Annotated in this window: 55 protein-coding genes (1 of these 55 running past the window's edge); 22 read left to right on the top strand and 33 right to left on the bottom strand. The window is 63.0% G+C overall.

Features of this window, described 5'->3' with window-relative positions:
• Window positions 1–108 precede the first annotated feature (108 nt).
• The 7 genes from AC1RRJ_RS18290 to AC1RRJ_RS18260 form a co-directional block, all read right to left on the bottom strand.
• Window positions 109–591 carry an Lrp/AsnC family transcriptional regulator gene (locus tag AC1RRJ_RS18290; RefSeq protein ID WP_493125316.1) on the bottom strand — a complete coding sequence of 161 codons (483 nt, stop codon included), beginning with the start codon at window positions 589–591 and terminating at the stop codon, window positions 109–111.
• A gap of 47 nt (window positions 592–638) precedes the next feature.
• Complete coding sequence (locus tag AC1RRJ_RS18285; RefSeq protein WP_493125314.1) at window positions 639–2390, bottom strand: serine hydrolase domain-containing protein; 1752 nt, start codon at window positions 2388–2390, stop codon at window positions 639–641.
• Entirely contained in the window at window positions 2371–4290 is a 1920-nt protein-coding gene (locus AC1RRJ_RS18280) for a serine hydrolase domain-containing protein (RefSeq protein WP_493125312.1), read from the bottom strand. Before AC1RRJ_RS18280 ends, AC1RRJ_RS18285 begins: the two co-directional genes overlap by 20 nt.
• Before the next feature lie 235 nt (window positions 4291–4525).
• On the bottom strand, window positions 4526–7318 hold the full coding sequence (locus AC1RRJ_RS18275; RefSeq protein WP_493125310.1) for a TonB-dependent receptor plug domain-containing protein: 2793 nt from the start codon (window positions 7316–7318) through the stop codon (window positions 4526–4528).
• 713 nt (window positions 7319–8031) lie between these two features.
• Window positions 8032–9291, bottom strand: a complete 1260-nt coding sequence (locus tag AC1RRJ_RS18270; RefSeq protein WP_493125308.1) for an ATP-binding protein — start codon at window positions 9289–9291, stop codon at window positions 8032–8034.
• A gap of 165 nt (window positions 9292–9456) precedes the next feature.
• Complete coding sequence (locus AC1RRJ_RS18265; protein WP_493125306.1) at window positions 9457–10143, bottom strand: response regulator; 687 nt, start codon at window positions 10141–10143, stop codon at window positions 9457–9459.
• 256 nt (window positions 10144–10399) lie between these two features.
• Window positions 10400–11005 (bottom strand): outer membrane protein, encoded by a 606-nt coding sequence (locus tag AC1RRJ_RS18260; RefSeq protein ID WP_493125304.1) that lies wholly within the window; start codon window positions 11003–11005, stop codon window positions 10400–10402.
• A gap of 391 nt (window positions 11006–11396) precedes the next feature.
• On the opposite strand from AC1RRJ_RS18260, the gene AC1RRJ_RS18255 reads away from it, so the two are divergent.
• Window positions 11397–12632 carry a glycosyltransferase family 4 protein gene (locus tag AC1RRJ_RS18255; protein WP_493125302.1) on the top strand — a complete coding sequence of 412 codons (1236 nt, stop codon included), beginning with the start codon at window positions 11397–11399 and terminating at the stop codon, window positions 12630–12632.
• A 140-nt stretch (window positions 12633–12772) separates the two neighbouring features.
• Here the strand turns inward: AC1RRJ_RS18255 and AC1RRJ_RS18250 are convergent, their stop codons facing one another.
• On the bottom strand, window positions 12773–13282 hold the full coding sequence (locus AC1RRJ_RS18250) for a DUF3617 domain-containing protein (protein ID WP_493125300.1): 510 nt from the start codon (window positions 13280–13282) through the stop codon (window positions 12773–12775).
• A gap of 442 nt (window positions 13283–13724) precedes the next feature.
• Here AC1RRJ_RS18250 and AC1RRJ_RS18245 point away from each other — a divergent pair, with 442 nt between their 5' ends.
• On the top strand, window positions 13725–16097 hold the full coding sequence (locus tag AC1RRJ_RS18245) for a TonB-dependent receptor plug domain-containing protein (protein WP_493125298.1): 2373 nt from the start codon (window positions 13725–13727) through the stop codon (window positions 16095–16097).
• 91 nt (window positions 16098–16188) lie between these two features.
• On the opposite strand, the gene AC1RRJ_RS18240 is transcribed toward AC1RRJ_RS18245, so the two are convergent.
• The 4 genes from AC1RRJ_RS18240 to AC1RRJ_RS18225 all read right to left on the bottom strand — a co-directional run bounded on the left by AC1RRJ_RS18240 (window position 16189) and on the right by AC1RRJ_RS18225 (window position 17915).
• Window positions 16189–16512 carry an MFS transporter gene (locus tag AC1RRJ_RS18240; RefSeq protein WP_493125730.1) on the bottom strand — a complete coding sequence of 108 codons (324 nt, stop codon included), beginning with the start codon at window positions 16510–16512 and terminating at the stop codon, window positions 16189–16191.
• Between the two features lie 198 nt (window positions 16513–16710).
• Window positions 16711–16932: a hypothetical protein gene (locus AC1RRJ_RS18235; protein ID WP_493125296.1), complete on the bottom strand. Its 222-nt coding sequence runs from the start codon at window positions 16930–16932 to the stop codon at window positions 16711–16713.
• Between the two features lie 49 nt (window positions 16933–16981).
• The gene (locus AC1RRJ_RS18230; protein ID WP_493125294.1) at window positions 16982–17485 is read right to left on the bottom strand and encodes an RNA polymerase sigma factor; all 504 of its coding nucleotides are present in this window, start codon (window positions 17483–17485) and stop codon (window positions 16982–16984) included.
• Window positions 17486–17498: 13 nt separating this feature from the next.
• The gene (locus AC1RRJ_RS18225; RefSeq protein WP_493125292.1) at window positions 17499–17915 is read right to left on the bottom strand and encodes a M23 family metallopeptidase; all 417 of its coding nucleotides are present in this window, start codon (window positions 17913–17915) and stop codon (window positions 17499–17501) included.
• 402 nt (window positions 17916–18317) lie between these two features.
• Here AC1RRJ_RS18225 and AC1RRJ_RS18220 point away from each other — a divergent pair, with 402 nt between their 5' ends.
• Genes AC1RRJ_RS18220 through AC1RRJ_RS18180 form a run of 9 tightly spaced genes read left to right on the top strand, consistent with a single transcriptional unit; the run spans window position 18318 to window position 28500 of the window.
• Window positions 18318–19130, top strand: a complete 813-nt coding sequence (locus tag AC1RRJ_RS18220) for an aldolase/citrate lyase family protein (RefSeq protein WP_493125290.1) — start codon at window positions 18318–18320, stop codon at window positions 19128–19130.
• Between the two features lie 35 nt (window positions 19131–19165).
• Window positions 19166–19963, top strand: a complete 798-nt coding sequence (locus AC1RRJ_RS18215; RefSeq protein ID WP_493125288.1) for an inositol monophosphatase family protein — start codon at window positions 19166–19168, stop codon at window positions 19961–19963.
• A complete protein-coding gene (locus AC1RRJ_RS18210) occupies window positions 19963–21849 on the top strand; it encodes a polysaccharide biosynthesis/export family protein (RefSeq protein ID WP_493125286.1) in 1887 nt (628 codons plus the stop codon). The genes AC1RRJ_RS18215 and AC1RRJ_RS18210 overlap by 1 nt, the downstream gene beginning before the upstream one ends.
• 5 nt (window positions 21850–21854) lie before the next feature.
• Window positions 21855–22973: a capsule biosynthesis protein gene (locus AC1RRJ_RS18205; RefSeq protein ID WP_493125284.1), complete on the top strand. Its 1119-nt coding sequence runs from the start codon at window positions 21855–21857 to the stop codon at window positions 22971–22973.
• Window positions 22970–23953: a glycosyltransferase family 2 protein gene (locus AC1RRJ_RS18200; protein ID WP_493125282.1), complete on the top strand. Its 984-nt coding sequence runs from the start codon at window positions 22970–22972 to the stop codon at window positions 23951–23953. Before AC1RRJ_RS18205 ends, AC1RRJ_RS18200 begins: the two co-directional genes overlap by 4 nt.
• Entirely contained in the window at window positions 23950–25254 is a 1305-nt protein-coding gene (locus AC1RRJ_RS18195) for a hypothetical protein (RefSeq protein ID WP_493125280.1), read from the top strand. Before AC1RRJ_RS18200 ends, AC1RRJ_RS18195 begins: the two co-directional genes overlap by 4 nt.
• On the top strand, window positions 25251–26264 hold the full coding sequence (locus AC1RRJ_RS18190) for an NAD-dependent epimerase/dehydratase family protein (RefSeq protein ID WP_493125278.1): 1014 nt from the start codon (window positions 25251–25253) through the stop codon (window positions 26262–26264). Before AC1RRJ_RS18195 ends, AC1RRJ_RS18190 begins: the two co-directional genes overlap by 4 nt.
• Window positions 26261–28084 (top strand): thiamine pyrophosphate-binding protein, encoded by a 1824-nt coding sequence (locus AC1RRJ_RS18185; RefSeq protein ID WP_493125276.1) that lies wholly within the window; start codon window positions 26261–26263, stop codon window positions 28082–28084. Before AC1RRJ_RS18190 ends, AC1RRJ_RS18185 begins: the two co-directional genes overlap by 4 nt.
• A 5-nt stretch (window positions 28085–28089) precedes the next feature.
• On the top strand, window positions 28090–28500 hold the full coding sequence (locus AC1RRJ_RS18180) for a GtrA family protein (RefSeq protein WP_493125274.1): 411 nt from the start codon (window positions 28090–28092) through the stop codon (window positions 28498–28500).
• 1 nt (window position 28501) lies between these two features.
• Here AC1RRJ_RS18180 and rfbG read toward each other — a convergent pair whose 3' ends face one another.
• Both rfbG and rfbF read right to left on the bottom strand, forming a co-directional pair.
• Window positions 28502–29599, bottom strand: coding sequence for a CDP-glucose 4,6-dehydratase (gene rfbG / locus AC1RRJ_RS18175; RefSeq protein WP_493125272.1), 1098 nt, complete (start codon window positions 29597–29599; stop codon window positions 28502–28504).
• On the bottom strand, window positions 29596–30372 hold the full coding sequence (gene rfbF / locus AC1RRJ_RS18170) for a glucose-1-phosphate cytidylyltransferase (protein ID WP_493125270.1): 777 nt from the start codon (window positions 30370–30372) through the stop codon (window positions 29596–29598). Before rfbF ends, rfbG begins: the two co-directional genes overlap by 4 nt.
• A gap of 25 nt (window positions 30373–30397) precedes the next feature.
• Here rfbF and AC1RRJ_RS18165 point away from each other — a divergent pair, with 25 nt between their 5' ends.
• Entirely contained in the window at window positions 30398–32035 is a 1638-nt protein-coding gene (locus AC1RRJ_RS18165; protein ID WP_493125268.1) for an ArnT family glycosyltransferase, read from the top strand.
• Here AC1RRJ_RS18165 and AC1RRJ_RS18160 read toward each other — a convergent pair.
• The gene (locus AC1RRJ_RS18160) at window positions 32032–32244 is read right to left on the bottom strand and encodes a hypothetical protein (protein ID WP_493125266.1); all 213 of its coding nucleotides are present in this window, start codon (window positions 32242–32244) and stop codon (window positions 32032–32034) included. The two genes, AC1RRJ_RS18165 and AC1RRJ_RS18160, sit on opposite strands and share 4 nt — an antisense overlap.
• Before the next feature lie 329 nt (window positions 32245–32573).
• On the opposite strand from AC1RRJ_RS18160, the gene AC1RRJ_RS18155 reads away from it, so the two are divergent.
• Window positions 32574–33206, top strand: a complete 633-nt coding sequence (locus AC1RRJ_RS18155; protein ID WP_493125264.1) for a GNAT family N-acetyltransferase — start codon at window positions 32574–32576, stop codon at window positions 33204–33206.
• Between the two features lie 225 nt (window positions 33207–33431).
• Here AC1RRJ_RS18155 and AC1RRJ_RS18150 read toward each other — a convergent pair whose 3' ends face one another.
• The 3 genes from AC1RRJ_RS18150 to AC1RRJ_RS18140 form a co-directional block, all read right to left on the bottom strand.
• The gene (locus tag AC1RRJ_RS18150) at window positions 33432–33722 is read right to left on the bottom strand and encodes a hypothetical protein (protein WP_493125262.1); all 291 of its coding nucleotides are present in this window, start codon (window positions 33720–33722) and stop codon (window positions 33432–33434) included.
• 182 nt (window positions 33723–33904) lie between these two features.
• The gene (sciP, locus tag AC1RRJ_RS18145) at window positions 33905–34204 is read right to left on the bottom strand and encodes a CtrA inhibitor SciP (protein WP_294034483.1); all 300 of its coding nucleotides are present in this window, start codon (window positions 34202–34204) and stop codon (window positions 33905–33907) included.
• A gap of 2 nt (window positions 34205–34206) precedes the next feature.
• Window positions 34207–34590: a hypothetical protein gene (locus AC1RRJ_RS18140; RefSeq protein ID WP_493125260.1), complete on the bottom strand. Its 384-nt coding sequence runs from the start codon at window positions 34588–34590 to the stop codon at window positions 34207–34209.
• A gap of 144 nt (window positions 34591–34734) precedes the next feature.
• Between AC1RRJ_RS18140 and mnmA the strand changes: the two genes are divergently transcribed.
• The 6 genes from mnmA to AC1RRJ_RS18110 all read left to right on the top strand — a co-directional run bounded on the left by mnmA (window position 34735) and on the right by AC1RRJ_RS18110 (window position 38466).
• On the top strand, window positions 34735–35874 hold the full coding sequence (mnmA, locus tag AC1RRJ_RS18135; RefSeq protein WP_493125258.1) for a tRNA 2-thiouridine(34) synthase MnmA: 1140 nt from the start codon (window positions 34735–34737) through the stop codon (window positions 35872–35874).
• A 73-nt stretch (window positions 35875–35947) separates the two neighbouring features.
• Window positions 35948–36373, top strand: a complete 426-nt coding sequence (locus tag AC1RRJ_RS18130) for a hypothetical protein (protein WP_493125256.1) — start codon at window positions 35948–35950, stop codon at window positions 36371–36373.
• Window positions 36374–36493: 120 nt separating this feature from the next.
• On the top strand, window positions 36494–36634 hold the full coding sequence (locus AC1RRJ_RS18125; protein ID WP_493125254.1) for a hypothetical protein: 141 nt from the start codon (window positions 36494–36496) through the stop codon (window positions 36632–36634).
• A 41-nt stretch (window positions 36635–36675) separates the two neighbouring features.
• Window positions 36676–37368: a DsbA family oxidoreductase gene (locus AC1RRJ_RS18120; protein ID WP_493125252.1), complete on the top strand. Its 693-nt coding sequence runs from the start codon at window positions 36676–36678 to the stop codon at window positions 37366–37368.
• An 88-nt stretch (window positions 37369–37456) separates the two neighbouring features.
• A complete protein-coding gene (locus tag AC1RRJ_RS18115; protein WP_493125250.1) occupies window positions 37457–37768 on the top strand; it encodes a hypothetical protein in 312 nt (103 codons plus the stop codon).
• Window positions 37769–38085: 317 nt separating this feature from the next.
• Window positions 38086–38466, top strand: coding sequence for a thermonuclease family protein (locus AC1RRJ_RS18110; protein ID WP_493125248.1), 381 nt, complete (start codon window positions 38086–38088; stop codon window positions 38464–38466).
• Here AC1RRJ_RS18110 and AC1RRJ_RS18105 read toward each other — a convergent pair.
• The gene (locus AC1RRJ_RS18105) at window positions 38463–39083 is read right to left on the bottom strand and encodes a hypothetical protein (RefSeq protein ID WP_493125246.1); all 621 of its coding nucleotides are present in this window, start codon (window positions 39081–39083) and stop codon (window positions 38463–38465) included. The two genes, AC1RRJ_RS18110 and AC1RRJ_RS18105, sit on opposite strands and share 4 nt — an antisense overlap.
• 7 nt (window positions 39084–39090) lie before the next feature.
• Complete coding sequence (locus AC1RRJ_RS18100; protein WP_493125244.1) at window positions 39091–39807, bottom strand: hypothetical protein; 717 nt, start codon at window positions 39805–39807, stop codon at window positions 39091–39093.
• Between the two features lie 150 nt (window positions 39808–39957).
• On the opposite strand from AC1RRJ_RS18100, the gene AC1RRJ_RS18095 reads away from it, so the two are divergent.
• Window positions 39958–40215 carry a DUF2171 domain-containing protein gene (locus AC1RRJ_RS18095; protein ID WP_493125242.1) on the top strand — a complete coding sequence of 86 codons (258 nt, stop codon included), beginning with the start codon at window positions 39958–39960 and terminating at the stop codon, window positions 40213–40215.
• A 149-nt stretch (window positions 40216–40364) separates the two neighbouring features.
• Here AC1RRJ_RS18095 and AC1RRJ_RS18090 read toward each other — a convergent pair whose 3' ends face one another.
• Both AC1RRJ_RS18090 and AC1RRJ_RS18085 read right to left on the bottom strand, forming a co-directional pair.
• Window positions 40365–40514 (bottom strand): hypothetical protein, encoded by a 150-nt coding sequence (locus AC1RRJ_RS18090; protein ID WP_493125240.1) that lies wholly within the window; start codon window positions 40512–40514, stop codon window positions 40365–40367.
• A 103-nt stretch (window positions 40515–40617) separates the two neighbouring features.
• A complete protein-coding gene (locus tag AC1RRJ_RS18085) occupies window positions 40618–41136 on the bottom strand; it encodes a DUF4440 domain-containing protein (RefSeq protein ID WP_493125238.1) in 519 nt (172 codons plus the stop codon).
• A 153-nt stretch (window positions 41137–41289) separates the two neighbouring features.
• Here AC1RRJ_RS18085 and AC1RRJ_RS18080 point away from each other — a divergent pair, with 153 nt between their 5' ends.
• Window positions 41290–41784: a hypothetical protein gene (locus AC1RRJ_RS18080; RefSeq protein ID WP_493125236.1), complete on the top strand. Its 495-nt coding sequence runs from the start codon at window positions 41290–41292 to the stop codon at window positions 41782–41784.
• A 31-nt stretch (window positions 41785–41815) separates the two neighbouring features.
• On the opposite strand, the gene AC1RRJ_RS18075 is transcribed toward AC1RRJ_RS18080, so the two are convergent.
• From AC1RRJ_RS18075 to AC1RRJ_RS18035, 9 genes are all read right to left on the bottom strand, one after another.
• Window positions 41816–42541, bottom strand: coding sequence for a hypothetical protein (locus tag AC1RRJ_RS18075; protein WP_493125234.1), 726 nt, complete (start codon window positions 42539–42541; stop codon window positions 41816–41818).
• Between the two features lie 250 nt (window positions 42542–42791).
• Window positions 42792–43106, bottom strand: coding sequence for a GIY-YIG nuclease family protein (locus AC1RRJ_RS18070; protein WP_493125232.1), 315 nt, complete (start codon window positions 43104–43106; stop codon window positions 42792–42794).
• A 211-nt stretch (window positions 43107–43317) separates the two neighbouring features.
• Window positions 43318–44700, bottom strand: coding sequence for a RelA/SpoT domain-containing protein (locus tag AC1RRJ_RS18065; protein WP_493125230.1), 1383 nt, complete (start codon window positions 44698–44700; stop codon window positions 43318–43320).
• A complete protein-coding gene (locus AC1RRJ_RS18060) occupies window positions 44678–44908 on the bottom strand; it encodes a hypothetical protein (RefSeq protein WP_493125228.1) in 231 nt (76 codons plus the stop codon). The genes AC1RRJ_RS18065 and AC1RRJ_RS18060 overlap by 23 nt, the downstream gene beginning before the upstream one ends.
• Window positions 44909–45037: 129 nt before the next feature.
• The gene (locus tag AC1RRJ_RS18055; protein WP_493125226.1) at window positions 45038–46102 is read right to left on the bottom strand and encodes a ribonucleotide-diphosphate reductase subunit beta; all 1065 of its coding nucleotides are present in this window, start codon (window positions 46100–46102) and stop codon (window positions 45038–45040) included.
• Window positions 46103–46107: 5 nt separating this feature from the next.
• Window positions 46108–46314 carry a hypothetical protein gene (locus AC1RRJ_RS18050; RefSeq protein ID WP_493125224.1) on the bottom strand — a complete coding sequence of 69 codons (207 nt, stop codon included), beginning with the start codon at window positions 46312–46314 and terminating at the stop codon, window positions 46108–46110.
• Entirely contained in the window at window positions 46314–48254 is a 1941-nt protein-coding gene (locus tag AC1RRJ_RS18045) for a ribonucleoside-diphosphate reductase subunit alpha (RefSeq protein ID WP_493125222.1), read from the bottom strand. Before AC1RRJ_RS18045 ends, AC1RRJ_RS18050 begins: the two co-directional genes overlap by 1 nt.
• Window positions 48255–48968: 714 nt before the next feature.
• Complete coding sequence (locus AC1RRJ_RS18040) at window positions 48969–51257, bottom strand: EAL domain-containing protein (protein WP_493125220.1); 2289 nt, start codon at window positions 51255–51257, stop codon at window positions 48969–48971.
• A gap of 112 nt (window positions 51258–51369) precedes the next feature.
• Window positions 51370–53112: an acyl-CoA dehydrogenase family protein gene (locus AC1RRJ_RS18035; protein WP_493125217.1), complete on the bottom strand. Its 1743-nt coding sequence runs from the start codon at window positions 53110–53112 to the stop codon at window positions 51370–51372.
• Window positions 53113–53165: 53 nt separating this feature from the next.
• Between AC1RRJ_RS18035 and AC1RRJ_RS18030 the strand changes: the two genes are divergently transcribed.
• Window positions 53166–54125, top strand: a complete 960-nt coding sequence (locus AC1RRJ_RS18030) for an L-threonylcarbamoyladenylate synthase (protein ID WP_493125215.1) — start codon at window positions 53166–53168, stop codon at window positions 54123–54125.
• Window positions 54126–54156: 31 nt separating this feature from the next.
• Here AC1RRJ_RS18030 and AC1RRJ_RS18025 read toward each other — a convergent pair whose 3' ends face one another.
• A complete protein-coding gene (locus AC1RRJ_RS18025; RefSeq protein WP_493125213.1) occupies window positions 54157–55059 on the bottom strand; it encodes a DMT family transporter in 903 nt (300 codons plus the stop codon).
• Window positions 55060–55068: 9 nt separating this feature from the next.
• Window positions 55069–55662: the 3' portion of an SDR family NAD(P)-dependent oxidoreductase gene (locus AC1RRJ_RS18020; protein ID WP_493125211.1), read on the bottom strand. It continues 246 nt past the right edge of the window; 594 of the gene's 840 nt are visible here — the last part of the coding sequence; the start codon falls outside the window, past its right edge — the gene reads right to left on this strand; its stop codon occupies window positions 55069–55071.

Genomic DNA, 55662 nt, shown 5'->3' with positions numbered 1-55662 from the left:
GCATGACGCTTGACCGCAACACCAATTGTGACGCGCGGAGATGGAGCAATCACGGGTGTCGACTACGAGCTGCGAGGCAAGTCAGTGCCCGGGCAATTTGGCCGCAGGTCAGGAGCGGTTTTCGATCGACAAGGGTATCGTTAGTCCGCGCTTCACCAGGGCCAGCGCCACATGGGTCGTGAAATGCCTGACATTGTGGTTCTCACCGACCAAGTTGGCCATGAGTGCGTCATAGGTCTCAATATCCGGCGCAGTGACAACCAGGATGAAGTCCGTCTCGCCCGCGACATAGAACGCCTGCTGCACATATTCCTGCGCCGCGAGCCATCGCCGCAACGGCGCCAGGAGCTCGGGCCGGTCCCGCTCGACTTGAAGAGAGACAAGGAAGAAGTTGGGTCGGCCAACCTTCGTCGGATCGACCACCGCAGTGTCCTTGAGGATAACGCCTTCGGCCCTCATCCGCCGGATCCTGCGCTGGATCGCCGAAGGCGACAGCGCGACTTGCTCGGACATCTGCTCGGCCGTCCGCCCGGAATCGTTTTGAACGAGATTGAGAAGCTGTCGATCGAATCTGTCGAGGTCCATATCCATCCCATTTTATGCAGTTATCGCGCGGTGAAAAGGCAATTGTGCCGCCTTTAGCGGAGATGCGGGCCACGTCTGAATCGAAGATCCCATACCCTTTCGTTCCCCATGCTGAGCTCGGAGACCGCGCCATTTTGTTCACGACGAAAGCGGACGAGGCTTCCCGAGGCCATGAAAGCGTCACGATAGGCAGGTGAAAGCTCAAGGCCCGTCTCCGGCTGCTCGCGCAACGCTATTGTCAAATGGTCCCCTTGAAGAGTGACGACATAGACTGCTTCGGCCTCGTCGCTGGCATATTCCCCGACGTATTGTTCAAGATCGCCGGGCTTTGGCGCAAATCCAGGCACGCTCTTGTAGCGCGACACGGCGCCAAATGAGTCCTGCAGCAGGAATCGGTCTCGTCCTTCGAACCTCAGCGTGAGATCCTCGTTCCGGTACTCGTTCTTCGACACCCAGGCGAGGCTGACGTCGTCCAGGGTGATCCGGCCAGCGTCGCTCTTCAATGTCAGAGGCATCCCGGTCGCTTCCTCCACAAACAAGCCATCAGGTGCGATCGCGCGGGCCGGAAGTTTCCCGGACGTCCCCGACGGTGAAAGCGATGAAGCATTTGGAAGGAGCAGGTTTGCGGCTGCATGCGCCAGTTCAGAGGCATCGATGTCGGCCGCGTTGCAGAGGACCGCGATTGAAAGCCCCGTCGTTGGATAGCGACCGAGCCATGCGGTATAGCCGGCAGTCGCGCCGGGATGTGCGACCTCCCGATATCCGCGATAGTTGCTGACGATCAGACCTCTCGCATAGTTGATCTCATGCCCCGACTGCAGGACGCCCTGCTTTTCGAGACCGGTGGTGACCAGAGGGCCCAGCTTGCCCTCGGACAGGGCCGCATTCCACACCAGCAAGTCGCCTGCGGTTGTCAGAAGACCACCGTTTCCATAGGCATTCTCGAACGGCATGCGCTGCACATAGTCCGTGGACGACGGTGCATAGGCGATCGCCCGGTTCTTGACGACCCGCCGGAAATCGTCACGCCATTGTGTGTTCCGCATGCCCAGCGGCTCGAAAAATTCGGTGCGGCTGAATTCCGCCAGCGACTTTCCGCTCGTGCGCTGCACGATCAGCGCGAGGAGATTATATCCGGTGTTCGTGTAGGAATATTGCGTGCCCGGGACGAAATTGAGCGACTTCTGCCGCGCTGCGATGCGCTGAGTATCTTCCATTGTGTAAATGCGCGTGGTGCGGGGCCACCCCGCGATGATCTGGACTCCGCCCCAGTCCCGCAGGCCGCTCGTGTGATGCAGCAAGTGATCGAGCGTGATGACATGCCCATAGTCGGGAAGTTCCGGGATATATTTCCGCACATCGTCGTCCAGCGAGACCTGGCCCCGCTCGGCAAGGCGTAGAACGGCTGCGGCGGTGAACTGCTTGGAGGATGATCCAGCCTCGAATATGGTTTCCGCGTCGACCCTGATGCCATGTTCGAGATCGGCCTCGCCATAGGCACGCACCATATCGGGCTGTCCCTTCCGGGAGATGCCGATCGCGCACCCCGGAGTGCCGCCCCTCGTCCAGGTCGAGAACAGACGATCAATGTCCGGCGCAGGATCTGCGGGTTGCGGAGTTCCGGCGCGAACTTCGCGGTGGGCGGCGGGTGCGGCCGCAGCTCCCGCCCAGGATGTCGTCCAGCCACCGGTCAGCAGAAGGCCCATGATCACCAGTTTGCGCGGAGCGGTGCGATGAGAGTTCATTACCTTGTCCTTCACGTTCTTGTTCTGAATGCAGGGCGCATTATCCAAAGTGCCAGCCAACAAGATTCCATTTGAAAAAGAATAAAATCAGCGAGATTGCGGAGATGCCTACTGTTGTGTGATATAAACGCGTACGGAGGTTCCAGTATTTTCTCGTCCAAATCTTCGGAATAGTGAATAGCAACAATGTAGTCAGGCCAATGAAGAGGATAGGCATTGCCAGGGCGGCCTTCCACGATGCCGGGACATGGCTGAGTCTTTGAATAAAGTCTGTTGAGATCAGAAGGAATCCAAGCGTGGCAACGCTGAGCAGGCCCCAAATGGCAACAGCGGCGGAAATCCACACCGCCCGGCGCTCCGGTTTGGGCATCGCGGCGATCAGGCGTGCCCGGTATAGCAGGCCCGGAAAAACGGAAACAAACACAGCGAGCGATAGCCCGAGGACCGCATACCAGAACCCGGACCTGTCGAAGAACGGCACACGTTCCAGCGGGACAATGATCGCAAAGTCGAAAAACATGTGGGTGACTCCGCCGGCACGATTGGTGCGAAAGGCGATCTGCCTTGTGCCGCCAATCTCCTGGAAGAGGCCCGGCCCGATCGGCGCAAACTGCATTTCATCATCGCCTGCCCCAAGACTGAGCCTGTTGCCCGATACCGAAACGGACAATTGCGACAACAGTCCGTAAAATTTGTCGATATCGGTGTGATTGCGACGGGTAAAAGCGTAGGTTCCCGCATATTTTTCAAGCGATCCCGTCCCCGCTGTCCCGGGCTTCCGCTGCGATGTCGGATAAAGCCGGGCCAGCACAGCTTTGGCGAGGTTTTCGGCAGCAACATCGCCTTGTCCTCCGCTAAAGGATATGAAAATCCCGAGTTTTCTGGCAGGAAAGAGATACATCTCGGTGTTGAACAACGGATCGGAGCCGCCATGGGCCCAGGCAAGTTCGCCACCGACATTCTGCCCGTAATATCCCAGCCCCATTGCGGGGATGCGCCGGTCGAAGGTGAAAGCCGGACTTTGCATGCGCTGCATGCTGGCAGGCTTCAATATGCTTGCGCTCCCATAGCTGCCGTCCTGAAGAGCCGCGATCATGAAGCGAGCCATGTCATTCGCGGAGACCGAGGCTGAACCTGCAGGTCGAAAGCCGCCCTCATAGGTTGGGGGCCTGCGCACGAATTCGCCCCCTTCGCGTGCATAACCGACGACCTTGTAGCGAGCGAGCGCGGCCGGCACCGGTTCACGCACCGTGGCGTATGTCATGCCAATCCGTGAGAATATGTTCTTCTGAATATAGTCCTCATAGGGGATGCCGCTAACTTGCTCGACGATCAGCCCGGCCAGCGCGGCGCCGTAATTGGAATAGGATGCCATTTCACCGGGGGGACGCACCCGTGCCGGCATATGCATGGCCAGTTTCTGCGCTATCGACGGCGCCCGCTTCAGGTCGGTGGTCAGCTCATAGCCGACGCCACCGTCTTCGAACCCGGCTGTGTGCGTCATCAAATGGCGCAGCGTGATCGGCTGCTTGTAGGTCGCCGGGATCTGGAAAGTCCTGAGGTAGGTGTTGATGTCGGTATCGAGATCGAGCCGGCCTTGCTCGACCAGCTGCATGACGGCCGTCCATGTGAAGATCTTCGTGGTCGATGCAATTCGAAAGAGGCTTTTCCCGGGATCCACCGGTGTGCCACGCTCTATGTCGGAAAATCCGTAGCCCTTGGCGAACAGGAGTTTGCCGTCCTTTACGATGGAGATGACGCCGCCGGGTATCTTTCCATGTTCCATCTCCGCCCGCATCAGCCCATCGATGAAGGGCTCAAGCATCATGGTGGACGCTCCGGCTGGCTCGGCGGAAGGTGCCGGGGAAGAGAGCGCGGACGGGCTCGGCCGGGTAGCGCCCAGCAGTGAACCAGTGCCCAGCAACAGGCTTGCGAGAAAGCCAAGGACAATTGTCTTCATCGTGCCCGTCACGCTTTATCTCCATGTGTCAGGGGTAAGATTTCCGCGATACTTGTCACACCGCTCACGCGTGCTGTTGTGCGATCGGGGGTGATGGCTTCGCTCCGTTCGGTTTGCGCCGCATGGCTGGCCTCGCCAACGGTGAAGGACACGAAGAAATCAAAGCTGGCTTGCGGCGCGAGCAAAAGAAAGGAATGGAAATCCGGTCTCCCACCTCGCATCGTGACAGCCGCGCTTAAAAGCCAACCTTGACGCCTGCGGTGAAGTACCGCCCCATGACGTCATAGTGATAGCTGGCGTCGAGAACGAAGGGCGGGGCACGATCGAACAGGTTGGAGACGTTGCCGAAGAAGGTGAACCTGTCCATCACCTTGAACTGCGCTCCAATATCCACATAGGTGCGTGAACTCACCTCGTTATTCGCGATGACACCGACCAAATCATTGCTGTACAGGCCGCCGTCGACATAGCGGACCCGCGCATCGAGGCCGAAGGTGTCGTCCTGGTAGGCTACGCTGAAGGTGCCGCGCCATTTGGGAATGCCAAGGGCAAAGTCGCCGACTTCGCCCGCACGCTCGTTCCGCCCGCCCTTCAAGCCAGTGTCGAAGACATATTTATCGACATAGGTCGCCAGTGCCCGGAGGCGAAGCGTCCCCGGCTTCTCTCCGGAAATTTGCGTCACCGGGAGTACATAGGCGGCCTCGAAATCGAAGCCGCTTGTCTCGAACCGAGCAATATTCTGCGAATTCGAGAAGATCGTGACCAGCGTCTGTGTGACGGGATCGCGAATGATCGCATCGCAGGCGACCTGACTTCCACCAGCGCAAAGAGCGGTGAGGTCCGAGGCCCCCAGAGTGGTAATCGCTCCTTTCATCCTGATGTCGAAATGATCGACCGAAAGGCTAAGTCCGCGCAGGAAGGAAGGCGAATAGGAGCCTCCCAAGGTAAGTGTGCCGCTGATTTCCGGTGCCAGATTCGGGTTCCCGCCGGAGAAGAGCGTCACGGACCCGGGATTCGGATCGTAACCAGGGCGCCCTGTACGACCTGCGGTGTCTTGATCCACCACAGCACCGATGCTGATGTTCTTCGTCCTGAAGAGATCATTGATATTGGGTGACCGGATGTCGCGCGACCTCGTCGCACGCAGCAGCAGGTCGTTGAACAGACGCGTGGTCCCGCCAAGCTTCCAGGACCAGATGCCGCCGCTGTTGCTATAATCGGAGTAGCGGGCTGCCCCATTGAATTCGAGCTTGAATGCTTCCGCGTCGAGCAGCGGCAGGACGATTTCGGCGAAGCCTTCCTTCACATTGAAACCGCCACTCAAGTCGGCAGTGTAAACAGGGAGGCCAAAGCCGCCGGCAAGCGTCTCGGCGTCGCGCGTCGTGACGATCTCTTCCCATCGCGCCTCTGCCCCGATAGCCACAGTGACGGGGCCGGCCCAGAGTGAGAACAGGTCGCCTTGAATTTCAGCGCTCGCCGAGTCGAGTTTCTGAACGCTGTGCCGACCCTGGTCCGCGGTGACATAGTTGATCGCTTCGGAAGATGCGTTGCCCAAGCCGAAGATGTTGAGTGGACGGCACTCCGCGTCGTTGTTGGTCGGGTCTGCATCTGCATTTACCCGGCAAACGATCTGGCCGCCGATCAGAACCGCGTCCGTAGCCCGGTCGAAATTCGCAGCTAGCCGGCTGTTCCTCAGGAACCGCGTATCACTGACCTGACCATGGCTGAAGTGAGCGCCATATTTCCAGCCATTGCCCAGGGTGCCGTCGACGCCAATCGCACCTTCAATACTCTCGCGATCCGCGTCGAAGACGAATTCGAGAATATCCTCATAAACGCGGTTGAAGGTAAAGCTGGTCTCCCCGGCCGCCTTCAGCCGGTCGCGGATCGCCTGCGGCAGGAACGGATTGGTAGCTTGAATGGTAAGGGCGCCCGTCGGGTTCTCGGGGGTGGCGCTTCCAAAGTCACCCGGAGCGGAATAGTCGGGGAAGAAGTTATATTTGGTCTTCGTCTTCGAATAGGCGGCGTCGGCCCAGAGGGTCGCGCTGCCTATGTCATAGCTCACACGTGCATAGCTGCTGAAGCGCTTGTTCGGTGCTGCTGCATAGAGATGGCCGAACGGGCCCGCTGCATCCTCGCCGCCGATGCCCGAGGCGTCTGGACCGCGATAAGTGCGCAACGTGCCGTCATGATTGAAAGTCTGGCCGGCAAGAATGCCGCTGGTGATCAGCCCGCTATAGCTCTTTCCGGGAACGTTCACATTCTCAGTGATCACCAACACGCCATTGACCTTGGTGATGCCGGGGTTTCGGAGACCGGGGCGAGACAGACGAGAGTGGGGAGGCAGGCCCTTCTCCTCCACATATTCCGCGCCAACCATAAAGTGACCGTTGCCGTCCGCAAAACCCGTTCCGAATGCCCCGTCGAAACGATAACGCTGCCCGTCTCCGCGCGAGGAAACGCCCACTTCGGCGCCCAATTCAAGGCCTTCTACATTGTCATTGAGGATGATGTTGACCACCCCGGCTACCGCGCCCGAGCCCCAGGCCGCCGAGGCGCCGCCGGTCACGACTTCAAGCCGTTTAACCAGATTGAGAGGTACAAAGTTGAGATTGTTCGAGCCGACGAAGCGGCGGCCATTGATCAAAGTCAAAGTGCGATCGATGCCGAGGCCGCGAAGATCAACAGGAGCCGTTCCGCTGTCGGTGTTACCAACGGTCGAGCTGGGATTGATAGTAGCGCGCACCGACGGCTGGTCTGCGAGGACCTGTTGAAGGCTGGCGGGCGCGCCTTGCCGCAGCTCAGTTTCGCCAATCACGGTCGTCGGCGTTGGCTGATCGAAGCCCGCGCGCTCGACGCGAGAACCGGTAACGATGATCTCGTTGCCGGATTCGCCATCCCCGGCTTCTTCGGTAGGTGAGGAGTCGTTCTGCGCGGCCTGCGCCAAGCCCGGGCCTGCGGCGAGGAAGGCTATTCCTGCTGCCGAGGCGGCCAGAGCGGCACGAAAGGACTTGATAGATCTGTTCACGGCTATTCTCCCCGACAATTATATTTATTTGATAAATTGGATGAACACGGCTGCACTTAGGGTCTGGTTGCGGATGACCTCGATCCGGCCGCAGAGCTGGCCTCGAGGGCAATTCCGCGCGTCTTTTCGGGCGTATTGCGAGAGGGCTTGGCAGAGTTATTTCATTCGGTTCTTCCCGGCGGCATGGGGCATCGAAGTGCCGCCCGACCGAGCAAGGAATGGCAATAATTGTGGTTGACTGCGTAGCGGTTGGAATGCCCGGGTATGGGATCCATGTGCGCCGGATGTGGGGGCGAGCACGCGTTCACCTCAAGATTGGCGCGTGCGGAAAGGTCTGGCGGAGTATGAAGAAAACGCGTGAGACTCGTAGGGGGTTCTATCCTCAACGAGCCAAGGCATTGCATCCGCTTGCCCCGCACATTGGACGAAGTGCTCCATAAATTTAGATCCAATTTGCCCTCTGCTTGTTGCCAAGCTTCTATCGGGGGAGCGCGCATCCTGGCCGCAATAATGGTCGTACAAACGCGTACTCGCGGCGAAACAAGTGCGTAGATGCGCCGGATAGGCGACCGGCCCCCGCCGATTGGCCCAGGTCGATTGTTAGTGCATTCGCGGAGGATGGATTTGCGGGCGCGCGATATCATGGCCACGCAGATTGTGGTGGATTATGGAGCCGCGGCGCGCCCTATTTGGAGGCGGCGTGAGGGTTTCCCTCAATAGGGCAGGCGGACCTCGAAACAGGCTCCTCCTCCGGGGCGGTGGGCCGCTGCCACCCCTCCGCCATGGGCCTCGGCGATGGCTTTCACGACGGCCAGGCCGAGCCCGGTCCCGCCTGAATCGCGCGAACGGGAGTCGTCGGCACGCCAAAAGCGCTGGAACAGGCGTTCCGCATCGCCGGCAGCGATACCGGGACCGCGATCGAGCACACGCAAAAAGGCGCCGTCGGTATCGGACCCCGTTTCGATCCGTACCACGCCGCCCGACGCGGCGTAGCGGCGGGCATTGTCGAGCAGCGCGAGCAGAATCTGGCGTAGCCGCGCGCCGTCTGCGGCGAGACGCACCGGATCGAGGTCGCGTTCCGCAATCATGCCCGCATTTGCCAGTTCAGGCGCGAAGGCGTCGATCGTCCGGCCGGCCTCCACCGCAAGATCGATCACCGTCGGGCGGATCGCAAGCCGTCCCGTCATCGCGAGGCTCAGCGTTCGGAGGTCTTCGACAATCCGTGTCAGCGCATCGACCTGAAAGATGAGGCCGTCGAGTCCCTTGGTGTCGGGCGCGAAGACACCGTCGACCATCCCCTGAAGGCGGCCGCGCAGAACGGTAAGCGGCGTACGCAGCTCATGGGCGATCGCGGCGACGCTTTCACGCATCTCGCGTTCGGATCGCTCCATCTCGCGCGCCATCATGTTGAAGTCGGCAATCAGCTGGTGGGTTTCGCCGGCGCCGTGACCGGCCATGGGGACCCTGACCGTCCGATCACCCGCCGCGATGCGCCGGGCGGCATCCGCGACCTTGTGCACCGGCTCGCTGATCCGCGCTGCGAGCCAGCGCCCGACGATGATTCCCATGAACAGCGCCATCCCCCCAAACAGGATCAGCGCGATCTGCTCCTCAATCTGGACACCCGCTTCCCACTTTTGATAGGCTTGGAAGAGAGCTTCGAGATTGGCATGCTTGGGCAGCTGGTTCTGCCCGACCATGTCATAGGCGAGCCGGGCATCGGGCGAGAGGGTGCTGCGGAACAGATTTTCCGACCATAGGTAGAAGAGCAGCATTCCGCCGATCATCACGACGACCGACAATGTAACGACCACCGTCATCGCCGCGGTCATCTGCGTTGTCAGCCTGGCGGGACGCCGGCGGCGCCCGGCTCGTCCGATCATCCCGGCAAGGCTGGTGGGGCTGGGCGGATTCGGCCCGGGCTTCTCGGCGGTCGCGCCGACGCTCGCCGGGTCCTGTGGATTCGCGCTCATCGAAAAACTCTCCAATCTTGCGGCAGCGCCATACGCGGCACGCGCCGATTTTTGCCGGGTGTATCGCGGCGCCTGACGAGCGCTCCGGTTTCGTTCCTCGCGAAAATCGATGGCAAGCGCGAGCGAGGCTATCGGCCGCCACGAACGCCGGCAAAGCGGCAGCGCTCATGGAGGAAGCAGGCGATAGCCGATGCCCCGCACGCCGCCGAGCATATCGTCGGCGCCGGCCATTTGCAGCTTGCGACGCAAATTGCTCACATGGCTGTCGACCGTGCGTTCGAGCGCATCGCTTTCGGGCATGCAGGCATCGAGCAACTCGCCGCGCGAAAAGGCTTTGGTCGGCGTGCGCATCATATGCGCGAGCAGCTGGAACTCGGTGCCGGTCAGGGAGAGAAGCTCTCGTCCGTCCTCTGTTCGTACATGGACGGTATGCGCGGCCGCATCGAGCTCAAGCGGGCCGTGCCGCACAGGCGCGTCATGGCTCATCCGGCCACGGCGAAGGATTGCCTTTGCGCGCTCGACGACCTCGAGCGGATTGAATGGCTTCACAACATAATCGTCGGCCCCCAGCCTCAGCGCCGACAATTTGTCGAGATCTTCGGCGAGCGCTGTCGCCATGATCACCGGTGTTCCGCCGCGCCGCCGGATCTCGGCCAGCACGGCAAAGCCATCCGCTTTGGGCAGTTTGACGTCGAGGACCATCAGATCGGGGGCGAGCCGCAAATGATGCTGTAGCGCGATCTCGCCGTCGCAGGCCGTTACCGTGCGAAAGCCGTCGCGCGTGAAATAGGCATCGAGGATCGCCGCGATCTCGGGTTCGTCTTCGACGATCAGCACCAACGCACTTTGCATGTTCCGCTCCTTTGGATCGCACTACGACCCGGAGGTCGAGATTAAGCGAACAAATTGTGGAGATTTGATGGAGGCGCGCCGCACCGGCCCGCATTTTCCGGCGGGCCTTGTCGCGCATGCCGGGAGAGAGGGCTGCCGACTCGGCGCCGGGACGAGGGGGAGGGAGAGGGGGCGTCCCGGCGCGGATATCGGGCGGGCCCGAACCCGGGCCTGCCTGTCGGGCGTTTCGCGTTCACAAACGCGAAACGCCCGGGTCTCAGAAGCGCAGCACGCCGCCGAGCATGATGCGGCTGCGTTTCAAATTGTCGTTGAACTTGACCTGGTCATATTCGGCCCGAACGGCGAGCGCCGGGCTGAATGCGATTTCCGCACCGCCACCGAACAGGAGGCCATTTTCCTCGATCTTGCTGTCGACGGGCTTGGCGCCGATCTTTGTCGATGTCGCGGTCACATCGAAATTCTGCCAGGCCCAGCCGGCCTTGCCGAAGACGAGGATCGAATTGCCAAGCGCGTAGCCGAGACGGCCCGATGCATCGAACGTGCGGCCCGGATCCAGCTTGACGTTGGTGGTACCAACCTTCTGGCTGAGGCTCTTGCCGCCGCCGCCGAAGCCTAGTTCGGCGCCGAGTACGATGTTGCTGTCGGTCTGCACGTCGTATCCGACATAGCCGCGCCAATCGACGCCCTTCTTGGCCAGATCGAGCTTTGCGGTTTCGCCGGCGACGGGCTGCTCGACACTCGTGCGATTGCGACCGACGGAAGCACCGATCTTCAAGCCGTCAAAGGCCTTTTCTGCGGTTTCGGCATGCGCGGCTTCGGCAGCGAAGAGCGCCAGCCCGCAAAGAAATATTCTGCTTTTCATCTATTTACTCCACAATTTGGCGATCCCGATCGGATCGGTGGAGCGCATCTGTCCTGCATGTGTCGAGTTTTGGTGGAGGGCGTGCTGACGTTGGGTCGAGCCAGCGGTTTCCGGCATGCGGGGGCGGGCGGGACGTCGCGACGGGCATCCAGGAAAAGCGCAAAAGCACACTCAATCTCCACACTGCGTTGGCGATTGTCTTCATGGCACTCTTGGCTGCGGCAATGGCGCTCATCGGCGCCGCTGCAGCTTTGCACCGCTATTACAGGCGCGGCTCGTTCCCGGTTTTCGCCCTCGCTCCACCTGATCTCCACCCCTCGTGAACATCGTCTCCACCAAGCCGGCCTAGCGCAACGGGACAAGAATGAGGTTTTCAAACGGAGAAATCACAGTGGCGTTGACTGCAACCGATCATTGCGCGCGCGGCGCAAGGCTCTCCTCGACATATGCACCCCGCCCCTCGATCCGGACCGCCTCAGCTGCGCGTGGGGAGGAACTGCGTGTCGCCTTGTTTTCGGGGAACTATGACTGTGTGCGCGACGGCGCGAACCAGGCTTTGAACAGACTCGTCGACCACCTGCTGTCCGAAGGTGCCGCCGTGCGCATCTATTCGCCCGTTGCAGCCGAACCGGCGTTCAACTCGACTGGCGATGTGGTGCCCGTTCGCTCGATCGGTATTCCGGGGCGTGGAGAATATCGCGTCGCGCTTGGCCTGCCGTCGAAGGTCAGAGAGGACATCGAGAGGTTCGCACCAAACATTGTTCACCTGTCCGCGCCTGACTGGCTGGGCTGGCGCGCCCAGCGTTTCGCACGCGAACACGGGATCCCCGTGGTGAGTAGCCTGCACACGCGATTTGAGAGCTATCTGGACTATTATGGCTTGCGCCGGCTGAAGAAGCCGGTGGAGCGGTACCTTGATCACTTCTACCGGAATTGCGACCATGTGCTTGCGCCGACCAGGCCGATCGCTGACGCGCTCGGGCGGAAAGGGCTGATGGGGCGCGTCACGATATGGGGCCGAGGCGTCGATCATGACCAGTTTAATCCCTGGCGGCGCAGCACGGTGTGGCGCGGCGATCTGGGCTACACACATGACGAGGTGGTTCCCCTCTTCTTCGGACGCCTCGTGCGAGAGAAAGGCATCGGACTCTTCGTCGAAGTTATCCGGGCGGTGCGGGAACGCGGGCACCGGCTGCGTCCGGCCATCATTGGTGAAGGGCCGGCCAGAACATGGTTCGCAAAACAGCTACCCGACGCGAATTTCCTCGGTCATCTCTCGGGCGAATGTCTTGGTACCGCGATCGCAAGTGCGGATGTGCTCGTCAATCCGTCAGTTACCGAGGCGTTCGGCAATGTGAATCTTGAAGCGATGGCGTCAGGTATCGCGATTGTCTCTGCGCGGGTCGACAGCGCCGAAACTCTGGTCAAACATGGCTCCTCAGGGTTGCTGGTGAAAGCCGATGACGTAGAGGGATATGCCGATGCGCTGGAGCAGCTCATCCTGTCGCGTCAGACCCGGGTGGCGCTCGGCACGGCAGCGGCGCAAAGTGCACTGTCTCACGACTGGCCAACACAACTTTCAACGGTTGTTTCGGCTTATCGCGCATGCCTTAGGTCAGAGCGGTGAGCCAAAGCCCGGCCGTGCCCTCTGTCGGAGACAGTCTTTCGAACCGGCTTGTCAGCGGAAATACGCTCCCGGCCGGTTTTTGAAGAAAAGGGGCGCGGTCCTCGACCGCGCCCCTTCACCGACTCGTTTTTCCGAGAAGCTCAGCCCTTGCAGGGACCGATATTGGTGCTGGTGACCTGCATCTGCATTTCCATGTCGCCGCCGCCCATCGGCGACTTGCCCTTCGACGTAACGAGGACGTCGGTCTTCTTGGCGTCGAGGGTTCCCGCGAGGGCGAGTTCGACCTTCTGCGCACCTTGTGTGCAGGTGCCCGCAACGTCGATCTTGCCGCTGCCGACCTGATTCTTGTTCCAGGTACAGGCTTCGCCATAGCCCTTCGATAGTGCACCGGCGACATCTTCCTTGTCCGCCTGTTCCTGCGTGAGGCACTGTTCCGTACCGCTGGCGGCCGCGAACTGCTTCGACATCTGGTCCTTCACATTATCGGGAACGCCCGGCATCTCGAACTTGACCAGCTTGACGTCGGTCTTCCAGTTGCCGGCTTCGCGCTTTACCGTTCCGGTTGACGAAGCCGCCGTATCGTCGCTCTTGCCGCAGCCGCCCAATGCCAGCGCCGCGCCTATCGTGGCGACCGTCAAAAACTTCTTCATGCTTCGATATTCCTTTGATTGTTGCTCTTGGGTCCCCGGGAGGTCGCAATTGCTTCACGCCCTAAGCAATTGCGAGCCGGCATTTAACAAGATTTCAATGGGATGCACGTCCAAAGTGAGCGAGACAGACTATCTGTCGGCTGGGGGCCGGCGACGGAAAAATAGGGGCGTCAATGTCCGAAGGGTTGCCCGGAAACCAGCGCGGCTTGAAATCCGGTCCGGTTTTCGTCTCCGGCATACACCAGGATATCCTGTCGCAGGCTGCAGGACAGGGTAAATTCAATCGATTCAATTGAGATGAAAGTTTTTCTTCCGTTTCACTAAGAAATCTTGGCCGCGCGGGCGAACGACGGGATGCTACAGTTGTTTTCCCACCGCTGTCGCCCGTTGGGTGCGAGCGTGTCGGCAAAAAAGCAAATGCCAAGACCAGGAGGACTCCCCCATGCTTCGTTCCAAGATCGTCACGACCAGCCTGATCGCGATCGCTGCCTTCAGTATATCACCGGCCTTTGCGCAGGATGGTACCGATACCGCCACTACCGATGCCGCGCAGGGCGATGAGATCATCGTTACCGGAACGCGGGCCGAGGGGCGCTCACGGCTCGACTCGCCCGCGCCCGTCGATGTGCTGAGCGGCGAGACGCTCCGTCGCCAGGGGGCGACCGAAGTGGGGCAGGCGCTTGCGACCGTGGCGCCGTCGATCGATTTCAAACGCTCCTCGGCGGTCGACGGGACCGACGCGATCCGGCCCGCGACGCTTCGCGGGCTGTCGCCCGACCAGACTTTGGTGCTGATCAACGGCACGCGCGCCCACACCTCGGCGCTGCTCAACGTCAATGGTTCGGTCGGCCGCGGCTCGGCTGCCGTCGACCTCAACACCATTCCGACGGTCGCGCTCGACCGTATCGAGGTGCTGCGTGACGGCGCCTCGGCCCAATATGGCTCCGACGCGATCGCCGGCGTGATCAATCTGCGGCTGCGCGAGGCGCGCTCGGGCGGCGGCGTATCGGCGACCTACGGCTTGTACGCGACGGATTTCGATCCCGCGCGGGGCGGCCGCAGCGTCACCGGCGAGCCGGTTCTGACCGTGTCGGGCTGGCAAGGCATCGGTTTCGGCAATGACGGTTTCCTCACCATCTCGGGTGAATATGTCGATCGCAAGCCGACCAGCCGCGGCGGCAATGATCCGCGCGTCACCCCGACCCGCGTCACCAGCCGCTTCGGCGACCCCGAAACCGAACAGGCGACGGTCTTCGCGAACGCCGGTGTCGGCGTCGGCGATGCTTTCCAGCTCTATGGCTGGGTCGGTTATCAGGATCGCGACAGCAAAAGTGCGGCGTTCCCGCGTATTCCGTCGGTTGTCGGCCCGGCCTATACGGTGGGTGGGATCTGGCCTGATGGTTTCCTGCCGCTGATCAACACCAAGTCGCGCAATCTGACGAGCGCCGCCGGTCTGCGCGGTGATGTCGGCGAGTGGGGTGTGGATCTGAACGTCAGCTATGGCCGCAATCGCATTGCCTTCCATACGCTCGATTCCGCCAACTATAGTCTCGGCAACGCGTCTCCGACCGAATTTTACGACGGGGCGGTAACCTATGATCAGTGGGTCGCGGGCCTCGATGTTACGCGCCGCTTCGACGTCTTTGAATCGCTCAATCTGGCTTTTGGGGCCGAATGGCGCCGCGAAGGCTATAAGATCGCTCCGGGGGAGCCCGCCTCCTATCAAAATGGCGGCGCACAGGGTTTTCCAGGTTTCGCGCCGCTCAACAGCGTCAAGGCCGACCGGCGCAACATCAGCGCCTATGTGGATGTCGAGGCGGAAATAACCCCGGAATTTCTGGTCGCCGTCGCCGGACGGGTCGAGGATTATTCCGATTTCGGATCGACCGCGAACGGAAAACTCTCGCTACGCTATGACGTAACCAACTGGCTGGCGCTGCGCGGTACGGCTTCGACCGGCTTCCGCGCGCCGTCACTCCAACAGCAATATTATACGTCGATCACCTCGGTGGTGTCGGATGGCAATATCCTGCTGACCGGTCATTTTCCGTCGATCGATCCGACGGGCGTCGCGCTCGGTGGTTTGCCGCTCGAACCGGAAAAATCGACCAACTTCTCGCTAGGCGGCGTGATCCGCACAGGCGGCTTCAGCCTGACCGTCGACGCGTATCAGATCAAGCTCCGCAACCAGATCGCATTGTCGGAGAATATTCCGGCGACGGCGCCGGGCGTCGGGCCGATCCTTAATCCGCTGAAGGTCCAGGCGGCGCGCTTCTTCATCAACGGGCTGCGTTCGACCACCCGCGGTATCGACATCGTCGCCAATTATCGTGCGCGGCCCGAAGGGCTGGGAACGCTCGACTTCACGCTCGCGGCGAACTTCAACGATGTCGATGTGACGCGCGTTCCCACCTCGACCGCGACCCTGAATCCGGCGCCGACCCTGTTCGGCCGCAACCGGATCGTCTCGCTCGAGCAAGGGACGCCCGGTGAAAAAATCACCGGTGCGATCGACTGGTCGGGCGATGTTCTGGGGGCAACGCTCCGCGCAACCTATTATGGCAATGTCATTCAGCCGGGCACCGTGGAGGCCAATGATATCCCGACCGGCAAGCATGTCATCACCGACCTCGAGTTCCGCTATCAACCTGCAACGGGTGCGCAATTCGCGATCGGGGCCAGCAATTTGTTCGACGTGTATCCCGACGCGACCATTGAGCGCCTGAACAACAATGGCGTCGTCGGCTTTCCCTATTACTCGCCTTTCGGGTTCAACGGTCGTTACCTCTATGCGCGGGTCGGCCTGACCTGGTGACACGGGTGCGGCTCTGACTGGTCTTCGTCCGGCGTTCAGGCCTGTTCAAGGGCCTGGCGCCGGGCAAGCGCCGAGGACAGCCTCAGTCGCTTCACCACAACGCGTGCGGCGCATGGCTGATATGGGAGCCAATGGAGGGAGGCCGCCAAGTGGAGACCTGCTCGAGCGATTGATACGAACGGCTGTGCAAATCGACGGGATGCTGTGGGTCACGCTTGTGAGCGATCGACCACCTGGCGACCCATCCCGAAAATATCGGTGGCGCGGGATTCGACGGTGGCGACACCCGCAGTGCGGTGGTGACACCATGATCCTGCGCGACCTGGCCCCAAAGCCAGCTTCCGATCGCAGTTTCCCTGGCAATCGCGACCTGGAACGCCGCAAGCGTCCGGCCCGCCACCCAGCGCGGCGGCAGTAAAGGCGAGCGATGCAGGCGCGGCCGACGGTTTCATACGGTCAGCCAAATCCGTCCCCAGGAAGCTTTGGCCAGTCCGGACGAGGGTTTGAGATTGGCGAAAGGGGACAGGGCGTCAACGCTGTTCGCATCGGAAGGTGGGCCTCGGCTCTGCAGCCAGTGCCAAATTGCGCCAGCTGGCGTCTGGATTGCGGTTGTTCAGCGTTTATGCTGCCGAGAATCCCGTTTCTCCGGGTTTTCTTTTGCCAAAACTGCGTCTGCCCATTCATCATTTCGGACTGCGTCTTCATAGGCGGCAAGATGCGCGGGGCTGACTTCCAGCCACCGTGTCAGGCCGTCCCAATCGTCGAACGCGGGATCGGCGACGCGAATCGCCCACAGCCGGGCGGCTTCGATGAGTTCGGATGAATGCGTCGTCATGCCTTTCCCCTGTTGTGCGGGGTCCTATGGCATGACGAAACCCGAACAGCTATTCCGTATTCAATTTTATCCTGAGGTCGGCGAGCGTCCGGTATGCCTTCTGCAGATCCTTCTCGACCGAACTCAGGCTCATGCCGAGTTCGCTCGCAATTTCGGCCTGGCCGATGCCGTCGAGGCGATAGCGGCGAAAAACATGCTCGACCCTCGAGCCGAGCCCGGCGAGCGCGGCCTGTACATGCTGCAATTGCTCGCGAGCGATCAGGATGCGTTCGCCGACGGGCTTGTCTTCGGGCGCATCGCTTGTCCCATACCAATCGAACTGCCGTTTCTCCCGGCTCGACGCAGCGCGCCGAATGTCGCGCATATGGTTTTCGGCAGCGCGAAAGAGATAGGAAACGGGATCGGCAATCGAACGCTCGGGCGCCACGGCGATTTTTTGCCACAGATCGTGCAGTACATCCTCCGCGTCGTGGCTCGCGCCGCGCGCGGCAAGGAAGCGGAGCAGGCGGCTGCGTTCGTGGAGAAGCGTGGCGTGCAATCCGCTGATTCCCACGTGCGGTTCCATCCTAGCGCGCGCTTTCGGTGTCGTCATCGGGCGTCGCCGCGCGGCGGCGGGCAAAGTCCGAAACATGCGGCGCGGTATTCACGCGTGCCAGCCGGGTCGGGGTCGATCCCGCGGGTTGGCCCAGAAGCGGGGCGGGATCGGTCGCCCGTCCGTTGACGCGCACTTCGAAATGGAGGTGATTGCCGGTCGAGCGCCCGGTCGACCCCATCAGTGCGATCGCCTGGCGCTGCCCCACGGCTTCGCCGGGCTGGACGAGCAGGCGCGACAGATGGGCGTAACGCGTACGGAGGCCGCCGCCATGGTCGATTTCGACCATCTGGCCATAGCTTCCGGCGAAACCGGCGAAGGCGACAAGGCCCTGGCCCGATGCGAGCACCGGCGTGCCGAGCGGTCCGGGAATGTCTAAACCGTAATGCATCCGGCTCGTGCCGCGGAGGGGATCCGTGCGATAACCATAGTGCGACGAGAGCCGCGGCATCTTTGCGGGTGGTGAATTCGTGGACGGGGCTTCGCGTGGCTGTGTCAGCGCAGGTTGGGGCGCAGACCAGTCGGTCATCTGCTGCCGGAAAGCTTCGCTGTCGCCGCCGGGAAGCGTGCCCTGGCCCGCCGCCGGCGCAATGCTTGCGGTGCAGGCAAAGCCTAGCGCAAGCAACGGATGGAGGGCGGAGGTTACGGGCATGCGCTAATAAGACGGAGCCCTTTCGGCGCGCCCTTGGTGCGGGGAGCAAAAAAATACTTCGCCGAAAATCCTTACGGAACCGGGCGTCTTCCTTCGTCTCACACCATAGCGGTAGCCTTTCTGCATCGAAGGAGACGGAAGATGAATTCCACGGAACGCAGCATGCTCGACATGCTCAAAAAAGGTCGCGATCATTATGGCGTGGTCGCCGTGAAGGCCGAGTTCGAGGCGGAAGGCACGCGCCCCGACGAGTTGCTGCGCCTGCTCGAACTCGCGTGGCGCGCCGACCTGAAATTCGCGCTCAAGATTGGGGGGTGTGAAGCGGTTTCCGACCTTCACGCATCAAAGCTTTATGGCGCCGACTATATCATCGCGCCGATGATCGAGACGCCCTACGCGCTCTCCAAATTCATCGATGCCAGCGCCAAGGTCTATGGCGCGGAACGTGATGGCACGCAGATGCTGTTCAACCTCGAAACCGAGACCACGCTCGCCAACCTCGACGCGATGTTGCCGCTGGCCGCTGGCGACGTCGACGGCATCGTCTTTGGCCGCGTTGATTTTACCTTGTCGCGCGGGCTGACGCGGGGCGCGATCAACGACCGCGCGATCACCGATGCCGTGCTCCGCGTCGCGCAGGTCTGCGCTGACAAGGATCTGGAACTGGTGGTCGGCGGCTCGGTTGCGGTGGAAGCCGCCGCCGCGCTCCGCGAAATTCGTTCGGTGCGGCTCGACCGGTTCGAAACGCGCAAGGTCGTTTTCGACGGCGCTGCGGTTGAGGGGGCGGACTTCGAGGCGGGGATTGCCAACGCTGTGGCCTTTGAACTCGACTGGCTGAAGAACAAGCGCGACTATTATCGTGCCATCGCCGATGAGGATCTCGCGCGTATCCGTATGATCGAGGAACGCAGCGCTGTCGCGAAGCGCGGGCATCTGGCGCGCGTCGCCGCGTAATTTCGATGATGCTTGGCGAACAGGTTTCCCTTTTGATGCGTGATGTTGCGGCAAGCGTGGTGATGCCGCGCTTCCGCTCGCTCGCGCCCGGCGAGGTCGCCGAAAAAAGTCCCGGCGAGGTGGTGACGATCGCCGATCGGGAGGCCGAGGCGCGACTTCATGATGGTCTGGACGCGCTGGGTCTCGGCGCCCGCATATTGGGGGAAGAGGCGGCGGGTGAAGACCCCGGGCTTCTCGCCGGGGCCGGCAAAGGGCTGGTCTGGCTGATTGATCCGCTCGATGGCACGGCCAATTTTGCGGCCGGACGCGCTCCCTTCGGTATGATGATCGCGCTTGTCGAGGATGGCGAGCCGCTTGCCGGCTGGATTCTCGATCCGCTGAGCGGCCGGCTTTGCCAGGCGCAGCGGGGCGGGGGGGCGACTTGCGATGGCCAGCCGGTGACGGCGCGGCGCGGACTTCGTACGCCGCCTCGCGCAGCGCTTGGTTCGCATTTTTTGCCGCCGGACCGGCGTGACCGGCTCCACGATTTCGTAGAGCGCACGCTGGATGTGCAGCCTGTGCCGCGCTGCGCGGCCGAAAGCTACGTCCGTCTGGTGCTGGGGCAGGACGATATCACCCTGTTCCAGCGCATCTTGCCCTGGGACCACGCCGCTGGCGCGCTGTTCCTGACCGAGGCCGGTGGGAAAATCACGCATTGGGATGGCGCGCCCTATCGCATCGGCGGACCGGGCAAGGGTGTGCTGGCGTCCGCCGACGCCGACCTCTGGCGCATGGCGGCAGACCTGATTTTCGATCCGGCCGCGGGCCTGCTCGACTTGGAGTATGAAATTTGATGGGCAAGGGTCTCGCGCTGCTGGCGACAGGATCGCTGGCGGCATCTTTGCAGTTCGCGGTACCATCCGCGGCGCAGCTGATGCCGCCGGTCGAGGCTGGCGCCGGGCAGCCGCGCGCGACACAGGGTGATGTGGCGCAGCGCCGCGCGGCCGAACAGATCGCCGTCCCGCCTGTCGATGTCCCCACGATCACTCCGGTCGTCCTCGATGGCGAAGCACCGCAGCGCTCCGAAGGCCGGGGCAGCGCTGATGTCCGGCAAAGGCCGGCCAATCCTGCCGCGACACCGCCGAGCGAGTTCGAAACCTATGTCTCGGCGCTGGCGGGGCAGCCGCTACGCCGGTTCGGGTCCGAACTATTGCTGCCTTCGGCGCGCGATTTCACCGCGCCGCCGACCACCGCGATCCCGCCTGATTATCGTATCAATCCGGGGGACGAGCTGCTGCTTGGCATCACCGGATCAGTGCAGGCGTCGGGGCTGCGCCTTGTCGTCGATAGCGAGGGACGCATCTTTGTGCCGCGCGTCGGCGCGATTGTCGTTGGTGGGGTGCGCTACGGAGACCTCCATGGCGTGATCGAGCGACAGGTTTCGCGCCAGTATCGCGGTTTTAACCTCGAAGTCGCGATCGGCCGCCAGCATGGCATCACCGTCTATGTCACGGGCTTTGCCGCACGGCCGGGCTCCTATACCGCGAGCAGTCTGTCGACCCTGGTCAACGCTGTGCTCGCCGCGGGCGGCCCCGCGGCAGGCGGCAGCTTTCGTTCGATTCAGCTCCGTCGCAGCGGCCAACTCGTTTCGGACTTCGATCTCTATGACTTTCTGCTCAAGGGCGACAAGCGCGGCGATGCGGTGCTCCAGAATGGTGACGTGATCTATATCGCTCCCGCAGGCGAGGAAGTTGCGGTGATCGGAAGCGTCAACCGGCAAGCGATCTTCGAGCTCGCGCCCGATGAAACGCTGACCGACGCGATCCTCTATGCGGGTGGCGTCAACAGCGTCGCTGACAACAGCCGGCTGATGGTGCTGAATGGCATGACGGGCGGCGAGGCGGGCTGGCGCGAAGTCACTGCGGATGCGGCCGCGACGCGCAAAGCGCAGCGCGGCGATGTTGTCCGTATCCTGTCGCAGGCCGGCATCGCGCGGCCGTTGCGCCAGCAGGCGGTGCTGGTAACGGTCAGCGGCGAAGTGTCGCGCCCCGGCCGTTACTATGTCCAGCCAGGAACGCGAATGGCCGATGTGCTTGCCGAGGCGGGTGGACTGACGAGCGAGGCCTTCCCCTATGCAAGCGTGATCACGCGCGAAAGCGTCAAGCACCAGCAGCGAGTGAGCTATGACCGCGCGATCGACGATGTCGAACTGTTACTCGCCGCACAGCCGTTGACTTCCGTCAACCGCGCGCAGCTCGCGCAGCCGGGTAATCTCGCGCTGATCAACAGCATCGTCGACCAGTTGCGCCGGCGCGAACCCGACGGACGCCTCGTTTTCGATCTGCCGGTTAACGCGGCATCGCTGCCGGACGACCTGATCCTCGAAAATAACGACGTCGTTTACGTCCCCGCGCGGCCGGTGACGGTCGGGGTGTTCGGCGCGGTACCAAGCCCTGCCTCATTTGCCTGGCGTGATGGCGTAACGGTCGAGGATTTCGTCAAGTCGGCGGGCGGGGTGCAAAAAATCGGCGACAAGGGCGAGATATTCGTCGTCCGTGCCAATGGAACCGTGCTTGCAGGTGGCAAACGCGCGCTCAAGGCGCCCGCGCTACCCGGCGACCTCATCTATGTGCCGATCGACGCCAATCGCGGCGAATTCTGGGCGCGGCTGCGCGACGTCACCGGCACGCTGTTCAGCGGGCTGGTCGGTGCCGCCTCCATCAAGTCGGTGATCGAATGAACCGGATGGGCGCCCTTCGGCAGCGGGCAACCGCGTTCGTCACCGACGCCCGGCTGCGGCGCCGTACCTATGCGCTCGCCGCGCTGATCTTCGCGCTCCTGACGGTCTTTCCGCAGCCCTATGTGGCGCGCGCCAAGGTGCTGCCGCAGGACAACAACAGCATCGGCCTCGGCTCGATGATGAATGCGCTGGGCGGGCAGCTGCAGGGTTTCGCTTCGCTGTTCGGTGGCGCGAAGCAGCAGACCGACATGTATCTCGCCGTCGGTCGCAGCAGCGAGGTCGGTGACGCCGTGATCCGCAAGCTGAAGCTCGTCGGACCGGACGGTTATGCGTCCGCAACGAAGGCGCGCATCGCGCTTGCGAAAAAGGTCGACGTGCATTCGCTGACCGGCGGCATCATCGAGGTCGAAGTCCGTACCCATGATGCGGAAGAGGCCGAAGCACTGACGCGCGCCTATGTCGACGCGATCAGCAACCGCATCGTCGCGCTCGGTAAGGACCGCATCGAACGCAAGCGCGCGGTCGTGGCCGAGCGCTTCCGGGAGGCCGCCGATCGCGTCGCGACTACCGAAACCGCGCTGAACGATTTCCGCCGCCGTAATCGCCTTGCCGAACCGCAGGCCGAACTTGGCGCGGCGCTGTCGGTGCGGGCGGGGCTCGAGGCGCGGTTGCAGGCGAAGCAGGTCGAGTTGCAGACCTTGCAGAAATTCCAGGGCCCCGAAAATCCGCAACTGATGGCGGTCCAGTCCGAGGTCGCCGCGCTTCGTGCGCAGGTCGCCCGGAGCGGGCAGGCCGATGTAGGGCCAGCCGGTCCCAATGTCGCGGGCCTCAGCGAAGTGTCGGGCGAATATCTCGACCGGTACCGCGACTATCGCTTCGCGCAGGCGCTGTACGAAGTCTATGCGCGCTCGTCCGAGGAAGTGGCGGTCGAAACGCTGGCGGGCGAAACCGCGGCCAATGTCCAGATACTGGAGGCGCCACGCCGCGACGCCGACCGCAAATATAATGTCGCCGCGGCGGCGCTGCTCGCGCTCGCGCTCCTCGCGGCGCTGTTCACCGAAATCTATGCCCCGGCGACCGGAATCCGGCTGTTCCCGGCGCGGGAGAGGGAACCGGCGGCATGACGGTGGAGGAGGTCCAGCCAGAACTCTCCATCGTCATTCCCTGCTTCAACGAGGTGCAGAATGTCGCGGCGATCTGCGCCGCCGTGACCGCGGAAGCGCTGGCCCATGCCGATGGCCATGAAATTATCCTGATCGACAATGGTTCGACCGACGGGACGCGGAGCATCATGCGCAACCTCTGCCTCGCCGATCCGCGCATCCGGGTTATCTTCAACAACCGCAATTACGGCCAGATGCGCTCACCGACCTATGGGCTCTATCAGGCCGAGGGCAAGGCGGTGATCGGCATGTGTGCCGATTTCCAGGACCCGCCCGCGCTGATCGGCGAATTCGTGCGCAAATGGCGCGCGGGTGCGCAGGTCGTGCTGGGGCAGCGGCGGTCGGAAAGGGCGTCGCTGCCGCTGCGCGCGGTGCGCTGGCTCGGCTACGGCTTCCTCCGCCGCTTCGGCGACTATCCGGTGATCCCAGGCGCGACCGGTTTTGGCCTGTTCGACCGCGAAGTGATCGACACGCTCGCTGCGTGGAACGAGCCCGAACCCTTCTTTCGCGGCATGGTCGTCGAAAGCGGATTCCGGCTGACGCTTGTGCCCTTCGACCGGCCTGAGCGCGCGGCGGGTGAAAGCAAGAATGGCGTCGCGGCGCTGGCGTCTTTCGCGTTGTCGGGGCTCGCCGGATCGGCCAAGTCCTTGCTACGTCTGCCCTTGTACCTGGCGCTTTACATCGGCGTTGTCGCGCTCTGCTTGCTGCTCGCCGCCCCGGTCGCCCTGATGCTGGACGGCCCCTTCTGGGCACTGCTCGGCCTTGCGCTCGGCTTCGGGATATTCGCCGTGCTGCTGCTGTTCCTCGGCTTGATCGGCGAGCAGGTCCGCATGCTCGCCGAGCGGAGCCGCAATGTGCCGTTGGTGATCGAGCAGGAGCGGATCAATTTTCCTGCGGCGCGCGCGCGGCCGGCTGCGCGCACCCTCATTCGCCGCCCATGACCGCGCCGCGCGCCCGCCTGGCACCGCTCGCCGCGGAAATCCTGCTCGCGCTCGGCGTGATCGCGAGCCTTGGCTGGACTTTGCGCTTTTTCCTCGAATTTGGTTATCTGCCGCAGCCTTTCGTGTTCGATACCAACGACACCTATATGGACTGGTTCAACACCGCCTATTGGGCGAACAACCGCGGCATCTACGACGTGTGGCGGAGCATCTATCCGCCGCTCTCGTTCGTCTTCCTCGACATGACCAGCTTGCCGGGCTGTTATCTCCAGTCGCCCTTTTACGCGCGCGATTGCGACTGGCTGGCGCGATCGACGATTTACGCCTTTTACCTGATCGACGTTGTGCTTGCATGGGCTTGCTTCCGCCGGCTCGACCGCCGCACTGCGCCGATGCGCACGATTGCGATCGCGCTCGGCCTGCCGATGCTGTTCACGATCGAGCGTGGCAATCTGATCCTCGTCGCCTTCGCTTTCTTCATGATCGCACACGGCCCGGTCACCGCCTCGAAGCCATGGCGCTGGTTCGCCGCCGCGGTGACGATCAACTTCAAGCCCTATCTCGTGCTTCCCATGCTCGCTTATGCGGTGAAGCGCGACTGGCGCCCGCTTGAGATTGCGGGGATCGCGACGATCGCACTCTATCTCGTCACACTCGGGCTTGTCGGTTCGGGCACCCCGATGGAACTGGCGTCGAATACCGCCAACTGGGTCGTTTTCCAGGGCGCGCAAGTGTGGAACGAAGTCAATTATTCAACGAGCTACGCGCCATTTCAGATGTTCCGGACGCTCGACATCCCGTTGCTCCAATTCGTACCGTCGCGGCTGGTCGAGACGATCGAGTTTCTCGTTCCGATCGTCATCCGCTCGACCCAGCTCGCCGCGCTCACCGCACTCGCCGCAGCGTGGCTCCAGCCCAAGGCGCTGCCGCTCCACCGCGTCTCGGCGATCCTGCTCGGCGCCTATCTCGTCACCCAGTCACCGGGCGGTTATACCCAATTGTTCCTGCTGTTCCTTGTGATGATGGAGCGCTGGAAGGGCGCAGGGCCGATCGCCGCGATTGTTGCGGCCTATCTGCTCTGCTTCGTTGGCGATTGGCCGCTCGCAAGCGTCCTCGACGTGATGAGCAACAGCTGGCTGGGCGAGCGCACGGTTACCGCGAGCTTCGGTCTGACCGCGGGGCATTTTATCCGGCCGGGGCTGATCGTCTTCATCGTCTGGATGCTGTCACTCGATAGCATTGCACAGATCGTGCGCTCTCATCGTCTCCATCGCCCGTCGCTCGGGCTGGTCGCGGCATGATTCTGGGCGAAGATCTCGCCGCGGTCGACCGCCAGCTTGCGCCGTATTGGCCGCAGCTCAATGGCGCGCGTATCTTCATGACCGGAGGCACGGGCTTTATCGGCCGTTGGATGCTCGAGGCGCTCGCGCGATCGGGTAGCGATGCCGAAGTCGTGCTGCTTAGCCGCGATCCCGACGCCTTTGCTGCGCGCGCGCCGCATCTTGCGCGGCGTTTCCGGCTTGTTGCGGGCGATGTCTCGGACTTTGTCGCGCCGCCGGGTCGATACACCCATGTCATCCATGCCGCCACCGACGCGAGCGCGGCACTCAACGCCAATGACCCGCGCCGCATGTTCGATACCATCGTCACCGGCACTCGCCGCGCGCTCGACCTCGCGGTCGAACGAAAAGCAGAGCGTTTCCTGTTTATGAGTTCGGGCGCGGTCTACGGCGCCCAGCCGTGGGACGTTTCGCACGTCCCCGAAGACTGGCACGGCGGCCCCGATCCGCGCGATCCCAAATCGGCCTATGGCGAGGGCAAGCGCGCCGCTGAACTGCTCTGCGCGATCTACGGCAAACAGTTCAGGCTCGACGTCGTGACCGCACGCATCTTCGCATTGCTCGGGCCCTTACTGTCGCTGGATATCCATTTCGCCGCGGGCAATTTCATCCGCGACGCCATGGCCGGGCGGCCGATCTGCATCGAAAGTGCGGGCACGGCGGTGCGCTCCTATCTCTACGCCGCCGACCTTGCAGCCTGGCTTTGGCTGATGCTGCTCTGCGCGCCGCGCGGCGCGACATGGAATGCCGGCTCCGAGGAAGCGGTGTCGATCGCCGACCTTGCGCGCCGCGTCGCCGCGGTTCTCGGCGGCCCCGGCGTCGAGGTGCTGGGCCGCGCCGATGTCGGGTGGAACCCCGGGCGTTATGTTCCCTCGACCGTGCTGATCCGCGATGGGCTCGGCGTCGCGCCCACCGTCAACCTCGATGAAGCGATCCGTCGCACCGCAATTTTCAATGGATGGACAAAATGAGCCAGATCAAGCTCTCCGACTGGGTCGCACAGACCCTCGCCGACAACGGCATCACCGACATCTTCATGTTGACGGGGGGCGGGGCGATGCACCTCAATCATTCGCTTGGTACGCATCCCGCGCTGACGACGACCTTCACACATCACGAGCAGGCGCTGTCGATGGCGGCGGAGGCATATTACCGGCTGACCAACCGCCTTGCGGTCGTCAACGTCACCTCGGGCCCCGGCGGCACCAACGCAATCACCGGCGTCTATGGCGCATTTGTCGATTCGATCGGGATGCTGGTGATTTCGGGGCAGGTGAAGACCGAAACGACAGTACGTCACACCGGCCTGCCGCTGCGCCAATATGGTGACCAGGAGCTCGATATCGAGGAACTGGTTCGCCCGGTCACCAAATATGCGACGATGGTCACCGATCCGCGCTCGATCCGCTATCACCTCGAAAAGGCGATTTACCTCGCGACCAACGGCCGGCCAGGGCCGGTATGGCTCGACATCCCGCTCGACGTGCAGGCGGCGAAGATCGACCCCGGCGATTTGCTGCCAGGGTTCGATCCTGCCGAACTCGACGAGCCGTGGAAGCGCGACGATCTCGCCGGGGTCGCGGCGGACATCCTGGCGCGTATCGCCAAGGCCGAACGCCCGGTGGTCTTCGCGGGCAGCGGCGTACGGCTCAGCGGTGCGCACGCCGAATTTCTGGCGCTGATCGAGCAGCTCGGGGTTCCTGTCGTCACCGGCTGGAATGCGCATGACGCGCTGTGGACCGACCACCCGCTTAATTGCGGCAAACCCGGCACCGTCGGCGACCGGGGCGGCAATATGGTGACACAGAGTGCGGACCTGTTGCTGGTGCTCGGCAGCCGGCTCAATATCCGGCAGGTGAGCTATAATTGGCAGAGCTTTGCGCGCGGCGCGTACAAGATCTGGGTCGATATCGACCCGGTCGAGCTGGCGAAGCCGAATGTTGTTCCCGACATGCCCGTGACCGCCGACCTTGCCGACCTTATTCCAGCGCTGCTCGCGGCGCCTTATGCAGGGCCGAGCGATACGCATCGCGAATGGCTGGCATGGGCGCGCGAGCGCGTGCGCCATTTCCCGACCGTTCTCCCCGAATATCGCGATCATGACCAGCTCGTGCATCCCTATGTTGCGATGGACGAGCTATTCGCGCAACTGGACGAGGACGACATTGTCGTCACTGGCAACGGCAGCGCTTGCGTCATCGGTTTCCAGGCGGCGCACTTGCGGCCCGGACAGCGGCTGTGGACCAATTCGGGCTGCGCGACGATGGGTTATGACCTGCCTGCGGCGATCGGGGTGTGCACCGCGACCAAGGGACAGCGGCGCGTGATCGCGGTCGCCGGCGACGGCAGCATCATGATGAACCTGCAGGAAATGCAGACGATTGCGGGCTATGGCCTGCCTGTGAAGGTCATCCTGATCAACAACAGCGGCTATGTCTCGATCTTCCAGACCCAGCGCAACTTCTTCAACGGGGTGGAGGTCGGCGGCGGCCCGAAGAGCAATGTCACCTTCCCCGATTTCGGCAAGATCGCGGCGGCGTTCGGCTTCGCTTATGTCCGCACCGACACCCATGCCGGGCTCGCCGATGCGATTGCCGCAACGCTGGCGGTCGATGGCCCGGCGTTTTGCGAAATCGTCGTTGACGAGCATGTCCCCTTCGCGCCGAAGCTCGGGGCAAAACAGCATCCCGACGGGCGCATCACTTCGCCTGCGCTTGAAGATCTGTCGCCCTTCCTGCCGCGCGAGCTGCTGGCCGAGAACATGCGCATTCCGTTGATGGACGAGGATTGATTCGCATGATGGGCCGGGTCGTCCCGCTCAATCGGCCGCTGCGCTTTCTGATCGCGGGCGGGCTGAACACGCTGTTCGGGCTCGCTTTCTACCCCGTGCTGCTCTGGTCGGTGCCATATTTCCACACCCACTATATGATCGGGCTGGGGATCGCGCAGGCGGTGTGCCTCTGTTTCGCCTTCATGACCTACAAGCTTGGCGTGTTTCGCACGCGTGGCAATCTCGTGCGCGAGTTCGCGGCTTTTGCGGGTTTTTACCTGGTCAACTATGCCGCCAACTGGGTCGCCCTGCCCATATTGGTCGAGGTCGGCGGCATTTCACCGATCATCGCGCAGTTGGGCTTCACCCTGATCCTGGTTGTGGGGAGCTGGTTCTGGCACAATCGCGTCACCTTTCGCGATCGCGGCCCCCCATAGTTCAGGCAGCCGCCCGCGGCGCTGTTTCACTCCCGTGTCGCACGGTGTAGCGCGCAATCTGGTCGACTGTCACCGCGCGAGCATCCGCACCATCTGCGACCGTCTTGTGCCATTCGCTGATCCAGTCGAGCGCGGCGTCGAGTGGCAGCACCGGGAGCCAGCCGAGCTGCGCCCGTGCCTTCGAGCTGTCGAGCCGCAACAGGGTCGCCTCGTGCGGCTGCGGCCCGGAGTCGGCCAGCGTCGTGCCGTTGCTGTCACCCCATGCCGCCTGAAGCCGCTCTACGATCCACGACACCGGCCGCGCATCCGCGTCGGACGGGCCGAAATTCCAGCCATCGGCAAATGCGCGCTCGCCCGCCAGCAGTCGTTCGGCGAGCATCAGATAGCCGTGCAGCGCCTCGAGCACATGCTGCCACGGGCGCACCGACCCGGGCGAACGGATCAGCGGCGCGGTGCCCGATGCCATCGCGCGTATCAGGTCGGGGACTAGCCGGTCGTCGGCCCAGTCACCGCCGCCGATGACATTGCCCGCGCGCGCCGAGGCGAGCAGGGGGCCGTTCTCGGCGAAGAAGCTGTCTTGCCACGCCGACACGACCAGTTCGGCGCAGCCCTTGCTGTTGCTGTACGGATCGTGGCCGCCCATCGGGTCGCTTTCGCGATAGGGCCATATCCACTCGCGATTTTCGTAACATTTGTCGCTGGTGACGCAGACGATCGCTTTCACGCCCGCGACCTGCCGTGCTGCGTCGAGCAGGTGGACGGTGCCCATCACATTGGTCGCATAAGTCTCGACCGGCTCGCGATACGACAAGCGGACCAGCGGTTGCGCGGCGAGGTGGAAGATGACTTCGGGTTCGCAGGCCTCGACGGTACGCCGCAGCGCCGCAGCATCGCGGACGTCGCCCTCGACATGGCGGACGAGTTCACCGATCCTTGCGGCTCCGAACAGGCTCGGCTCGGTGGGCGCGGGCAGAGCGAAGCCGGTAACCTCGGCGCCCATCTGATGCAGCCACAGGCTGAGCCAGCTTCCCTTGAAGCCGGTGTGGCCGGTCACCAGCACGCGGCGTCCGGCCCACGCCGATCGGGTCGCTGCGTTCACCAGCGTTTCCACGGCGCCGCATCGCGGTTCCACAGGTCTTCGAGGTACAGCTTGTCGCGCAGCGTATCCATCGGTTGCCAGAAGCCCGCGTGGCGATAGCCCATCAATTCGCCACCGCGCGCGAGTTGTTCGAGCGGCCCTGTTTCCCAGACGGTGTCTGGACCATCGACAAGATCGAGCACCGAGGGATCGGCGACGAAGAAGCCGCCGTTGATCTGGCCGCCGTCACCCATCGGCTTTTCGCGAAAATCGGTGACGCGGTCGCCGTCGAACGCCAGCGCGCCAAAGCGTCCGGGCGGTGCAACAGAGGTAACGGTCGCGCGCAGCCCGTGGGTGCGGTGGAAATCGACGAGTTCGGCGATATCGATGTCGGCAACGCCGTCACCATAGGTGAAGCAGAAGGGTTCGTCGGGGTCGAGATAGGAGCGGATCGCGGCGAGCCGCCCGCCCGTCATCGTTGCCGGGCCGGTCTCGACCAAGGTAATCCGCCACGGCTCGCTGCGCGCGTGGTGCACCTCCATACCGTTGCCGTTGCGCAGGTCGATCGTGACGTCCGAGGTGTGCAGAAAATAATTGGCGAAGAATTCCTTGATCAAATAGCCCTTATAGCCAAGGCAGATCACGAAGTCGTTGAATCCGCTCGCGGAATAGATCTTCATGATGTGCCAAAGGATTGGCATGCCGCCGATTTCCACCATCGGCTTGGGCTTGATCGCGGTTTCTTCGCCCAATCGGCTGCCAAGGCCGCCGGCCAATATTACGGTTTGCATCATCGCTCCACGTCTAGGTCTCGACAGCATGACGGACCCGATGCCCCCAGCCCGCAAATCGCCATGGAGGCTCCTGACCGGGCCGGCCGGGCTGTGTCTGATCCTGCTGATCGCGGCGTTGCTGCGTATCGACGGCGCCGGCTTTGGCCTCCCCGCGCTAAACGATCCCGACGAGCCGCTGTTCATGAGCACGGCGCTCGAAATGCTCTCGGGTCCGACGCTGAACCCCGGGTGGTTCGGGCATCCGGGCACCGTCACCTTCTATTCGCTGATGCTGGTGGTTGCGCTGGTCGGTGGCCTCGGGGTGCTGACCGGGCGCTTCGCCGACTTCGACGCCTTTGCTGCGGCGGTCTATGCCGACCCGGGCGTCATTTTCCTGCCCGCGCGGCTGCTGATGGTCGCCTTCGGCGTCGCGTGCGTCTGGATGACCTGGCGCCTCGGCAAGCGGCTGGGCGGTGAGCGCCTCGGGCTCGCCGCCGCGGCGATCCTCGCGGTCAATGCTGTGCATATCGAATATTCGCAGATCATCCGCACCGATGTGCAGGCCAGCCTGTTCATGCTGCTTTGCACGCAGTCGGCGCTCGCGATTGCGGAAAGTGGCCGTCGACGCGACTTTCTGCTCGCGGGCCTGTTTGCGGGCCTTGCCTGCGCGACCAAATGGCCCGCGGCGGTGGTTGGCGTGACAGTGGTTGGTGCCGCGCTTTACCAATGGCGGTCGGGCAAGGCGAAATGGCGCGAGCTGGCGTTGTTCTGCTTCGCAACCGTGGCGACATTGTTGATCGTGTCGCCTTTCCTGCTGATCGACCATGCGACCGTGGTTCAGAATCTCTCAGGCGAGGCACGTCCCTTGCACCCCGGTGCTACCGGCGGCGGGTTTTTCGCCAATCTGGGCTGGTATGTTGCCGGACCGCTCTTCTCTTCGCTGGGGATCGGCGGGCTTGTGCTCGCTGCGGGTGGCGTGCTGTGGGGGCTGGAAGGGGATCGGCGCTGGACTTTCGTGATTCTGCCTTTCTGCCTGACCTTCCTGTGCGTCATCGCGATGCAATCGCTGCGCTGGGAGCGCTGGATCGTTCCGCTGCTGCCCTTCTTGGCGCTGGCGGTGGCGCGTGCGCTGTGCGCGATGGCGGACCTGCTGCCCGCGCGCCGCGCGCAGATTGCCTTGCCCGCCGCGCTTCTCTTGCTGATCATCCCCATGATCATCACCGCGCGGATCGAGACCGCCGAACGCCGGCATGACACGCGCCAGATCGCGTCGGCGTGGCTGCGCGAGCATGCGCCGCCGGGTAGCCGGATATTGATCGAGCATCCCGCCTTCGACCTGCTGGGCGAGCCTTGGCAACTGCTGTTTCCGATGGGATCGGCGGGCTGCGTCGATGTGCATGATTTGCTCGCGGGGCGGGTCAGCCAATCGGATGTTGAAGGCCGACGACAGGGGGGAGCGATCGTCGATATCGGCCATGTCGATATGGCTCAGCTGGACAGCTGCCGGGCCGATTTCGCAGTCGTCACCAACCATTTGCGCTATCGCGCGGACACCGTCCATTATCGCGAAGAGCTGGAGCGTTATAACCGCTTGCTTGCCAAGGGGCATTTGCGGCTGGTCGCGCAGGCCGTGCCAGGCAAGAGTTCGGGGCCTCCTGTTCATATCTTCCAGATATCTCCTTAGCCGTTCATCGCGGCGCAATCGATCCGTATGAGGACCGGCGCCGCCAGCCTGCACCCACCAGCGGGCGCGACCGGAACAGGACCGTTGCGGCGCAGGTCGTCGCTGGAACAGGTTCGGGCTTGCGCATCAGTGGTCACGGTGGCCGGGACGGCGACGTGCGAGCTTCGACCAGCCTGCCGTACTGCTTCACCGACAAGGATCAGCGTCATAATAGGCGCACTCTTTGATCGCACCAAGGGGCTCCGGCAGGGCAGGATGCAGAGTTTTCAAAACGGCCATGCCGACTGCTTCGAGGCTGACTTCGAGGGATCCGTTGCGGCCAGACGAGGCGCGCACCTTTCGCCGGTCTCGTCAGGCTCGCAATCCTTGTGGCACCCGCGATGCCCATCCCGAACATGGCAATGTCATGCCTTGATCCGGCAAGGCGAAATGCGTCGCCGGCATCGTCACCGCGCCCGTCGCCGCGAGATGCGCGATGGGTGAATTGTCAGGCGCGTCCGGGGCGGCTAGCTTGTGGTCCAGAGTGGGAGGCGAGCGGATGGCGGATGCGCCCGGACGGCCGATCGACGATATCATAGTGTGCAGCGCGCTGAGCGATGGCACGGTGGTGTGCCTGCGCACGATCACCCCCGATGATGAGGATCTGCTGCGCGAGGGAATTGCGAAATTATCCGCCGAATCTCGCTATTTGCGCTTTTTCTCGCCAGTGGCGATACTGCCCGACGATGTGATCGAGCGGCTGGTCGATGTGGACGGGCACGACCATATCGCGTGGGGGGCGATCTGCACCGAGTGCGAAGGGCAGCCGGCGATCGGCGCAGTGCATGCGGTGCGCTATCGCCACGGCGGGCGCGCTGGCGAATATTCGGTCGCGGTGCTCGATGCCTTTCAGGGCAAGGGGCTGGCGCGGATGCTGACCGCGGCGCTGCTCGTCCAGTGCCTCGCCGAGGGCCTGACAGTGCTCGACGTCCATATCCTGTCCGAAAATTACGCTGCGACGAAGCTGGTCAAATCGCTGGGGGCGATATGGAAGACCGAGGGGGCGGGGGTTGCCGAATATATGCTCGACGTCGCGGGGGCGATTGCGGTGCTGCGCGCCGATAGCGATGCTCAAGGGGTGCAGGATGTGCTGCGGACGCTCGAAGGGCAGATCGGCGCGGTGGCGGGCTAGTCCCTTCCGCCGCTTTGGGTCGCTGGGAGCGGCGGAAGGGAAAGGCCGTGGAGCCGTTTCCGGTCCACACAGGCGTCATACCGGAAAATGGTGACTCAAAGGTGACCAGGATCACAGGTTAGGCCCATTTGCGAAAATATTTTGCGCAGGAAAAAGGGCGCCGAAATCACATCCGGCGCCCTTCATGCTGCCTGTCGGGGGAGGGCCCTTCAGGAGAAGCCGTCCTTATTTTTTGGCGGCGTCATTCTTTTGCGTTTGGCCGATGCCGCTTTCGGATGGAGCGATTTCGCCCTTGTCATCCATCGCGTTGGCCTTTTCCTCGCCCTTTTCTTCGACGACGTCAGCCTTGTTTTCCATGGCCTCCTTCGCAGCGCCTTCGGGCATCGCGTCGGCTTGGGCGTCGATGACGTCGGCTTGCGCTTCGGCCTGATCCTCGACCTTGTCGGCCTGCGGGCTCTGGCAGGCGCCGAGCGCGAGGGTCGAGGCGGTGGCGAGGGTAATGAACATCTTGCGCATAGTGAGTGACTCCCAATGTTGACTCGGGGTTTCAACGCGGGGGTGAGCGCAGGAGTTGCAACCAAATATGTAACTCATTGTAAGTAAGTTGATATTTTTGACAATTCGGCGGGGTGTCGCGGCGAAAGGGAAAAAAGAGGGCGCCGGAAGCGCCCTCTTCGTCTCGTGATGCCATGCCGCGATCAGAAGCGCTGCTGGCGCTCGTAGAGATCGCGATAATGCTGGATGCGCGTGACGCGCAGCCCCGGCATGCCGCTGCGATCGATCGATCGCTGCCAGCCGGCGAACTCCTCGAGCGTCAGGCCGTAGCGTTCACACACTTCGTCGACGGTCAGGAGGCCACCATTGACCGCGGCCACGACCTCCGCCTTGCGGCGGACCACCCAGCGGGTGGTGGTGGGCGGGGGCAGGGAGTCCAAGGTCAGCGGTTCGCCTAGCGGGCCAATAACCTGAGCGGGCCGGATTTTCTGGTTCTCGATCATGCTCATTCCATAATTTCAACGTCGGGGGATGTCGGGGGGACCGACGCATTCGGCTCTAATGGCAAGGGACTCAACATCGGCTGAAACCCTCTGGTAAACAGGCTGTTCATAATTTCGGGCAGGGCGTTCGCATCATCGGACAGTTCGAAGAAGCGAACGGGCCGGGGCGCAATTTGTTCCCCGATCGGACCGCGCCCGCCCAAGATTTCGAGGCGCGCGTTAACGCGTGCCCGATACGCATCGCGAGTCGCCTGCGCGCGGAGCAAGCGCACCGTCGGCAGCATCGCCTGGCGCGCGCTCGCCACCGCCGAAACGATGTCGAAGCCGGGCTTCGACAGGCTGGCGGCACCGGCAAGGCGCGGATGATGGGACGGGTTGAGGTTCATGAGACTGGTCTAGGCCGAACCACCTAAGGTCCAGTAAATGCCCATTTCATGGCTTGTTAGCGAAGCTTAACCCGCGTCAATATTTTGACACAGCGCGCGGAAAAGCTGGATTTTTGGTCGCCGCGTCCCTAGATGGCGTCGATCATGATCGAGACGATTTCTTCCCCCGCTGGCCTTGCACAGGCCGACTTTCAGCTGGCGATGCCGCTGAAAGACCGGCGAATCGTCGTCGCCATGTCGGGCGGAGTCGACTCGAGCGTCGTCGCGGCGCTTGCTGCGCGATCGGGCGCCGAAGTCATTGGCGTGACGTTGCAGCTTTATGATCATGGCGCGAAGGCGAAGCGCGTCGGCGCCTGCTGCGCGGGGCAAGACATCAAGGACGCGCGCGCGGTTGCCGACCGGCTGGGTTTCGCGCATCATGTCTATGACCATGAAAGCCGCTTTCGCGACACGGTGATCGACCAGTTCGCCGACGAATATCTGAACGGGCGGACACCGATCCCGTGCGTGCGCTGTAATATGGGGGTGAAGTTCACCGACCTGTTCGCGCTGGCGAAAGAGCTGGGCGCCGATTGCCTCGCGACCGGTCACTATGTGCGGCGCATGATGGGGCCGAACGGCGCCGAGCTGCACCGTGCGGTCGATCCGGCGCGCGACCAGAGTTATTTCCTGTTCGCGACGACGCAGGACCAGCTCGACTTTCTGCGCTTTCCGCTCGGAGGACTGGAGAAGAGCGTTGTGCGCGAGATTGCGCGCGACCTCGGCCTTGGCGTCGCGGGCAAGCCCGACAGCCAGGACATCTGCTTCGTCCCCGACGGCGATTATGCCACGCTGGTTCGCAAGCTGCGCCCCGAAGCCGACGATCGGGGCGAGATTGTCCATGTCGACGGTACGGTGCTGGGCGCACACAAGGGGCTGATTCATTATACCGTTGGTCAGCGACGCGGGATCGAGATCGGCGGACAGGCAGAACCGCTGTATGTCATTCGCCTCGACGCTCCGGCGAAGCAGGTCGTCGTTGGTCCGCGTAGCGCGCTCGCCGTATCGGGCGCGCGGCTCGGCGAGGCGAACTGGCTGGGCGCGGTCGACGGACGCAAGGTGATGGCGAAGGTGCGCAGCATGGCGCGGCCGGTGCCGGCGCGCGTCGAGGGCGAACGCCTGATCTTTGCCGCCCCCGAATTTGGCGTCGCGCCGGGACAGGCGGCGGTGCTTTATGATGCGGCGGACAATAGCCGCGTCCTCGGCGGTGGCTGGATCGAAAAAACTTACGCAGCGGACGCCTGAACCGCCGCGCGCGGAATTGATTGAACTTTTCCCTTCGATGCCGCAGCCTTCGCGGCAACAAGGGAGAAGAGCCATGATCAACTGGGTAATGCGCGGCGCCGTGCTTCTGTGGGCGGCGCTATTCGCCATCATCGGCCTGCGGGGGCTGTTCGACCCCGCAAGCTATACCGAAAGTTTCGGCATTATCGTCGAAGGCGTCGCGACGAACACGATCCGCGCCGACCTTTCGGCCTTCTTCCTCGTCTCGGCGGGCGCGGCGGCGATCGGGGCGCTGGTCCCTGGCTGGTCGCGCGCGCTGCTGGTTCCCGCGGGGCTCTATGGCACCGCGCTGCTCGGCCGCCTGCTCGGCGCGATGATGGGCGATGTGGTGAATTTTGTAGTCATCCAGGCAATGATCGTCGAGGCGTTGTCGGTCGGGCTGATGATCGGCAGCTGGTGGATATTGTCGCGGGCCGTCGACGGAGATGCGGCTGGCGCGACGACCGACAAGGCTCTGTAAACAGTATCTTAGCCCGTCGAAAACCACGGATATCCGCGCGTATCGGTCTTTTTAACCCTTTTCTGATGTAAGGACGCCGGGTCGCTCTTCGATTTCCTTTTGTGGTGGAGGGGGAAAGCCATGCAGTCCGACGTTGAGAAGAGAATATTTGCAGACCGGCGATCGGAAGATCGCCGCGTCGCGACCAATTCCGATTATAAGGGCCCCGAACGCCGCAAGGGCGACCGGCGCTCGCGCGAGGATCGCCGCTCGACCGCATGAGCGCGGCGCGGTATGAGGCTGCGTTCCGCGGGAGAAATGCCATGACCGAACCGCGCCTGCCGCGCCTGTCCATCGATATCGTGTCCGACGTCATGTGCCCCTGGTGCATCATCGGCTGGTTGAAATTCGAACAGGTGATGGCGCATTTCGCCGGGCGGCTGGACTTTCGGGTTCAGTGGCACCCGTTCGAACTCAACCCCGACATGCCGCCCGAGGGCGAGGATGCGGCCGAACATGTCATGCGCAAATATGGCATCAGCGCCGAGCAGAGCGGTAGCAACACGGGGCGGCTCGCGGGGATCGCCGCCGACCTCGGCTTCGTTTTCAACCGCGGCCCCCAGTTTCGCATGCGCAACAGTTTCGACGCGCATCGCCTGCTGACGTGGGCGGGCGCGCTCGAGGAACCCGAGCAGGAAGCGGCCACGGGGGTGCAGACCGCGCTCAAGCTCGCGCTGTTTCGCGCCCATTTCACCGACAATTGCGATGTCAGCGACCATGGGGTTCTGACGGACGTTGCTGTGTCGGTCGGGCTCGATCGCGACCGGGTGGCGGCGATCCTCGCGTCGGGCGAGTTTGGAGAGATGGTGCGGACCGAGGAAGCTTATTGGATCGACCGGAATATCACCGGCGTCCCAGCCTTCATTCTGGACGGGCGGATGCTGGTGCCCGGCGCGCAAGACCCCGAGGCCTTCATTCGCGTGATCGAGAATAAGGTGCTGGCGAACGCCGCCTGAGGAACCGCTCCGTCGAAGCGCGCGTTAATCTGCTATGCCACCGCCCGTCCGGGCGCCGTGCCCGGAGGGTCTGATCATGGAGCCGGTCATGCCCGAAATCCCGCGCGTTCCCGAAAGCGAAGCCCCCGAAGCGGTCAACCGCGAGCAGGAGGATGAGGAAGCGCAGGCGCAAAGCGTCGCCGAGGCCGCACGCCGTGCGCGCCTTCAGGGAGATAGCGACAAGACTCCGGCGCGCGGCGACAGCGATGACGTGCAGGATCTGGTCGATCATATGCATCAGATGGAACGGTCGGGCCGGATCGACATGGACGCCTATCGCGGCGAGCGCAGCGACGATGATGATGAGGATGAACTGGGGCCGGGCGGCGTCGAGGATGACGGACCGCGCGGGGCGCCGTGAAGCTCTGCCTGAGGCAGTGTTTTAAATAGCCCAAAACGGCACCGTACCGGGCGCAATTGAACTGCTTTGCCCGCCATAGCGGATCGAGCCGGACGGGGTTTTGCCAGGCATCCGCCGATAGGATCGCCGGCATGTCCCGACCCGATATTTACGCCCTGCAACATCGTGCCGCTCGCCCCCGCACGCGGACGCGTTTGCGAGGCAGTCTTCGAGCGCAGCTTTGGTTGGCGCCGATCATGGGAATCGCGCTCGTCGCGGCTCCGGCAGGTTTTTCGCGCATCCCGGGCGGAGCGATTGCTGATGCTCCAGCCGCGTTCATGCCCAGCGATGCCTCGGTAACGCGCGATGCGCTGTCGGCGCGTTTTGGCCTGTGTCACAGCGGCGGCGGGCGCGATTGCGTGGTCGATGGCGATACCTTCCGGTTCGGGGGTGAGAGATACCGGATCGCCGACATCGACACACCCGAAACTCATCCGGCGCGCTGCGCCGGGGAGGCGGCGCTCGGCGAAGCGGCGACCGAGCGGTTGCGCCAATGGCTTAACGGCGGCGCGTTTAGCCTTGAGAGCATCGACCGCGATGGCGATATGCATGGCCGCAAGCTGCGCATCGTGACGCGCGGCGGGACGAGCGTCGGATCCGTGCTGGTCGCCGAAGGGTTGGCGCGGCCGTGGGACGGGCGCCGCCGCGGATGGTGTTAATCGTCGCCCGGCGTACCCCATAGCGCCTCGTGCACCGTCCCGCGCCCGAGTGACGGTTTGAAGATGTAGGCGAACAGGTAAAAACCGAGCGCGAGGGTGATGACCACGAGCCCGGAAACGGGCTGGATCAGGCCGATCAGCGCGCCGCCTGCTGCCGACAGCGAGAGCAGGGTCAGCCGCTTGTGTGCCTTTAGATCGTGGCTGCGCCGGTCGGCGGCGCGGCCGATGATCGACAATGCAACGCGCGCGATCGGCGGCAGCGCGAAGGCGAGCGCCATCCAGAGCCAGTGATCGGCATTGTTGCCGGCGTCGAACAGGCGCCCGACAAGGCCGGTCGGCGCGCCGCCGAACACCCCGATCGCCGCCATGATCGCGGCCATCGCCAGCGTTTCCGCTATATCGACCGCGGCTTCGGGCGCGCCATAGCAGGGCTTGCCGTCAGGGTCGGGAAAGGCGGCGATCGCGCCTTCGCCATATTGCGCGGCGAAATAGAGCAGCATCAACAGCGCAGCCCAGACGTGCAGCGCGTCGGGAAAGGGCGCAGTGAGCGAACCGTAGAGGAAGCTTCCGAGGAAGCCGGGGTAGATCAGGCTGTAGACATAGGTCGGCAGCCGCATGGGTGCGTTAGTGGTCCGTGCCGGCAACGGCGGCGTCGGCGGCGGCTTGGGCTGCGTCCGCGGCGTCATCCAGCGCGGGCGGATCTTCGCCCGGCGACGCGTTTGGCCCGGCGAGCTGGCGGTCGATGTCGGCGGCGATCAACTGCGCGACCGGATTATCTCCCTCGGCGCCATATTCGGTGCGGCGTGCGGTCAGATAGGCGGTGCGATCGGCCGGCGGCAACCCGGCGGCTTCGGCATAAAGCCGCACGACCTGCAACCACGGCGCTTCGTCGGACAGCACATCTTCGGCCCAGCGGCTGAACGGGCCGCCGGCGGCGCGCCAATGATCATCCTGCCATTTGAGGAAGAACAGCACGCGCGAGCCGCGCGGGAACATATATCGGAGGCAGGCGCCGGCGAGGCTTTGCGGGTGCGCCTCCTTGAGCTCATAGGGATTGCTGAGCACGGCCTCCGCGCCGACCGCGATCATCCCCGGCATGGCGAGCGGTTCGGCGGGCATCTTGCCCTTCAGCGCGGCAAGCGGCTGGATCAATATCTGTTGTTCGCGGGTGCTGTCGGGAGCGAAGTCGCCCTCCGACACGGTGGCGAGCAGGATCAGGTCGGCGCTCTCGACCAGTTCCATATTGGTCGGGACGCGGTAGCCGGGAACCACCGAACAGGCGGCGGCGGGTAGCGGCGTCGCGACAAGCGTCAGGGCGACGAAGACCAGGGGGATGCGCATGGCGTCAGGCTAGGCCTTTGCGCAGCGAATGGAAAGCGGGCGCGGCTTTGGGGCGGGTCGTCGAACGAGGGGGATCGAAAGCCCGGTCCGGGCGTATGTTCCTTATGGCGGCCGAGGGGATTCCTGCGGGCAGCCGCAAGGAGAATGACCATGGCCGAGCATGACCATAGCGCGATCAAGGAACATATGAATGTCGTCGGCGCCGACGGCGTCCATGTCGGCACCGTCGACCATCTCGACGGCGAACGCATCAAGCTGACCAAGGCCGACAGCCCGCAAGCCGACGACGGCAAGGGCGCGAAGCATCATTATCTGCCCGCCGGGCTGGTCGCGTCGGTCGAAGGAGACACGGTGCGGCTGTCGGCGACCGCCGCCAATGCAGCCGGCCTGTTCGAAGAGGCCGAATAGCGATTATGGAATAACAGAGAGCCGGCGGCGCAATCGGGCGCGTCGGCACTGAAACTGGCCCGTCCCGGCCCCTCAGGGCGGGCCATTTTCATATGCGCCACCGCCGCCGCGCGGACGCGACGAACGGTCGTCGTTCTTTTTCCGTGCGATCAGTGGGGTTTGGGTGCGGCGCCGATCAACTTGGTCAGGATGGTGATGCGCTGGCGCGCCTGCGTCCAGTCGCGTTCGGGGTGCGCGCGAATCTGGTCGAGCAGCACGCGCACCTCCTTGCGGCGGTCGCCTTCGGTTACGGCCTGCATGGGCTTTCTCCTTTCGTGGGCGAGCATAGCATGGATCGGCGGTGCGGTTCAAAGCCGCGCGGGCGTTTCGCCGTGCGCGGGCGGCGGCCGGTCGTATGGAGGCTTAGGGTGCCGCGGCGCCGTGGTCGTAGCTGAGGCTTTCGGACAGGCGGAAGCGGGCTTCGGCCGGCATCCATTGCCAGACATGCATGTATCGCGCGCCGCCGACCATGTCCCAGCGGCTTTCCTTCGCATTCCATTCGAAGAAGATATGCGACGCCTCCTCGAGCGCGCCCCATTTGCCCAGCGGACGGATGGTGCGCGATCCGGGGACGAGCTGGCGGCGATTCCGGTAACCCGCATTGTCGCCGCCGGGCGCCCGCGCGGCGCATTGCTTTTCCATGCCCGCGACAAAGGCGGCGCGGTCGGCGATCGCCAGCCCGTCCTTGTCATGGAGCATGCGGTAACCGGGGGTGAGCAGGTCGGGGAGCGCTCGCGGATCGCACCCTTCGAAGACCGCCTGGAAGAGGCGCGCGTCGTTTTCGGCGATCTGCCGGGTGAGCGCTTCGCCCTCGGGCATCGGTGCGGCGGCGGGCGCCGTAGCGGCGAGGGCGGCGGCGAGGAAGAGGGCGGTGACGGTCATGACGGTTTCCTGCTGTGTTGTCCATGTCATACAGTAAGGGTGCGCCGAGGCAAGCTATCTGTCGGGCGCCTTCGACCGGTTCGGCGCGCGCGGATTCTGGCGGGGATGCGGCTTGCACTGGCATCGCGCGGCGGCGCTGCTATCGTGCCGGCGATGACGGATTGGGGCTCGAGAATGATCGTGATGGGGCGGCTGAAGGCGAAGCCGTTGCTGGCGGGGCAATTGCTGTGCGCGCTGGCGTTTATCGGACTGGTGGCGCGGCAGGCGCAGGGCGAGGGCGCGGAGGAGATTATCCGCAGCATCCTGTTCGGCAATCTGGTGGTGACCGCGCTGATCGGCGCTGCGGCTTGGGGCGTCGTCCATTATTTCCGGATGTGGCGCCGGCGGGGCAGCTATATCTTCCACGACGGCGCGCGGCTGTATCGCGGCGACGAAAGCTGGCCGCTGTCGCTGATCCGCGATGCCGTCATCGTGCGCAACGAGATTGGCATCGCGTCGCTGCGACTGGTCGTCGACGACGACAGCGAGGTGACGCGCGAGCTGGTGAAACTCTATCTGCTGGAGGATTCGCCCGAGGCGGTGCGCGGCGCGGTGCAGTTTGCCGTGGCCGGGATGCGGGGATTTCCGGCGGGATCGTCGATGAATTGAGCGGCGGGGGCCGCCCGGACAGTGCCAAAGTTCAGTCAAGTTCAGCCCCATGACCATCCTGTGCCGGCATCGTCGGGGGTGCGGGGGCCGGGACCGCTTCGCCCGGGTCGTCGCGATACCAGTGCGGCAGCACCCCGTCGCATAAATCGGCAATTTCCAGCGCCGCCGCGAGATCGTCGGGGCCCATCAGCGCGGCGGGCGCAGCGGGCGGCGCGGGGTGCAGATGGACCAGCGCTTCGGCCACCGGAGTGGCGACGGGGGCGGGTATGCGGCCCGGGCCGGCGTCCCGAAACCGATCCGGGCCATAGGCGCGGATCAGGAACATCAGCAAGCGGTCGCTCTGGCGCAGGCGGCGGCCGATGCGACGGCCTTCACGATCGAACACGGGCTCGTCGGTGCCGACCAGCGCGCGTTCGAAGGCGGCGTCGAGCAATTTCTTCGACGCCGCGTCGATCGCCGCCGACCAGGCGCGATCGAACGCCTCCGCCCCCGGCGCGCGGCGCAGGCGATAGGCGCTCGATTCGGACATGCCGACACATTGCGCGGCGGTGACGACCGAGCCGCTGTCGGCCAGCGCCTCGATAAAGGCGCGCTGGCGGTCGGGCGACCAGCCGTCCTTGCGGCGCTTTTTCAGCACCGGCACCCAGTCGTAAGCGGCGGGGTCGTGGCCGTGCGCGTCGAGCGCGGCGACGGCGGGCGTGTCGGGCGAAGGGGTGGGGGTCGCGTCGGGCGCGGGGATGGGGGCGATGTGGCTCATCTGCCAGTTTGGAGCATAAGCGAATTATGTAGGACAGAGGTTTTTGGGGTGGGGCGTACGAAATAGGATTTGGGGGCGGGGCGGCGCAGGGATGGGGTTTCACGCGAAGGCGCGAAGAGCTCTCCCACCTTCGTCACCCCGGACTTGATCCGGGGTCCATGCGGCGCGGCAGGAATGGATGCCGGATCAAGTCCGGCATGACGATCCCGGATCGGGGTCCGGGATGACGGGGGAGGTGCGGGGTTGTCCGTTACCCACCCAGCGGCGGCAATCCCAATTCCTCCGCCAGATCGCGCCACTCCGGATTCGTCGCCTCGATCAGCGCGATCTTCCACTTCCGCTGCCAGTTCTTGATCTGCTTCTCGCGGGTGATCGCGGCGTGCATCGTCCCGGCGAGTTCGAACCAGACGAGCGTTTTGACGCCATAGCGGTCGGTGAAGCCGCCGAACGTCCCGTCGCGGTGCTGGACGATGCGCTGGATCAGGTGCGAGGTGACGCCGGTGTAGAGCGTGCCGTGGCGCGTGCTGGCGATGATATAGGCGCAGGGCTGGAAATCGCGATGCATGGGGTGGAGGCTAGGGCGGCGATGGACCCCGGATCAAGTCCGGGGTGACGAAGATGGGCCGGGATGGATGTGTTTCCGCGACGCCTCTGTCGTGTTGCCATGCCCCCCTCCGGCTCGTCATGCCGGATTTGATCCAGAATTTATAGTGTCGGTGAGGCAGCTGCCAATTGTGCGACTCTACACCCGTTCACACACATTTTTCAATCCAAAGCTACAAGTATGATTCTATCAAATTCTTCCTTTTTAAATCTAAAGAAATTCCTCCAAGAGGTTTAGTGAAAACTAGGCCTCTTGAGATAAGGTTTTCTAATGATTCATCAAATTCTGCAACATTATGACAAAAATGATTTTTTAATGTTTCTACAGATGTTGATTTTGTATTCCAAAATCTTTTTCTATACATTGTTGCAAGTATCTGACGGGATCCAACCCCAAGGTCCATTTTGGATGACAGTCCGGTTAGGGATTCGTCAAGGTTTTCTAAAATATTGTCTGGAGGAGTTATTCCAAAGTAGTGACTATGCGTTTCTCGGACTGTTGATATATCCGATGATCCAATTAGGACGACCTCGTATCCATCTTCAGGTTTGAACATTTTTTCATAAGATGAATATTTCTCAGATGCAACTATCGGGTCTCTGTCTACTTCATCCCAAGAAACGAAATTTCCTGTGCTCCAATTGAAAACGAGAATCCAATTATTTAGAGAGTTTTTGCTTGACGACTCTTTGGAAGAGAGTGTTTTAATAACGTCTTCTTCAATGAATCCAGAAAAGTTTCTATTTGAATTTAATTTATTTATCTTTTCTTCTGCTGATTGCCTTTTTGCTTCAAATTCTACTTTGTTTAGATTTTGGAGCGCTCGGCCATTTTCGACATCGTGAAATATATCAGATAGCGCGCGAAAATACTCAAGAACCTCTTGCGGTCCTTCGCTTTCTTTTAGGTGCGTGTTAGAAATTATCGACGTTTTTTCAATATTTTCTGCCCAATAGTGCTGAATTCTACTTCTAATCTGAATTTCAAGCGTCATCCCATCTCGAATTATTATCTTGTGGAGCGCGCGATAGCCCGTAACGTCCCGACCTTTCTCCCGATAGTCGGTGGTTCTGAGCGTCCTCATCTGAGTCGAATTCGCGATCTGTCCATCCAGATACGAGTTAAGTTCATCGACGGCAGCATTGTTGGATACAATTATTCTTAGACCGCCGACGTCTTGGAGTTGCGTAAGTCTCGTGGATAAACGTCTTAGTTTTCGAGATATTTGAGGTTTTCGCTTCAATCGCTGAGCGATGTAATAGGATCCGCCATATCCTGTAAGCCATGTTTGGATCGCTGCAGTTGTGCGCGTGAGAGGCTCAAGATGCTTCGCTCGATAGAAGTCAAAAACTTCTTCCAACTCTAAATATTCCATTGTCTCGGGGTCGGGAGGGTTGGCAAGAGCGGCACCTGCTTTGTCGACGCGAGCTTTTGAAATTGGCGGACTCATTTTTAATTTTCCATGCTCGCGGTATTTGCAAACATCTTCCTGCCAATGAAGCCATTGGTTGGAGAAGGATGGCGTACTCGCCTCAAACCGAAAACCCGCCCGCATTGCGCCGGTTCGATCCGGCCGCCAGCACCTTCTTGCCCTGCGGGGTCAGTGCCCATTTCGCGCCCTGCTGCACGACGAGGCCCAGCGTGACGAGTTCGTCGCGGATTGCGTCGGTCGGGAGTTGGGGGCGGCGGTTGGACAGGCCTTCGAGCGTTGCGCGCTGCGGCTGGCTGAGGATGATGAGTTTCTGTTTTTGTTTGTCGGTCATTTGGGTTCTTCTGCTTTTTCTTGTGGGGTGGAGGACTATCTGGTCGCTCATTAGCCCTCCCCGCTGCGACTAGCCAGCAGGCTGGCAAGTCTCGCTGCCCCTCCCGCAGGCGGGAGGGGTGGAGATGGCTTATTCGGCGGCGATGCCGGCCTGTTTGAACATGTCCTCGCCGTCGCTTTCGGCGTCGTTGATCGCGGGGGCGGTGTCGCTGTCCTTGGCCTTTTTGCGGCTGTCGAAGCTCGACCAGACATTGTTCCATTCGCCGCGGGTCGCGCCCTTGCTATATTCGGTCGCGCGCGTTTCGAAGAAGTTCGCGTGCTCGACGCCGTTGAGCAGCGGGGCGAGCCAGGGGAGGGGGTGTTCGTCGATCATGTAGATCGGCTGGAAGCCGAGCTGCCCCAAACGCCAGTCGGCGATGTAGCGGATGTAGCGCTTGATTTCCTTCGGCGTCATGCCGGGGACGGGGCCCTGTTCGAACGCGAGGTCGATGAACGCATCCTCGAGCCGTACCGTTTTCTGGCAGGTGTCGATGATGTCTTCCTTCACCGCCTTGGTCAGGCAGTCGCGTTCCTTGGTGAAGGTGTGGAACAGCTTGATGATGCCTTCGCAGTGGAGGCTTTCGTCGCGGATCGACCAGCTGACGATCTGGCCCATGCCCTTCATCTTGTTGAAGCGCGGGAAGTTCATCAGCATCGCGAAGCTGGCGAAGAGCTGGAGCCCTTCGGTAAAGCCGCCGAACATCGCGAGGGTGCGCGCGATATCCTCGTCATTGTCGACGCCGAACTGCTGCATATAGTCGTGCTTGGCGCGCATCTCGTCATATTCGAGGAACATGCCATATTCGCTTTCGGGCATGCCGATCGTGTCGAGCAGGTGCGAATAGGCCGCGATGTGCACGGTTTCCATGTTGCTGAACGCGGTCAGCATCATCTTGATTTCGGTCGGCTTGAACACGCGGCCGTACTTGTCGTGGTAGCAATCCTGCACCTCGATATCGGCCTGGGTGAAGAAGCGGAAAATCTGGGTGAGCAGGTTGCGCTCGTGATCGCTGATCTTCTGCGCCCAGTCGCGGCAATCCTCGCCCAGCGGCACTTCCTCGGGAACCCAGTGGATCTGCTGCTGGCGCTTCCAGAAATCGAACGCCCACGGATATTCGAAGGGCTTGTAGGTTTTGCGGGCTTCTAGAAGGGGCATGGCGATTATCCTAATGCGACAGAAGTTTTACCGAAATCAGTCACGATATTGAACATGACATAGAGCAGTACAGGCAGCGACCAGTAGAGTGTCAGATTTAGCCTGTCCCGGTTCGTCAGCGGCTCCTTGCGGACAAGGGAGATGATCGTGATCCCCAATGCCGCAACGAAAGATAACCCCGGGACCAGAAGTCCCAAGGTCATCGAATCCATTACTGACAAGCCAGGCACTCGTCATAATCGGTGCTCTCCAACTGATACACCGCGGCTTCGGGCGTATTGTCGGCCTCGACCCCGCCCGCGAACCCGGCGCGCTGCACCGATTTCGAGCGGAGATAATAGAGCGATTTGATGCCGAGTTCCCACGCGCGATAGTGGAGCATGAGCAGATCCCATTTCTCGACGTCGGCGGGGATGAACAGGTTCAGCGACTGCGCCTGATCGATATAGGGGGTGCGGTCGGCCGAGAGTTCGAGCAGCCAGCGCTGGTCGATCTCGAAGCTGGTCTTGAAGCAGTCCTTCTCGTCCGTGGTCAGGAAGTCGAGGTGCTGGACGCTGCCGCCCTTCTCGAGGATCGAGTTCCAGATATTGTCGCTGTTCTTCGCCTTGTCGACGAGCAGGGCTTCCAGATGCGGATTGCGGATCGAGAAGCTGCCCGAGAGCGTCTTGTGCGTGTAGATGTTCGCCGGGATCGGCTCGATGCACGCGCTGGTGCCGCCGCAGATGATCGAGATCGACGCGGTCGGCGCGATCGCCATCTTGCAGCTGAAGCGCTCCATCACGCCCTGATCGGCGGCGTCGGGGCAGGGGCCGCGTTCCTTGGCGAGCAGCATCGACGCCTGATCGACCTGTGCGCGGATATGCTTGAAGACGCGCAGGTTCGACGATTTCGCCATCGCGCCCTCGAAGGGCAGGCCGCGCGCCTGAAGGAAGCTGTGGAAGCCCATCACGCCGAGGCCGACCGAGCGTTCGCGGCTGGCGCTATATTTGGCGCGCGCCATTTCGGGCGGGGCGCGGTCGATATAGTCCTGAAGGACGTTGTCGAGCATGCGCATGACGTCTTCGATGAAACCCTTGTCGGTGTTCCACTCGTCCCAGGTTTCGAGGTTGAGGCTCGAGAGGCAGCAGACCGCGGTGCGATCCTGACCCAGGTGGTCGCGGCCGGTGGGCAGCGTGATTTCCGAGCAGAGGTTCGAGGTGGTGACCTTGAGGCCGAGATCGCGGTGATGCTTGGGCATCATGCGGTTCACCTGGTCGATGAAGATGATATAGGGCTCGCCGGTCGCGAGGCGCGTTTCGACGAGCTTCTGGAACAGCGAGCGCGCGTCGACGCTGCCGCGGACGCTCTGATCCTTCGGCGAGCGGAGGTTGAATTCGGCGCCGTCGCGGACGGCTTCCATGAACTCGTCGGTGATGAGGACGCCGTGGTGGAGGTTCAGCGCCTTGCGGTTGAAGTCGCCCGAAGGTTTGCGGATTTCGAGGAACTCCTCAATCTCCGGGTGGCTGATGTCGAGATAGCAGGCGGCCGAACCGCGGCGCAGGCTGCCCTGCGAGATCGCGAGGGTGAGGCTGTCCATCACGCGGACGAAAGGAATGATGCCGCTGGTCTTGCCGTTGAGGCCGACCGGCTCGCCGATCCCGCGCACGCTGCCCCAATAGGTGCCGATGCCGCCGCCGCGCGAGGCGAGCCAGACATTCTCGTTCCACGTCTCGACAATGCCCTCGAGGCTGTCGGGGACCGAGTTCAGATAGCAGCTGATCGGCAGGCCGCGACCGGTGCCGCCGTTCGAGAGAACGGGGGTCGCGGGCATGAACCACAGCTTCGAGATATAATCATAGAGGCGCTGGGCGTGCCCGGCATCGTCGGCATAGGCATCGGCGACGCGCGCGAAAAGATCCTGATAGGATTCGCCGGGGAGAAGGTAGCGGTCCTCCAGCGTTTCCTTGCCAAAATCGGTGAGCAGCGCGTCGCGGCTCTTGTCGGTCACGACGTTGAAACGACGCGCGTGGACCTTGGCCGCGCTGCTGTCGTTCAGCTTTGCTGCCGGCGGCGAATCGGAAGCCGATTCGGCATTCGCCGCAGCGTCATTCTTCGCCAGTTCCATTGTCGCCACGTCGTTCGTCTCCACCCGTTCCGTTTCCCGAAAATCCATCGAATCCGTCCCCGTTTGACCTGCGCCCTCGGGCGCAAATGTTCCTGTCTTGTTCGACTCGGGGCGAAGCCCCGGTCTTAGCATCTAAACCGCCCCGCGTGGGACATATTTTTGGGCGCACAAAGGGTTTTCCCGTGTCCATATGGGATGGACGACGGAAATCCGCCACTTGCAGCCTGATACTAATTCTTGGGGTGCCCCCTAGGTTTACCCACCATCTATAGTGCCACGTCGGCGCTGCGATGCAAGACGGTAAATGACAGTTAAGAGACTCGGTTCGTCGATAATTTGATTCGGTCTGCCGTGCGCGGGGCGTGGTTTGCGGGCGAAACCACAGCCTTTCCGCGGCTTCGCGGCGGATCGGTGCGCGGCGTCGACCGGAGCGAAAATTTTGTGGTCGGCGTGCCCGGCAGTTCTGCCCCCGTGATGGTCCGTCCTTGTCAAGGCCGGAACGACATGCGGAGTGTCATGGGCGACGCGAACGGCGGACAAAAGAAAAGGGCCCCGGCGATGCCGAGGCCCTGTTCGCAAATTCGGTCTGGCTTACGCCGAGCTACCACCGTTACCGGAGCCGCCGCCGCCAACCCATCTCCAAAACCAACCCATAATAAATCTCCTGTCGCCACTGCCCACGAAGAACAGTTAATAAGATGTTTACCATATTTGGTAAGGTTAATCGAGTCTTTCACACGGGCATTGCTGCCAGTTTGGCAGTTATGCGGTGCGGCTGTGGGGAGGAGGCGACAAGGTCGCCAAAAGTTCGGAAAATAGCTGTGGTTTACCAAGGTGATAGCCTTGGCCGACGTCACAGCCGAGCTGTTCGAGCAATGCCATTGTCGGCGCGTTTTCAATGCCTTCGGCGACCGCGACGGCCCCGAGCCGATGGGCGAGATCGATCGTCGATTTCACCACTTCGAAGTTGCGTTGCGAATCGCGCATGGTCATCACGAATCGCTTGTCGATCTTGATTTCGTCGGCCTCGATCTCGGTCAGATACTCGAGGTTCGACTGACCGGTGCCATAGTCGTCGATCGACAGGCGGATGCCGGCGCGGCGGAGCTGGGCGAGCGTCTGGCGCGCATGGCGGCTGTTTTCGATCTGCGCGGTTTCGGTGATCTCGATCGTCAGAAGCTCGGGCGGCAGGTGGTGCGCGGTCAGCATAACGCGGATCGTCCCGACGAGGTCGGCGTGATCGAGCAACGCCGCCGACAGATTGACGGACATGTTGATCCGCAGGCCGCGGCTATGGAGTTGGGCGGCCGACCGGACCGCCTGATCCATGACGAACAGGGTCAGGCGATAGATGTCCTGGCTTTTTTCCGCCTGAACGATGAACTCGTCGGGCGGGATCGGCCCGCGCGTCGGGTGCGTCCAGCGCGCCAGCGCTTCGACGCCGACAAGCTTGTGGCTCGCGATCGAATATTGCGGCTGGAAGGCGACCCATATGTCGCCGCCGGTAAGCGCATCCTCGAGCTGTGAATGAAAGCTCAACTGCCAGCCTGCATCATCCTTTTGCCGCGGCGTATATTTGGTCCACAGCGAACGGGTGCGGATCGCGCGTTCGGTCGCCACGAGCGCCGCGGCGAGGCGCTGGGCGTTCGAACCCTCGAATTCGTCATTGACCCCGAAAGCGATCGCGACGTCGACGCGCAAATCGCCGATCGTCAGCGGGGCATTGAACAGGGCGGCAAGGCCCGCCAGCTGCGATTCGATCTGGCTGTGCTGATAATAGGGGACAAGCCAGGCAAAGGTGCCGTCGAGGTCGTGGTGGAGGGTGGTGCCCTGCGATGCCAGTTGCAGGCGACGCGTGACCTGTTCGACAAGCTTGCCGATGCCGTCGCCGGGGATGAACGCGGCCAGATCCTCGAAATTGACGATTTTTGCCGCGACGATGGTCGCGCTGTCGAATGCAGGCTGTGAACGCAGCGCCTCGAAGTTCGGCAGGCCCGACACCGGGTTTTCCCGCTGCGCCGACTTGCGGCGGCGGGTGCGCGATACGTTGGCGCTGAGCGCCGCAATAAAAAAGCACGCCGCACCGACCTGCGTCGAGATCAGCGACAGGCTGAGAAATATCTTGGCGGCGATGAGGAGGCCCGTCGTCGCCAGCGCGACGCGCGCGTACCAGCGTCCGCCGCGATAGCCGAGTACCGCCAGCAGAATGATCACGGCGGCGACAAAGCCCGGGAGCCACCCGATATTGACGGGGTCGCCGCGCTTGAGCGCTTCGCCTGCGATCAGGTGAATATAGGCCCCGGGCACCTTGTCATGACCCGGCAGATAATGCTGATCGAGCGAGGCTGTGGATGCCGCTGCGAAGATCACATCCTTGCCGCGCAGCGACGTCCCGGCTGTGCCGGCCATGATGTCGATCGCGCTATATTGCTGGATCGTGCGAGTGTTATAGGAATAGTCGAGCGTGAATTGTGCCGGTCGATCGACCGGCCGATTGGCGAGCATCGCTGCAAAGCTGGGCAAAAGGCGACCATCGGCGATGACCGCGAGCGGCACTTTCCAGACCTGCCAGAATTCATATTCCCAGCAGATGCAGGCTTGCCTCGCGCGGGTTCCGAACGCTGGATCGGGCCAATTGTCGACGACCGCCTCGGTGCCCTGGAAACTGCGCGACGGGACGGCAAGGACGATCCGGTCGTCCATATGCTTCACGGCCGCGACCAGCTTGGGGAAGTCGGCGTCCTTGACCCGGCGTTCGTAAGAGAAATCGACGAACAGGCGCCTGGCACCGGCGGCATCGACTGCGCCGATCAATTGCGCATGGTTGGCGACATCGAAATCCTGGTTGTCGACGGCTTGCAGCGTCTTGTCGTCGATGGCGACGACGACGGTTTCGCCCGATACGGGGCGCCAGGCGACGCGGCCGACCGCGGTTTCGATCATGCGGTCGATCGGCTCGCCAGCGGCGGTGAGGCCGACAATGATGCTGAGCAGCAGCGCCAACCCGAGGGTTCGCCAACTGACAATCATCCTGTTGCCCAGCTTCAACACGCACGTCTCCAGAGATTTCCGGACGTGCCTAGTCGTTGATGGTTATCATCGCGTTAATTATGAACAAAGTCTTGCCGGGAACGCGGGGGCTCGCCTCCGCGTTCCCGGGCTTTCAGGCGAGGTGCGGCAGCGGTGCGAGCGCGGCGTCCCCGGCCAGAGCCGAGGCGGCGAGCCCGGTCGCGGCGGGCACGATCTGTTGCAGGTAGAAGCGCGTCGAGGCGATCTTCGCTTCGAGGAAGGCGACGTCGCCCTGGCCGGCATCGAGTTCGGCGCGCGCGGCCTTGTGCTGGAGTGCCATCAGCCAGCCGCAGGTCGCCGTGGCGAGCATGGTGAGATAGGGATAGCTGCCCGCGAGGCGGTCGGGAGTGTTTGCACTACCCATCCAGTCGGTGACACCGCGACACGCGTCGACAAGCTGCCCAAGCTCCGGGAAATCGGCGGCGCCGTGCGCGATATCGTCGATCAGCCCGCGCACGAGGTCGCCGCCCGCCATGCCGAGCTTGCGCCCGACGAGGTCGGCGGCCTGAATGCCGTTGGTGCCTTCGTAGATCGGGGCGATGCGCGCGTCGCGATAATGCTGCGCGGCGCCGGTTTCCTCGATGAAGCCCATCCCGCCATGGACTTGAACGCCGAGGCTTGCGACTTCGCAGCCGATGTCGGTCGCATGCGCCTTGACCAAGGGGATCAGGATTTCGGCGCGCATCGCGGCGGCTTCGTCGCCGAGCTTGCCGAAATCGATCTGCGCGGCGGCATAGTATGTGAGCGCACGCGCGGCCTCGGTCTGGGCGCGCATCCGCCACAACATGCGGCGGACGTCGGGATGCTGGTCGATCGTGACGGGGTTGCGGTCGGTGCCACCTGCGAGCGCCGACTGGACGCGCTCGGCGGCGAAGCGCTGCGCTTGCTGGGTCGCGCGCTCGGCGATCTGGACGCCCTGGCAACCGACCATGAGACGGGCATTGTTCATCATCACGAACATCGCACGCATCCCGCCCATTTCGGCGCCGACGATCTCGCCGAGGCAATCCTCGTCCTCGCCATAGACCATCACCGCGGTCGGGGAGGCGTGGATGCCGAGCTTGTGCTCGATCGACGCGCAATGGACGCCGTTCGAAATCGTCGGTTTGCCGCCCTCGTCGAGGCGATATTTGGGGACGAGGAAGAGCGAGATACCGCGCGTTCCCTCAGGTGCGCCCGGAGTGCGTGCGAGGACGAGGTGAACGATATTGTCGGTGAGGTCATGCTCGCCGAAGGTGATGAAGATCTTCTGGCCCTTGACCTTGTAGAGCCCGGCGTTCGGGCCTTCGGTCACCGGTTCGGCGGTCGAGCGCAGCGCGCCGACGTCGCTGCCCGCGCTCGGCTCGGTCAGGTTCATCGTGCCGTTCCATTCGCCCGAGACAAGCTTGGGAAGCCAGGTCTGGCGCTGTTCTTCGGTGCCATAGGCCATCAGCGCATGGATCGCGCCGGGGGTCAGGATGTTGCAGAGGGTAAAGCCCATGTCGGCGGTGCCGAGCGCCTCGATCACCACGGTCGCGAGGGTGAAGGGCAGGCCCTGTCCGCCATAGGCTTCGGGACCGTCAATGCTGCCCCAGCCATTGTCGACGAACGCCTTGTACGCTTCCTTGAAGCCCGGGGGCATCGTGACCTTGCCGTCCGACCATTTGGGATTGGTGACGTCGCCGACGCGGTTGAGCGGTGCGTAGACGTCGGCGGCGAAATCGCCGATGCCCGCGACGATCGCTTCGACCATGTCGGGGGTCGCGGCGGCGAATTTGTCATGGGCTGCCATCGCGTCGACGCGCGCGATATGGTTGAGAACGAACAATTGCTCGGTGGTCGGCGGCGTGTAGGTCATCTTCAATCCCGACTTTGCTGGTGAATCCCCAATTGCGCGCGCTATAGCGCGGCATGATCGAGCGTCAAACGAACGAGAGCATGAAGACCGATGTCCGGCTGTTTGGTGCGGAGGCGATTTCGCGCGCCGCCGCGCTGGTGGCAGAGGGACAGCCGGTCGCAGTGCCGACCGAGACGGTCTATGGACTCGCCGCCGATGCGCGGAGCGCCGACGCGGTCGCGCGCATTTATGCCGCGAAGGGGCGCCCCGATTTCAATCCGTTGATCGTTCATGTCCCCGACCTCGCGGCCGCCGAAACGCTGGGCGTGTTCGGTGCGGTTGAGCGGGCGCTGGCAGCGCGCTTCTGGCCGGGGCCGCTGACGCTGGTGGTGCCACGCACGGCGGACTGTCCGGTCGCGAACATCGCGACAGCGGGGCTCGATACGATCGCGCTGCGCGTGCCGGGGCATCGTGCGATGCAGGCTTTGCTCGCGACAAGCGGCGCGCCACTCGCGGCGCCGAGCGCCAATGCGAGCGGACGCGTGAGCCCCACGACCGCGGCGCATGTGCTGGCCAGCCTCGACGGGCGGATCGCTATGGTGATCGACGATGGCGCCTGCCCGGCGGGGGTCGAATCGACGATCGCGCGGGTGAAGGATGGCGCGGTCGAAATACTGCGGCCGGGGCCGGTGACAACGGAGATGCTGGCGGAAGCGAGCGGGCTGGCGGTGACCGGGGTGCAAGGTTCCGAAGTCGTCGCGCCGGGGATGCTCGCGAGCCATTATGCCCCGGGCAAGCCGGTGCGGCTGGGCGCGCATGATTTCGCGGTTGATGAGTTTGGAATCGGGTTCGGCGTGGTCGCGGGCGATTATAGCCTGAGCGCGACGGGCGATTTGACCGAAGCGGCTGCGCGCCTGTTCGACGCGCTGCACGCAGGGGCGGCGAGCGCGAAGAGCAGGATTGCGGTGGCGGTGATCCCGGCCGAAGGGCTGGGCGCGGCGATCAATGACCGGTTGAGCCGGGCGGCGGTCTAAGTCCCCCTCCCGCAGGCGGGAGGGGAGAAGATCAGGCCGCCGCCGGGTCGATCGGATCCTTGTGCGGCACCTTGCTCGCCACGATCAGGCATGCCGCAACGATCAGCATCGCGCCGGCGAGCGTCGGCAGCGTCACCGGTTCCGAATAAAATATCCAGCCGAACAGCATCGCCCACAGGAAGCCGGTATATTCGGTGGTCGCGAGAATCTGCGTTTCGGCGCGGGCATAGGCCCAGCTGAGGAAGAGCAGCGAGATGATCGCGAGGGTCGCGGCGCCGAGGATGTTCGGCGCCTGCGCCGCATCGGGAATGACAGCGAACCATGGCGCGCCGAGGGCAAGGATCAACGCGACGAAGAAATTCTGGAAAAAGGCAATTTCCATCGGTTCAGCCATCTTCGCCTGCCGCCGCGCAAGGATGAGGTTGTACGCATAGAAGACCGCCGACAGGAACACCGCGCCGACCGCCCAAAGTGCGTCCTCGGCATAATGGCCGGTCCCGAGCTTGCCCGTGACGATGACGATGATACCGATCAGTCCGAGCAGCGACGCGGCGATCGAGCGCCGCCCGATCCGCTCGCCAAGGAAGATCGCGGCCATGTAGAGCGCGAGCAGCGGCGCGACGAAGGCAAGCGCGATCGCTTCCGCGATCGGCAGTCTTGCGAGCGCCCAGAAGAAGAAGAGCGCCATCCCCGCAACGAAGAAGGAGCGGACGGCGTGAATCCGCAACGTCGCGCGGTCGGGCATCTTCGGCCGCGTTGCGAAATAGATCAGGCCGCACAGCAATGTCCCGGCCGCATTGCGCCAGAGCACGGTGTTATAGGCGCCGATGTCGATCGACAGCCCCTTCATCAGCACATCCATCGCCGAATAGGTCGCGATGCCGGCGCATGCGATCAGGAAGGGGATGAGCGGGGAGGGCGAATCGGGGCGCATACCGGGGCTCTAGCGGAAGCTCGCCATTCCCGCGCCGTCGATGTTGAGCTTCTGCCCCGAGCAATAGGGGTTGGCGTCCGAAACGAACCACAGCACCGCCGCCGCGACATCGTCCGGCGTCGGGACACGGCCGAAGGGGAATTTGGCGTCGAGATGGTGGATATCGTCCTGCCCGGTGATCGCGCGCGACAGTTTTTCGCCCATGTCGCTGACGGTCAGCGACGGCGCGACGATGTTGACGCGGACGCCATTCTTCATCTCTTCCTTGGCGAGGGTGAGCGCGAGCGCCTCGCCCGCCGCCTTCGCCATATTATAGGGCGCGCCGTTCGCGGCGTGGCCGAGGGTAGCGACGCTCGAGATGATGATGATGTCGCTGCGGTCGTGCTGGCGCAGCTGCGGCAGCGCGAGGCGCGACAGGCGGTGGGCGCCGACGGCGTGGACGGCGAGCAGTTTTTCGACTTCGGCGGCGTCGGTGTCGGCGACCGTTTTGCCGCGGCTCGCGATGCCGGCGTTGTTGATCAGGATCGATATCGGACCGAGGTCGGCTTCGACGCTGGCGATCATCGCGGCGCAGGCGTCCTCGTCGGTGACCGAGGCTTGATA

The sequence above is a fragment of the Sphingopyxis sp. GW821-FHT12C06 genome (assembly GCF_058807415.1).
The sequence above is the reverse complement of the archived record's forward strand: the minus strand, read 5'-3'. Positions and strand labels throughout refer to the sequence as shown.

Bases quoted from the DNA above. Each gene is read 5' to 3' on its own strand.
- AC1RRJ_RS18290 (WP_493125316.1), bottom strand. From the start codon at position 591: ATGGATATGGACCTCGACAGATTCGATCGACAGCTTCTCAATCTCGTT.
- AC1RRJ_RS18280 (WP_493125312.1), bottom strand. From the start codon at position 4,290: ATGAAGACAATTGTCCTTGGCTTTCTCGCAAGCCTGTTGCTGGGCACT.
- AC1RRJ_RS18270 (WP_493125308.1), bottom strand. From the start codon at position 9,291: ATGAGCGCGAATCCACAGGACCCGGCGAGCGTCGGCGCGACCGCCGAG.
- AC1RRJ_RS18265 (WP_493125306.1), bottom strand. From the start codon at position 10,143: ATGCAAAGTGCGTTGGTGCTGATCGTCGAAGACGAACCCGAGATCGCG.
- AC1RRJ_RS18260 (WP_493125304.1), bottom strand. From the start codon at position 11,005: ATGAAAAGCAGAATATTTCTTTGCGGGCTGGCGCTCTTCGCTGCCGAA.
- AC1RRJ_RS18250 (WP_493125300.1), bottom strand. From the start codon at position 13,282: ATGAAGAAGTTTTTGACGGTCGCCACGATAGGCGCGGCGCTGGCATTG.
- AC1RRJ_RS18245 (WP_493125298.1), top strand. From the start codon at position 13,725: ATGCTTCGTTCCAAGATCGTCACGACCAGCCTGATCGCGATCGCTGCC.
- AC1RRJ_RS18235 (WP_493125296.1), bottom strand. From the start codon at position 16,932: ATGACGACGCATTCATCCGAACTCATCGAAGCCGCCCGGCTGTGGGCG.
- AC1RRJ_RS18225 (WP_493125292.1), bottom strand. From the start codon at position 17,915: ATGCATTACGGTTTAGACATTCCCGGACCGCTCGGCACGCCGGTGCTC.
- AC1RRJ_RS18220 (WP_493125290.1), top strand. From the start codon at position 18,318: ATGAATTCCACGGAACGCAGCATGCTCGACATGCTCAAAAAAGGTCGC.
- AC1RRJ_RS18215 (WP_493125288.1), top strand. From the start codon at position 19,166: ATGCGTGATGTTGCGGCAAGCGTGGTGATGCCGCGCTTCCGCTCGCTC.
- AC1RRJ_RS18210 (WP_493125286.1), top strand. From the start codon at position 19,963: ATGGGCAAGGGTCTCGCGCTGCTGGCGACAGGATCGCTGGCGGCATCT.
- AC1RRJ_RS18205 (WP_493125284.1), top strand. From the start codon at position 21,855: ATGGGCGCCCTTCGGCAGCGGGCAACCGCGTTCGTCACCGACGCCCGG.
- AC1RRJ_RS18200 (WP_493125282.1), top strand. From the start codon at position 22,970: ATGACGGTGGAGGAGGTCCAGCCAGAACTCTCCATCGTCATTCCCTGC.
- AC1RRJ_RS18195 (WP_493125280.1), top strand. From the start codon at position 23,950: ATGACCGCGCCGCGCGCCCGCCTGGCACCGCTCGCCGCGGAAATCCTG.
- AC1RRJ_RS18190 (WP_493125278.1), top strand. From the start codon at position 25,251: ATGATTCTGGGCGAAGATCTCGCCGCGGTCGACCGCCAGCTTGCGCCG.
- AC1RRJ_RS18185 (WP_493125276.1), top strand. From the start codon at position 26,261: ATGAGCCAGATCAAGCTCTCCGACTGGGTCGCACAGACCCTCGCCGAC.
- AC1RRJ_RS18180 (WP_493125274.1), top strand. From the start codon at position 28,090: ATGATGGGCCGGGTCGTCCCGCTCAATCGGCCGCTGCGCTTTCTGATC.
- rfbF (WP_493125270.1), bottom strand. From the start codon at position 30,372: ATGATGCAAACCGTAATATTGGCCGGCGGCCTTGGCAGCCGATTGGGC.
- AC1RRJ_RS18165 (WP_493125268.1), top strand. From the start codon at position 30,398: ATGACGGACCCGATGCCCCCAGCCCGCAAATCGCCATGGAGGCTCCTG.
- AC1RRJ_RS18160 (WP_493125266.1), bottom strand. From the start codon at position 32,244: ATGACGCTGATCCTTGTCGGTGAAGCAGTACGGCAGGCTGGTCGAAGC.
- AC1RRJ_RS18155 (WP_493125264.1), top strand. From the start codon at position 32,574: ATGGCGGATGCGCCCGGACGGCCGATCGACGATATCATAGTGTGCAGC.
- AC1RRJ_RS18150 (WP_493125262.1), bottom strand. From the start codon at position 33,722: ATGCGCAAGATGTTCATTACCCTCGCCACCGCCTCGACCCTCGCGCTC.
- sciP (WP_294034483.1), bottom strand. From the start codon at position 34,204: ATGATCGAGAACCAGAAAATCCGGCCCGCTCAGGTTATTGGCCCGCTA.
- AC1RRJ_RS18140 (WP_493125260.1), bottom strand. From the start codon at position 34,590: ATGAACCTCAACCCGTCCCATCATCCGCGCCTTGCCGGTGCCGCCAGC.
- mnmA (WP_493125258.1), top strand. From the start codon at position 34,735: ATGATCGAGACGATTTCTTCCCCCGCTGGCCTTGCACAGGCCGACTTT.
- AC1RRJ_RS18130 (WP_493125256.1), top strand. From the start codon at position 35,948: ATGATCAACTGGGTAATGCGCGGCGCCGTGCTTCTGTGGGCGGCGCTA.
- AC1RRJ_RS18125 (WP_493125254.1), top strand. From the start codon at position 36,494: ATGCAGTCCGACGTTGAGAAGAGAATATTTGCAGACCGGCGATCGGAA.
- AC1RRJ_RS18120 (WP_493125252.1), top strand. From the start codon at position 36,676: ATGACCGAACCGCGCCTGCCGCGCCTGTCCATCGATATCGTGTCCGAC.
- AC1RRJ_RS18115 (WP_493125250.1), top strand. From the start codon at position 37,457: ATGCCCGAAATCCCGCGCGTTCCCGAAAGCGAAGCCCCCGAAGCGGTC.
- AC1RRJ_RS18110 (WP_493125248.1), top strand. From the start codon at position 38,086: ATGCCCAGCGATGCCTCGGTAACGCGCGATGCGCTGTCGGCGCGTTTT.
- AC1RRJ_RS18105 (WP_493125246.1), bottom strand. From the start codon at position 39,083: ATGCGGCTGCCGACCTATGTCTACAGCCTGATCTACCCCGGCTTCCTC.
- AC1RRJ_RS18100 (WP_493125244.1), bottom strand. From the start codon at position 39,807: ATGCGCATCCCCCTGGTCTTCGTCGCCCTGACGCTTGTCGCGACGCCG.
- AC1RRJ_RS18095 (WP_493125242.1), top strand. From the start codon at position 39,958: ATGGCCGAGCATGACCATAGCGCGATCAAGGAACATATGAATGTCGTC.
- AC1RRJ_RS18090 (WP_493125240.1), bottom strand. From the start codon at position 40,514: ATGCAGGCCGTAACCGAAGGCGACCGCCGCAAGGAGGTGCGCGTGCTG.
- AC1RRJ_RS18085 (WP_493125238.1), bottom strand. From the start codon at position 41,136: ATGACCGTCACCGCCCTCTTCCTCGCCGCCGCCCTCGCCGCTACGGCG.
- AC1RRJ_RS18080 (WP_493125236.1), top strand. From the start codon at position 41,290: ATGACGGATTGGGGCTCGAGAATGATCGTGATGGGGCGGCTGAAGGCG.
- AC1RRJ_RS18075 (WP_493125234.1), bottom strand. From the start codon at position 42,541: ATGAGCCACATCGCCCCCATCCCCGCGCCCGACGCGACCCCCACCCCT.
- AC1RRJ_RS18070 (WP_493125232.1), bottom strand. From the start codon at position 43,106: ATGCATCGCGATTTCCAGCCCTGCGCCTATATCATCGCCAGCACGCGC.
- AC1RRJ_RS18065 (WP_493125230.1), bottom strand. From the start codon at position 44,700: ATGCGGGCGGGTTTTCGGTTTGAGGCGAGTACGCCATCCTTCTCCAAC.
- AC1RRJ_RS18060 (WP_493125228.1), bottom strand. From the start codon at position 44,908: ATGACCGACAAACAAAAACAGAAACTCATCATCCTCAGCCAGCCGCAG.
- AC1RRJ_RS18055 (WP_493125226.1), bottom strand. From the start codon at position 46,102: ATGCCCCTTCTAGAAGCCCGCAAAACCTACAAGCCCTTCGAATATCCG.
- AC1RRJ_RS18050 (WP_493125224.1), bottom strand. From the start codon at position 46,314: ATGGATTCGATGACCTTGGGACTTCTGGTCCCGGGGTTATCTTTCGTT.
- AC1RRJ_RS18045 (WP_493125222.1), bottom strand. From the start codon at position 48,254: ATGGATTTTCGGGAAACGGAACGGGTGGAGACGAACGACGTGGCGACA.
- AC1RRJ_RS18035 (WP_493125217.1), bottom strand. From the start codon at position 53,112: ATGACCTACACGCCGCCGACCACCGAGCAATTGTTCGTTCTCAACCAT.
- AC1RRJ_RS18030 (WP_493125215.1), top strand. From the start codon at position 53,166: ATGATCGAGCGTCAAACGAACGAGAGCATGAAGACCGATGTCCGGCTG.
- AC1RRJ_RS18025 (WP_493125213.1), bottom strand. From the start codon at position 55,059: ATGCGCCCCGATTCGCCCTCCCCGCTCATCCCCTTCCTGATCGCATGC.